Below are 57,671 nucleotides of genomic sequence, written 5' to 3' on the forward strand. Positions count from 1 at the left end.
CCTATCAGAAACTATTGAAGAAGAAGGGCCTAGGACAGTCAATGTCACGACGTGGTAACTGCTGGGACAATGCACCCCAAGAATCCTTTTTCGGTCACATGAAGGATCATGTTAAGAGCAAGAACTGTACTACTTTTGCCGAATTACAAAGAGAAGTTAAGCGTTATATTTTTTATTACAACCATCACCGATATCAGTGGGGACTAAAAAAGATGACTCCTGTTCAGTACAGGAATCATCTACTAAGTGCAGCTTAACACTCTTTTTTTCAAAGTGTCCTTGACTAAGGGGCCAGTTTATTGTGATTTCCAGCCAACCCTTTTTTTATATAAGATTTTATAAGTATTCTCTTCTAAATCCGCAAACCGAGCTTTCTCAGCCAATGGACAGCTGCAGCCATTTACGCTTGGTTACATCCACTTTTCAATCAACCGCTGCCATTCTTCATAGGGAATGACTCCGTTAATGCGTTCCCTAATGACGCCTTCACTGTCGATAAGGAAGGTTGTCGGAAACGTATCGACCTTATATTGTTTCGTAACATCGCCCACCCGGTCCATCAATATCGGAAACGTAAACTCATGCTCATTCACAAAATCCCTGGCAGCCCGCTCTTTATCATATTTGGTTGCATTTACGCCATACAGCTGAATGGCATCCCCATATTGCTCATGCAAACGCTGCAGATCTGGCGCCTCAAGCTCACAGGGTCCGCACCAGGATGCCCAAAAATTAACGAAGGTAAGCTTGCCCTGCTGCCCTCCTATTTCGTAAGACTGCTCATCAAGTGCGGGAAGTTTGAAAACCGTTGCTTCGTATCCCGCCTTCGGTTTAAAATCTCCCGCTGGAGCCGCCAGCGTAACAGAGTCCGTACCGTCATCTTTATATTGAAATACAGCTAATCCCGCAAAAAGCAGCGCAATGGTAAAAAGAGCAATAACGCGTTTCATGACGTACCTTCCTTCTCTCGCAATATCATTTTCATGTATGGCTCCATGGTATCATGCACCGAATGGAAGCTCAAGGCAAGTGGCATATTAGCCATAAAAACGTCACGTTTAACGGTGTCTTGACTTTTGTGATTGTCCTATTATCGGTAACTATCGTATCGTTCATACACTATCTGCTCCGATTAGCGCGCTTGGACCTATTTCGTTCCACTTAATTTATATGTTAACTTATATGAATGACTAAGAAGGAGGCGTTAATATGGAAGCGCAGCAATCGAAAGGCATGATCACCAAATCCGCATATGATCTGCTTATAAGCATTTGTAAACACGCTCGGCCTATGGAGGCTTGCGGGATCTTAGTTAGCAGCCGAGAATCAATGCAGAGTGAAAACCCAACCATAATCGATACGATCATTCCGATCACCAATAAACATATCGATCCCACTCATTCGTTTACCTTTGATCCAGCCGAATGGACTGCCGCTTATTTTGAAATGCAAAAAAACCGACAAACGCTTGTCGGCTTATTTCATTCTCATCCGCGTACAGAGGCCATTCCATCTTCTAGCGACTCTGAAGGCTTTCTCCCAGCATCTGAGCTATCCTATTGGATTGTTTCATTACGCAACATCGAAACGCCTCACGTACAGCCCTACCGTCGCACGGAAGGTGCATTTATTCCCATGCAGTTAGTGCTTGCTTAAATAAGCATAAAGATCGCCCAGCGTCGTAATATTCCTCTCCAGAATACGAGCGAGATAGTTTTGCCATAACTTGGCCGTCATAATCGAATCCTGCAGCGCATGATGCCGTTCCGTAATTGGAATACAGCAGCTATCCAGAAGTTCATCCAAGCTGTATCCTTCCAGGTTCGGCTCCAGCCACTTCGCTACCATCATCGTATCCAGCACTCTGTGGTTTAAATTAATTTTAGAGGTTCGCCATAATGCCGCGTTCAGAAACTGCTTGTCGTGACCCGAAGCATGCGCCACGAGCAGTCGTCTGCCGACAAACTCCATAAAATCGTGAAGCACCTGCATTAAATCAGGTGCATCCTGCACCATTTCGTTTGTAATGCCCGTCAGCTCAACAATCGCTTTCGGTATTTTCCGTTTGGGATTAACGAGGCTGTAGAACGTTTCGTTCTCCACGATTTCACCGCCCCGCAGCAGTACGGCTCCAAACGAAATAATTTCATCACCGTTATTCGGATAGAAGCCCGTTGTTTCCAGATCGAATACAATGACCTCAAGCTCCTTAAGCGGCATGTCGAACATCGATTGCTTACGCTGTTCTTTATTGACATTACGAATAAACGCCATTTGCTGCGCATTTTGCGAGCCTAGCATAGAAGCGATGGCAGGCGTAAATCCTCCCATTTTGTATAGGTTCCACATCCGACCGACGCCTTTTTGTTCCTTCATTTCCCCACCGCCTTAAGTAAGCCTGCCCATTGTTTGCTTAAAAACTGCTCTTTGCAGTTTCTTACCCAGACGCAGACTACTCTTTAATTCATCAGTCATTTCCTTCGTCAATTTGCGACTCGACATCTTGCCATTATTTGCATATAAGCCATCCGAATTTTGTTCGGTTGTCATTAATCGGAGACGCAGCAGTATTCGAAAAGCTTGATCGTAAATTACGGCGTCCTTTTCAGACATCTTGCCAGCGTGCACAAGCATTTTGATTCTCTCCAATGTGGATGTTTCGCGAATGCCTTCCTGAATAGATAAAAGCCTGATTGAATTGACCATTGGAATATAAGCGCCGTATTTAATATCAAGGCTGCCGGCATCCACGCCATACTGCTCCTTTAAAAGTTGACCAAAAAAACCAAGCAGTACTTTATGGCGCAAGGTATTGTCCAACATTCGCTTCAAAATGATCGGATGGTTCAGCATGTCGGTAAAATACAAGTCCTTTAGTTCTTCAACCAACCCAAAGTCCCCATATACTCCGCGGCCATCCGCAATGATAAGCAAATATCGCACTGCCTCCCATGCCGGTTCTTCGAACCAATGATCCAGTTTACTGCCCCATTCTGAAAGTGATAAGCACCATTCCTGGTTGCTGCTCAGCACATTGCCTTCGCATGGAGGGTAACCTACCCCTTGAAGATTTTGAACAATAATCTCGCTAAGCTCTTTAAAATAATCCTTAACTTCTGCTGAATCGGTCACTGGATCCCGATAGACAATTCCGCTGTCTTGATCGCTTGACAAAGTCTGCTCTTTCCGACCGCCGCTGCCGAACAATAAATATGCGTAAGGCACGGGGGGAGAACCCTTCCCCAACCGTGCCATTTCCGCTTCTGCGAGGATAATCGAGCGTTCTATTACCGCATCGTGCACCTCATTCAATTGTTCGTTAAATTGTTCGACCGGACGCGTGGGGAGAAGAGCTTCCATATGCTCGTGTACCTGATCCCGCAAGTTTCGCAGCCCTTCTACATGATCGGCTGAACCAATCTGCTTTAGCAGCTGCAATCGCACCGGATCACTCATGCGATGCCCTCTCCCTTCGGTCAGTCCATCATGGTTATTGCATTATCCTTAAAAGTTTTGACCTGCTTTTTTCATTTGCTCAGGATAACCATAAGCCCCATGCTCACTCAGGTCAAGACCGATAATTTCTTGCTCTTCCGTAACACGGAAGCCCATGACAAGCTTCATAATGCCAAGGATAAGAAACGAAGCTGCAAGTACGAATGCGCCAACTACGACAACCGATTCAAATTGAACCCATAGTTGCTTCCAACTGCCCGTGTCGATCAAGCCGCCTGTACCTACGCCAACTTTATCCGCAAGTAATTGTGTGGCGAAGATACCGTTAGCAAGCGTACCCCAGATACCAGCTGCTCCGTGAACGGACAATGCGTAGATTGGATCATCGACTTTAATTTTTTCGAAGAACTTCACGCTGTAGAATACAAGAACACCGGCAACCAGACCGATCACTACCGCAGCCCAAGGAGCGACGTATGCACAAGATGCTGTAATTGCAACAAGACCTGCAAGCGTACCGTTAAGCATTGATGTAATATCCGCTTTACCTGTAACTGCCCAAGAAATAAGAAGTGCTGCCACGCCGCCCGCGCCTGCTCCAAGCATCGTGTTAAATGCTACGTATCCGAAGAATCCATCGCCGATAGCTACCGTACTGCCCGCGTTGAATCCAAACCAACCAACCCATAGAAGCAAAACGGAAAGTGCAGTGAAAACTTGGTTATGACCCAAAATTTCGTTTGCCGAGCCGTCTTTATTGAATTTACCGATACGCGGCTTAAGTAATACGGTTGCTGCAAATGCGGCAAGCGCACCTGTTAAGTGAACGACCGTGGAGCCCGCGAAATCCTGTGCTCCGTCTTCAGCAAGCCAACCGCCGCCCCAGATCCAGTGAGCTACTACCGGGTAAATAATCGCAGTAAAAAATAATGTAAATACGATGTAGGAGGATAGTTTAGCTCTTTCTGCAAAACCGCCCCATGCGATAGAAAGCGATACTGCTGCAAATGCTAGTTGGAACAAGAAGAACACTGTGCTTGGATAATTTTCACCTTCACCAGCAGTAATGGAAGGATCAAAGAAGAAGTTACCCCAACCGATTAGTGCATTAATGCCGCTATCGCCGCCAAAAGTAATGCCGTAACCGAATGCCCAATAAATAAGTGCAGCCAGGCCAGTAGTAAAGATCGTTTTGCCTGCCACGTGGCCAGCATTTTTCATACGAGTCGAACCCGTTTCAAGAAGAATGAATCCGCCTTGCATTAGTAGAACGAGAATGAACGAGAGCATAACCCAAAGCGAGTTTAGACCCATGTTCAACGTTGCGGCGGAAGGATCCTCTGCAAACGCCATTACCGGAAACAATAAGGTGAAGATTCCTAAAGCTAACATTGTTTTCTTAATCATTATGACCACTCCCTAAGTGTTATGTTTCCTTACATGAGAGGAAAGACTTAATGTCATTATAGTCAGTAGTGCTCAATTTGACAATACGTTTTATCTAAATTTACAAAAAAAATCAAACGTTCGGCACGAAATCTGACACGAACGTTAAGTTTTTGAACAAAACGTTCCCTAAATCACCCATTTGGCCTGTTTATTCTTCGCATTTTCTCATTATATAGGCATTGATTCCTATTTCATGAAATCATTTTTGTATCATAAGACTTTAATCTGATTCATGTCACTATTGAAGGCGTTATATAGTAGAAATACAATTGCGCTATCCGGTCGATGAACATTTCACTTAAAGCCATGTAACGCGTTTGACTGTATGGTTACTTTCCTATTATCATTAGAGGTACAGACGTTAGCCCTTTTCCATAAGATGGCGTTAGCAAAAATCACTATAATAGAAGATAATTATTGTTTATGCAAATTGCAGCAATAAAATAAGGATAAAGCTTGAATGAAAATACTTTATATATTCTGAACGAATGGAGGATTTGAAAATGTATCGAATCGGAGAACTATCGAAGCTAGCGCATATCAGTCCACGTACAATTGATTATTATACTTCAATCGGTCTAATCGAGCCTGCAGAGCGTTCCGCCAAAAACTATCGCCTCTATTCAGACGAAACCCTGCGGCGCTTAGAACGTATTGAACAGATGAAAAAAGATAAATATACATTAGATGAGATCAAAGCCGCTATTGAAAGCTGGAGTAAGATTACGGCTGAGGAGCAGGTCTCCCGCAAGCTAACGGATCTGCAGCATCATATAAGCCAGCTGGAACGTGAAGTGAAGGAACTGGAGCCTGTTATAAAAAATCTCAAGCCAAGGCAAGCCAACCACCTTTACACGCGTCTCATGCCGCAAACCGCTGCTTGTATCGAGGCACTCATGCTTCTAATTAACAAAAGCTCTCTTATGTAGCCTTAGATCGCATCAATAAAATGGAGGTATGACTCAATGACGTTTATCTACATTTTAATTATACTCGCTTTTATATTAACGATTTGGGCTCAATTCCGCGTTAAAGGTACTTTTAAGAAATGGACTTCCGTACATGCTAACAGCGGTTTAACCGGCTATCAAGCTGCGAGGCGCATGCTCGATTCTAATGGGCTGCATGATTTGCCCATCGAACCTGTGCGTGGCGTGCTCACCGATCATTACGATCCGATACATCGCGTCGTTCGTCTGTCTGAACCTGTATATTATGAAAATACAATTTCTGCCGTTTCCGTTGCCTGTCATGAAGTTGGTCACGCTATACAACATGCCGAGCATTATCCTATGCTTGTTCTGCGCCACCGTATCTTTCCAATCGTGAATTTTGTTTCCGGCGTCGCTCCTTTTCTTTTCATCGCCGGAATTCTATTCTCGGCATTGAATTTAATCGGACTCGGCATCATCTTTTTCTCGGTTGCCGTTGCTTTCCAGGTCATTACGCTTCCCGTCGAGTTTAATGCCAGCAACCGCGCACGCGATATCATGATTGCCGAAGGTTTCATCACCAATGACGAGGAACGCGGAGTCGCGAAGGTGCTTAACGCAGCAGCATTAACCTATGTAGCCGCCGCCCTCCTTTCTCTCTTGGAGCTTGTCAGATACATCTTAATCTTTGTTGGCGGTAGCCGGCAGGAATAACAAACGCAAAAAAATGGAGCTGTTCCAAAACGGTCTGCAAAGACCAAGCGGAACAGCTCCTTTTCTATATCATCTAACCGGTTTTTCCATTGTATCTTGAAAATAACGAAGCAGGAAGCCGTGGAACACCTTAGCGACCAACGGCAGCTTTTCATTAGACCGCCGAATAAGACCAATCGTTCGAGTCACTTGGGGCTCGGTCACACGAACCTTTGTCGGCTGCAAGGGGCCTGTATAATGTAGAGCCATTTCAGGCAGAAGACTCACGCCCATCCCCGCAGCCACCAAACCTCTAATCGTATCCGTTTCTTCTCCCTCAAAACCGATTCTCGGCGTAAAGCCAGCTTCTTGGCATGCATCCCAAACGATCGGCCTCAGTGAGTAGCCTTCGCTAAACAACACGAAAGTTTCATGCTCCAGCTCCTTCAGCTCGATTGATTCCTTGTCTGATAACCGATGGCCCGGAGGCAGAATTGCACACAGCTCTTCTGTTAACAAAACCTCGCCGCATACGAATTCATGTTCATTAGGAAATGGAGAAATGAATGCCAAATCAATTTCGCCTTTGACCATGTCGCGGATAAGCGATGGATACATCCCCTGCTTAAATCTAAATTTCACATTCGGATGTAATTTTCGGAAAGCCGCAACCACCTGCGGGATTAATGAAATCCCAAGACTATGTGGGAAGCCGAGCCTTATCTCGCCTTTCTCCGGATCAAGAAACTCATGTATCTCAATAACCGCACGCTCGAGATCAGCCAGAATGACTTCAGCGCGCTTTAAGAAAAGCTGGCCGACTGGTGTGAGCTGCAGGTTCCTGCCTTTTTGAACGAATAATTTAACGCCAAGTTCTTCTTCGAGTTGATGAATCTGGCGGCTGACCGCTGATTGCGCCACATGCAATTCTTCAGCTGCTTGCGTAACATGCTCTTTTTTTGCCACTTTTACAAAATAATGAAGCTGACGAAGTTCCATACCGGTTAGTTTCTCTCCCGTACATACATAGTTTTCATGATAGGCGCTGTTTTCTTCGCGTCTTTACGCGGTCAAACACATTATAAAGCAGAAAGCCGGTTAGAGCGCCCCCTAGATGTGCCCATAGATCAATACTTGGCACAAGGAAGGAATAGATAACTCCAAATATTAATATGGTATATACCGTTTTACGCGAGCTTTCATCCAGCTGCGACTTTCGGAATAAGGAGATGAATAAAAAAGCTCCATAGACGCCATAAATTGCTCCTGAGGCTCCCACACCAACATGTTCGTATAGGTCACCTTCAACCACGTTGACAAAGGCACTCATTGCATTGCCAGCGATTCCGCACAACAAATAAAAAACCAGATATCGCACTTGTTTTAGCAAATATTCCAGCGGCGGCGCGAATATGAGCAAAGCAAACATATTATACAACAAATGCTCTATTCCGGAATGCATAAAAATAGAAGTAATATACCTCCATGGCTCCTGCATCCCAAACGGATTATTTTCGGGCTCCGTTACAAAGGCACCATATTTAGCAGCATCATAAACATTATTAGGATCGCCATTCCATGCGATTATAATGAAGTATATAATGTTTAGCGCAATTAAGACGGAAGTTACGGGATAAAGTTTTAAGTACGAGCGAAAGCTTTCATAACGCAAGAAGATCATAGGATCATCTCTTTTCTATCCAACAATTGGACAAGGCTGATTCATTACGATTATAATTAATCAGGTATTCACCATACAATTTAGAGGAGGAATTATTCGAATGTCACAAGAACGCAATGGAGCCGCTACTTTCAAGGGCAATCCGATCACATTGGTAGGGCCCGAATTGAAGGTAGGAGATAAAGCTCCTGATTTCAACCTTAACAAATCGCTTGTCGAGAATGTTTCTCTTAAGGACTACTCCGGTAAAATTAAACTAATCAGCGTTGTACCATCCATCGACACAGGTGTATGCGATGCGCAAACGCGTCGTTTCAATGAAGCTGCTGGATCACTTGGCGACAATGTCGTTGTTTTAACCGTAAGCGTAGACCTTCCATTCGCACAAGCACGCTGGTGCGGTGCTGCAGGAATCGATAAAGTCGTATTGCTGTCTGACTACAAAGCACATAGCTTTGGCGATTCATACGGCGTATACATCAAAGAGCTTGGTTTAGATCAACGCTCAATCTTCGTTATCGACGCTAACGATACTATCCAATATGTTGAATACCTACCTGAAATGACGGAGCACCCGAATTACGAGCAAGCAATCAACGCAGTCAAAGCCCTCGTTTAGTTCGCTGCAAGCACATTTTTATAAAGATTGCAAACAAAGCGAGTGAAGGATACCCTTCCTCGCTTTGTTTATGTATTAATTATTAACTTTGAATGCAGCAAGCTTCTTATCAAGTGTTCGGTACAAATCCAGAATGACTCTGTAATTAGAACCAAGATCCCCTAAAGAGCCGCGGGATGCTGAATAAATATCGACAGCCGATTGCAGCGGGTTTACGCTAATAACGGAAACGGTAATGTCCATCGTTCTTCCAAATGCCGTGCGCTTCTCTAGAACAATTTCCCCAACGGATTGCACTTCGTGCAGCACCTTATAACCTTGCATTTTCTTAAGAGTCGATATCACTTCTTCCCAAGCCTTGTCTTTCGATAGCTTGTAGAAATGAGATTTGAGCATTGGATCCTTGGCTCTGTCACCAGTCTGTTCATGACTACGCAGCAGCCCGATCAAGGTCCGCTTCAACAACAAAGATCTCCCCCTCCGGCATCTATGTACAATACTCTATATGATACCACGATTTGTCCAATGAAAAAAGAGCTATCGCTGGATTTAACCAGCAAATGCTCTTTATTTGAAAATGGAACCCGCCTATGCCGTCCGACTCACATGTTTCTGAACCCGCTTACGCAGGTGGGTGACCGCAGAACCGCTTTTGAGATCCCCTTTCGGGGGCATGTCAGCTACGTTTCGATTTTGGTCTCCCGTGAAACAGCCATTGGTTCAAAACAGCGTAAAGCCGTAACGAGCATCGCAGGAGGTATTGCTATTATAGACCGAACAAAAGAAAAAGTAAACTTCGATCGGCTGTTATTTACTGGAGCTGTTAGAATCATCCTTAACAAGGTCGATTCGATCAAGCTCTGCAGCTTTCTCAGCCTCTTCTTCTTCTGCTAAACGTGCTTTTTCTGCTTGATCCTGAAGCTTCTGGTAAATCAAGTGAAAGTTCCAGAAAGCCAGGTATGCGATGATGCTCCCCATAAAGAACGGAATGAGAAACGTAAACTTTGTGCTGAAATACATTACCGCACCGCTCATGATGGCTGTTGAAAGTGAACGGAAAGGTTTGCCGATCGTGATAAGGACAGCGTTTTTCAGCAATTGAAACGTTTTCATATGATAATGGACAAGCATGGAGAAAAAATTAAACAACGATACGATTAAAAGCACAAGAAAGGCTATAAAAATGTATGACAGCAAATTCAATTGCTCACGATAAACAATAAAGTCAACAATCATAATCGCTAACAATATCGTATAAATAATACCGCCAAGCATACTTTGTTTATAATTTTCCTTGTAGCCGCGGAAAAACGTCTTGAACAATGGTACGTCTGTCTCGCCCATTACCCATTTACGAGCAACCGCAAACATAGCTGCTGTTGCAGGGAATAAAGTAAAAGGAGCAACGACCGCCATTGCAATAAGAGCGGAATACACTTGATTGGCATCCTGCGACAAAACCAATCCCCATGCGAAGAAAACGAATGGAACTGAACAAACTAGCCACAATACATTAATAACCGATAACCTCATGATCCATTCGGAAATTCGGTAAAATCCACCCATTAGCCCTCTTGGTTCCATTGGATCTGCCTCCAGAAAAGTAAGATTACTCCCACCAAACTACCTTACATAGGGAACAAAACCGACAGATACTGAGCTTTCTAGGCTATCTTCTATACGGTTATAACCTAACCCCATAGGATATTTATTCAAACGCCTTAATTAAAGTTTTAGAGGCATCTGCCTAAAGAAAAACGCAGACCGCAGTTAGTCACTTTTGCAGGTTTCATTCTCGTTTTGTTTTTTTCTATTGTTATCACTAGTAAATCCGTTTCTTACTAATCCAAACAATAAAAGAACAATAAAAGAACCGAGGTCGTCCGGATGCCCGTTAGGGATCACGGACAATCTCGGTTTTTTCGAAAATATAAGGTTAACGATTAATTAGTTGTTTGAAAAACCTTCGGAAGAGCTTTTTGGACGACGGTTTTCAGGACGACCTTCACTGCTTCTCTTGCCAGCGTATCCGCCGCCGCTGCTGCCACCGCGTGACTCGTAACCGCCGCGCGAGCTGCCACCAGTGCTGCTGCCGCTTGAGCGTCTGTCATCGCGACCACGGTAACCACCGCCGCTGCCGCCTGTGCTGCTGCTGCGATTGCCGCCATATGAAGAAGACGAACCGCTGCGATTGAATGGACGACCGTTTGAACGAATATCCGGTTTGCGTTTCTTCGCGCGAAGCGGGTCTTCCGGTGTCAATTCGATTTCTACGTTTTTCTTCTCGCCAGTCAGCAATTTGATTGCTGCGGAAAGCAAATGAACGGAATCATATTGCTCAAGCAGTTGAATCGAAATCGCTTTGTACTCAGTGAACTCCTCGTTTTGAACGACTTCAAGAAGACGTTCAGCAGTTATACGTTGTTTGCCTTCAATCGCTTCTGCGATGCTAGGAAGCGGCTTGCGGCTCATCTTTTGACGTGTTACTTTCTCGATGAAATGCAGGTGATCTGTTTCACGAGGAGTAACGAATGACCATGCTGTACCTTCTTTACCCGCGCGGCCTGTACGACCGATACGGTGAACGTAGCTCTCAGGATCTTGCGGCAGGTCAAAGTTGATTACATGCGTTACGCCCGAAACATCGAGACCACGAGCAGCAACGTCTGTCGCTACCAATACATCGATGCTACCGTCACGGAATTTGCGCATTACGCTATCCCGTTGATTCTGAGACAAATCTCCGTGCAAGCCATCAGCTGTGTATCCGCGTTTTTGAAGCGCTTCGCTTAGCTCGTCAACCCGGCGTTTTGTACGGCCGAAAATGATAGCAAGCTCTGGGGATTCCATATCAAGCAAACGGCTAAGTGCTTCGAACTTTTGACGCTCATGCACTTCGATGTACGATTGCTCGATTAGTGGAGCTGTAATTTGTTTCGGAATTACGGAAACATGCTCCGGGTTTTTCAGAAATTGTTGTGCAAGTTTCTGAATGTTCGTCGGCATTGTTGCAGAGAACAGCATCGTATGACGCTCATCTGGCACTTGCTTCAAGATGGATTGAATATCTTCCATGAAGCCCATATCGAGCATTTCATCTGCTTCATCCAAAATGACGGTTTGTACATCTTCAAGACGAATGGTTTTACGGTTGATGTGGTCAAGCAAACGTCCTGGCGTACCAATAATAATTTGTGGCTTCTTCTTCAATGCACGGATTTGACGACCAATTTCTTGTCCACCGTAAATCGGCAACGAGCGGAGACCTTTGTATCGAGTTAACTTCCCGATCTCGTCAGCCACTTGAATAGCGAGTTCACGGGTTGGCGTCATTATTAATGCGACAATGCGTTCCTCGCTTGTCGGAATTTTGTTAATGAGCGGAATTCCGAATGCCGCTGTCTTTCCTGTACCCGTTTGTGCTTGGCCAATAAGATCTTGCCCAGCCATAGCAATAGGGATCGCTTTGTCTTGAATCGGGGTAGATTCCTCGAATCCAAGTTCGGTAATTGCTTGCAACACTTTCGGTTCCAAGCCAAATTCAGCAAATGTTTTCAAACTTTTCTCAAACTCCTTTTATCTGCAGCCTACTTAAGAATATCCAAATCATTATAGCACACAATCAATCGTGAATACCAGTAATGCAAATAAAGCCATACTAAGCATGGCAATATGTTCAAAATAATTATGTCAGTTGCATTGGAGCGATCGTATTGAATCCACATTCCCTGCGTTACCTTTTTACCGTGCCGATTATGACGCTTGGCGCCTTTCTTATCGCTATAGGCTTCAACCTATTCCTTATTCCGCACCAGCTGCTCAGCGGCGGCATCTCAGGTATTTCCATGATGATCGGTTATATCACAGGCGGCAACATAGGATGGCTTTTTTTCATCCTGAATTTGCCTGTTCTGATCTGGGGATGGTATGTGGTGGGACATCGGTTTATTATGTGGAGTGTCTATACCGTTATTACATCCACATTATTCCTTCAGCTTATCCCGGTCGTAAAAATTGCCGACGATATTGTGCTTGGCGCTGTTTTCGGAGGGATAATCATCGGGTTCGGAAGCGGACTTGCAATGCGCTACGGCGGCTCTTCAGGCGGTTTCGACATTATTGCTTCTATCGTGACGCGGAAACGCGATTTTCCTGTCGGCATGATTATTTTCATCTTAAACGGTGCTGTCATTGCGGTATTAGTACTCTTTACGAAAAACTGGGATTCCGCCCTCTATTCGCTCTTGTCGATTTTTTCTGCTGGCAAGGTTGTAGATCTCATACATGTGAGGCATATTAAATTAACAGCCTTCATTATCACGACTAAGACCGAAGAGCTGCTTGCTAAACTGCTCACTCATCCTCGCGGCATCACAATCATCAAAACCCGCGGTGCCTTTTCCTCGGCCGAACGCGATATGCTGATGACGGTCAGAACGAAGTATGAATTAGCTGAGCTAAGCAAGACCGTCACCACGATCGACCCGCATGCTTTCATTAACATTGTAGAGACAGTGGGCGTTATCGGCGATTTTTCTAAGCCAAAAGACTAAATCATATACGCAAGTATGGATTTTCCACTGTATCCCTATGTTTTTGAAAATGATCCTGATATAATGTTTGTATCCCGTAACTTAGGTTTCTTGCCATATGATTTCCCCTAACCATTAGATATGAAAGGGTGATGCTCAATGGATATGGAAACGGTCAAATTGTCTCAAATTGTAGAGAAGCTTGCCCCAGAGCTTAGTCCTTTTCTTACGAAACGCGAAATGGACATCAGCATTGTGCTGCGTGATGGTCTCTCCTTACTGGAGCCCGCTGACGCGATGGAAATTGTGCAGCACAGTATTTGCAATCAGCAGAGAGAAGCTTTGTTACAATGACAATGCGGGACACACGGATTATTTATGCGCCAGTCGAGACAATCTCGGCTGGCTTTTTGTTTGTTTATCCACTTATTTCAATACAGAAATCCACTGTATTTTGTTTCATCTTAACTAAAGAAAACGAAGCTTATATGCAAATAAACGACATATACTTTCGTATGGATTCAAAAAAGTTAATGACCCAGCCCTACTGTCTGCTTTATAATTTGATCAGAATAGCTAACGGGGAGAGAGCAAAATGGACATCATCATTTCTTCATTGCTGCTGCTGTACAGCTTGCTCACTGGAAGCGGAGAGCATAATGCCGCAGCAAAGCAGCTTGCAATTGCCTACTTTAATTCCGCAGCTGGCCAAACGATCATACAACCGGATTCATCCGCAAATGGAGAAAAAATTCCAGGCACCACAGAAGCTGCAACCTTAAAAAAAGATCCTCAGCCCGAAACTCCGCCGATAAAAGGAATTTATGTTACAGCGCATAGTGCTGGCGGCGCCCGTATGGAAACGTTGTTGAAACTGTTGGATGATACCGAGCTGAACAGCATGGTCATCGATATTAAAGACGATAACGGGTATATTACATATCCAACGCCCACACCCGAGCTGCAAGAGGTTGGCGCATCCAAGAAATACATCCGTGATATTAATGGACTTATGCTCACGTTAAAGAAACATAACATTTATCCAATCGCAAGAATTGTCGTGTTCAAGGATACCGTATTAGCCCGTAAGCAGCCCCAGCTCTCCTTCCTCCATCAGGACGGCACGATTTGGAAAAATTCACGCGGCGAAAGCTTCGTCAATCCTTATCGCAAGGAAGTCTGGGATTATAACATCGCCGTTGCGAAGGAAGCAGCAAAGCTTGGCTTCAAAGAGATTCAGTTTGACTATGTTCGTTTCCCGGAGGGCTTCGAAAACAAAGCCGCCTCGCTCACCTTTAACAAATCAGAATTAAGCCGCGTCGATGCGGTGGCTGGCTTTGTTAAATACGCGCGAGAGCAGCTAGAGCCGCTTGGCGTCAGAATATCGGTCGATATTTTCGGCTATGCGGCATCCGTGCCGGCAGCCGAAGGAATTGGTCAGGATTTTGTGAAAATATCGAATGACGTGCATGTTATCTCACCTATGGTTTATCCTAGCCACTATAGTACGGGTTGGTTCAAGCAGAAAGATCCCGACCGCAGTCCGTATGAAACCATTAAAGGGGCAATGCTAGACACCCACAAAAAACTGGATCCAACCAAAGAATTAAAGCCGATCATAAGGCCTTGGATACAGGACTTCACGGCAAGCTGGCTAGGCAGCGGCCATTACATGAAATACGGCAAAGTCGAGGTCGAAGCTCAAATTAAAGCGCTGCAGGATACCGGCATTAATGAGTACCTTCTCTGGAATGCAGGGAATAAGTATTCACCTAACGTTGTCTACAAGTAAATCGAATTGAATATTAAAAAAAGTCCACCTGCGCTGTGAATGCGAGGTGGACTTTTTATTTGAGCGGCGATAATTTATTGAGACAGACGAAGAGCCAGCTCGTACATGCCCATATCAAAAGGCTTCTTCGAATTTACTACCTTATCGATATCAGTCGTTACAAGTTCTCCGCGAATAACGCCGCAAGACTTGCCTGAATCGCCGGCCATTAGCTGTCGAACAGCAAAATCACCGAGACGGCTGGCCAAAATACGATCAATTGCGGTTGGCGTACCGCCGCGCTGAATGTGACCAAGTACAGTAACACGAGGCTCAATGCCGCTGTTAGCTGTGATTTGCTGCGCGACTTCCTCGCCTTTGCCCGCGCCTTCTGCCACGACAATAATACTATGACGCTTGCCTTTGGCAAAGTTATTTTTCATACGCTCTGCCACCTCTGTCAATTCAAAAGGGACCTCGGGTACGAGAATCGTTTCCGCGCCGCTCGCAAGTCCCGCGTGGAGAGCAATATCGCCGCAGTGGCGGCCCATTACCTCGACGATTGACGAGCGTTCATGCGATGACATCGTATCGCGAATCTTGTTAATCGCATCGACTACGATGCTTACCGCCGTATCGAAACCAATGGTAATATCGGTAAACGGAATATCGTTATCGATTGTTCCTGGAAGCCCCATTGTTTTTATACCCAATTTGCTCAGCTTATTAGCGCCTTGATAGGAGCCGTCTCCGCCTATAACGACCAAGCCGTCAATACCTCTTGAACGAAGAACTTCCGCACCTCGCTGCTGGCCTTCTGCCGTCATAAACTCCTTGCATCTTGCGGTTTGCAAAATCGTGCCTCCGCGTTGAATGATATCGCCGACGCTCCGCAGGTCCATTTGTCTAAGGTCATCATTAATAAGCCCTTGATAACCGCGTTGAACACCGTATACATCTAATCCATGAAATAAAGCGCTTCTTACCACAGCACGAACGGCTGCGTTCATTCCTTGCGAATCTCCTCCGCTTGTCAGTACTGCGATTGATTTGACTGCAGACATGGTTCATTCCTCCACATTGTTTATTTATAGTTAAGCCTGTTGTTTCCGAATCCAGATGCTGTTTATAAGGAAAAACATTCGAGTTAACGGACTGTTCTTCATTAGTCTCCTCGACACATCTCTAACATCCGCCTGGTGGCGAACCTTCGGGTCTGACAAATATAAGGCTAAGAGCCCTTCAATAATCAAACGATGAAAACGGGATGCAGGAAGCTGCTTCACGTCCTCACGCGCTCGGTTCACTATAGTGCCGAGGCGCTCAACAAGCAGACCTTCATTATCATAGTAATTGCAAAAATTCAGGTCTCCGCCTGCCTGGTCTTCTTCCTGGTCAATTAAATAATCAAGTAAAATATGAAGACCGCAGACATGCGGAAAATAAATATTCCGGATAGCCGCCGCATCCTCTTTAGATAACCGTTCCTCAGTCGCGGCTAGAAACAGCATAAAAATGCCCAGCGTCGAGCCTGCTGCCGCTGCAAATTCATTCCACTGCAAATTCGGATAATCTCCGCGATGCCGTGCCCACCATGCAAGTAAATGCTCTTCGCGCAAATCCTTGCGAATATGCTTGTACACTTGCAAATCCCCATATAAGGATACCAGTTCAGTCACTTGCTGCTGTACGCTTCCATAAGAAGGAAGTTTTGCGATTTGAGATTGGCAAACCCGTACGAGATGATGCAAATAACCGCCATCTTCCTTCTCGCTGCGTAAAGCATAATAATCCTGAAGCTGTGCTTCGGGATTAACGGCATCTAGCATGGATTGATGCAATAATCGAAAATCATCGGGGTCCAGCGAAGTGCTCCGGTCGCATAAATTGTCCAAGTAGTCGCTAATCGTCTGCAAAGCGACAATCAATGGGATGAGCACATGTCTGCGCTCTAGGTTTGCTGCCGCGTAAACACCGCCGCCTTGGCAATGGAATTTCTTGCTGTCCATGCTGCTGAGCGCCTGAGTCCGCAGCTCCTGGTCAGGTATCCGCTGCGCGAAAAGCCGAAGCTTCATCAGCTCTTTCTCTACTTCCGGTAACACATACTTATAAACGCGATGCATGAGCTTAAATGGGTTCTGGGGCACCCGATTGCCAGATAAAGTCGTCAATCTCACGATGCACCTCTTCTCCAGATCATGTTCATGAATGCCGGCGCGATTCCAATTGCTGATCGATGCGATACCAGATGTGAAGATCGTTAATCCTACTTGCATAATCGGCAATTTCATAGTTTAGTATACAGGATTGCTCAAAGCACTCCTCTTCAAACAGCTCCGCCTGCTTTTTATTGATGAGCTGTTCAAATTCCATTACGCGATCAGGTATCGTACCGCGTATGATTTCCCATTGCTCGACGATTGCAAGCTGCACATTCGCTGCATACTGCTCCCATTCCATTTCCAGCACAGGAATACGGATCCGAAGCCGTTCATTCCAATCAAAACGAAAAGCACTCATTGTGAACCTCCACCTCTAAATGTATCATCTCAGCACATAATAATCCAGCTTCAAATCTCATTGGTACGATAACTAATCCATGCTATACTAAAAACCATATTGTTTAGGACAGAGATGGAGTGAGCTTTCAAAGATGGATACACCCGAAACAGCTAGAGCAGAGCGCTCTTCAACGGCCCGCAAGGAAACGCTGTCGCTTCGTATTTACAGTTTCTCCGCTTACTCGACAGCTGCGATGGTCGTTTCCTTTATTCCGCTGTACTTTCTCGACAGAGGTTTTTCCGAGCAGCAAATCGGCATCATTTATTCGACCGGACCCTTTATATCGATATTCGCCAACATCCTCCTCGGTCTCGCCAGCGATAAATACAGAACGATTAAAAAACTGCTTATGCTATTGTTATTCGGACAGCTCGTGATGATATCGCTGCTGTTTCCCATTGAAAATTTTGCGCTTGTCTGCCTCGTTATGATGGGCTTTTATTTTTTTCAGACGCCTATTAACCCATTAAGTGACAGCCTGCTGCTATTATCAAGTCAATATACGGGAACCCCCTATGCGCTTATCCGGATTTTCGGCTCGCTTGGTTTTGCTGTAACAGCATACACCTTTGGACTTATATTAAAAGAAATCGGCTCCAAATGGACCTTACCGCTAGCGCTTTGTACAATAGCAATTACGCTTATATTAACGACTCGGATTAGAGATTATCAGGGAAGCGCACGAAAAATTGACTTTTCCGGCTTTTTTAAGCTTTTACGTCAACGCGACGTGCTCCTGTTTTTTTTAATTATCCTAACTATTTCCATCCCGCACCGAATGTATGAAGGCTTTCTTGCGGTCACCATGCGGCACATGGGCGCAAGTGATTCTCTTGTTGGGCTTGCGTGGCTCGTGTCCGCTTTAAGCGAAATTCCGATTTTGTTCCTGCTCGGCAAATACGGTCATAAATTCAAGGAGCTGCCTTTACTGATGATTGCATCCATCATGTATGCGGTTAGACTGTGGCTTCTCAGCGATATTCAAGACCCTCGCTGGGTGATCGCAACGCAAGCAATGCACAGTATTTCGTTTGGCATTTATTTTTCTACGGCGCTCCGCTATCTTTCAAGGCTTATTCCTGATGAGTTCCGTGCGTCCGGACAGGCTGTATATGCTGTGGTCTGGACCGGACTTGCAGGCGTAATCAGCGGGATGTTCGGCGGCTATATTTATGAACATTTTGGGCGCGAGGTCTTTTTTAAGATGGGTGCCGGCTTTGCCATTGCAGCAGCGGCTGCTTTCCTTGCAAGGTACTATTTCAGTCGTGCGGAACGTTAATAGATTAATAATACAAGCGTAAACGGCTGTCGCCGTCCTCTGAGGCAAAAGCAGTCGTTTCGCGGAGATATATAAGCACATTTATATGTGAAAACATATAAATTCTTATATATCAACAAAAGGGCTGCTCCGAGCGTCGTATAACATACGCTCAGAGCAGCCCTTTCAATTACTAAGCAAACTGTTTATTCCGCTATTTCAAAATTCGAATATACATCCTGCACATCGTCGTTGTCTTCGAAAGCGTCCATCATTTTTAGAAGCTTGTCCGCGTTCTCGCCTTCAACTTTAACCATATTTTGCGGCAGCCACCGAACGCCTGCATTTGCAAAGGTAAAGCCTTCTTTCTCCAACGCATTTTTGACCTGCTCAAATTCATGTGGATGCGTCAAAATTTCAAAGCTGTCGTCATTTATGACTACATCCTCGGCACCTGCTTCAAGCGCAACCATCATCATGGAATCCTCATCGGTTTCATGGGCCTCGCGATCAACGACAAGCAGGCCTTTGTGATCGAACATATAGCCCACACAGCCGCTTTCTCCCATGTTCCCGCCGCGTTTATTAAACGCCGATCTAACGTCGGCTGCCGTACGGTTACGATTATCCGTCAAGCATTTCACCATGATAGCTACTCCGCCCGGACCATAACCTTCATACATAATGTCCTCGTATTCGACGCCGTCGCCAGCACCTGCTGCTTTCTTTATCGCACGTTCAATATTATCATTTGGCATTTGTTCTGCTCTAGCATTGGCGATCGCTGTTTTCAAACCGAAGTTTGAGTCCGGATTAGGTCCGCCTCTGCGGGCTTGAACGTATATTTCACGTCCGAGCTTTACGAACTTGTTATTTTTAGCCTGATCGGCCTTACCTTTACGGTCTTTGAACAATTTAAATTTCATTATGCTCGCTCCCCTGACAAAGTTTCCAAGCAACAGTTTATCACCGCTGATAGGTCTTGGTCAATGAAAGCAGGAACAAACGGTACTTATAAATCAAGCGTAAACGGCTGTCGCCGTCCTCTGTGGCAAAAGCAGTCGTTTCGCGGAGATATATAAGCGCATTTATATGTAAAAACATATAAATTCTTATATATTAAGAAAGGACTCCCTGCTGCCAGGGAGTCCTTTTCCATCGTTTATTCGCACATTGATCCTATAGTTTAGTGACGTTGGCCGCTTGAGCGCCGCGGTTACCCTCAGTAATGTCGAATTCGACCGCTTGCCCTTCATCTAAAGATTTGAAACCATCGCTTTGAATCGCCGAGAAATGTACAAATACGTCTTCTCCGCCCTCTGTTTGGATAAAGCCGTAGCCTTTCTCTGCATTAAACCATTTAACTGTTCCTTTCAATTGAACAACCTCCTAGATATGACCGCCGTTTTGAACGGCGAGTAAAATTATTATATCGATCCCTTTTCTAAAAAGCAATTAAAGTAAAATTTTCAAAAATTGACTGGAACCAGGAATAAATGGCAGCTTAGATGGGCACAATTCTGCCTTGCCTCCGTTTTCACTTATCGAATCGAGCAGCTGATCAAGCCCTGAATATGGCTTCCAGTCCAGAGAAATCAAAGGATAAATACGAATTTGACCGCCAGGCTTACAAATCCGCATTAAATCAAGGATAGCATTTATATGAAATTCAGGTCCGAATTGGTTCGCATATAAAAACATAAAATGACTGCAAAGAATCAGCGTAAATTGATTATCCTTAAACGGGAGCTCCGGAAGCTTGCCCGCAATATATCGATTCGAATAATTGCTGTCCAAAACATCAGATTTGAACCGTTCGATCGATGCTTCCCTGCCCGCCCTATGGTGCTCAAGCGAGCCATAGTAACTCCAGTCGAAACTCTCCTGCAGCTTTGCAAGTTTTTGGGTAGATGTCTCGATTTCCTGCTCAGCTTCGGAAATCCATTTCTCAATCCCCGCATCGTAACGCGGATCAACAGCATAGGCGGAATATCCTCTAGCATTCATTTCTGCCGTAAAGGAAGAACCTCCCGCAGCCACATCGAGCACCGATCCACGCTCCAAGTCCAATGTCTCTAAATCAAACATCCGAACGTACTCCTCGAAGCTTCTGCATGTCATGGCGACACCGATTTGCTCATAGCTCAGCTTACTCATTCCTGCACTCTCCTCTTCTCGTCTCTTCTCGTCTCATCTCAGCAAATCACGAGCCAACGATGCCGGCTTCTTACTTCACCATATTGATTACCGCCGCCATAATGGCTATGATGATAAGAATACCATAATTAACTACTAAAAGGATGAAAAAAAACATGTTCAAAAAACACGAAATCTACAAAACCGACAAATACAATATGCTGACGGTAGAAGTACAAGGCAAGACGCTCATCGTTCGGGAAATTTCCGATCAATGGGGCGAAGACACTCATACGTTCATAAGCAGGCCAGAAATGCTGCACTGGGCACAAAACCGCTTCCGCGCAACCGACTTTGTTGGCCGCGAAGAAGAGCTCGAAGCCATCATGCGCGCGTTGAAGGAAGTATAATAGCGGGATTTCTAATCAAAAGGCAGGAAAAATTATCCTTAGCGGCGAACATAACGTTACGTATCCGTGCATAGGTACAATTATACCGCTGCCTTTTTTTAGCTAGTTCAGTATCAGGAGGATTTAATCGCATATGGATGCTACTGCTTCAATTATTTTTATCATTGCAGCCTTCTCGCTTGGAGCGATCGTGATTATGAAGCGCGATTCCTTGCCCCCTGGCCTGCGCCGGGGACTTGCCCTCGTTTCCATCGCATTTATTGCGTTTGCGTTTTTTATGATCGTTTATGCACTTTTTACGATGGGTAAAGCATAGCAGACAGCGTGCTGAATATTCATTATCCTCTACGGACATAGTAGAAACAAACTGTGTCCCGAGGTGATAAATGGATGAAATGGCTGCCTCTTCTGCTTGCTTTAAGCCTGGTTCCGGGCGCTGCCGCTTCCAATCAGGCAGGAGCCAAAACCGAGCATGCCTCACCAACCTTAACCATACCTAGGAGGAATTCGATGAATCACGTACCTAAACGATCAGAATCCGCACCTGAGACCCGCTGGAAGCTTGAGGATATTTTTGAGAGCCAAGCGGCATGGGATAAGGAATATGCGGAAGCGAAAGCATTAATCAAAAAAATACCGGAATTCCAAGGCAAGCTGGCCGACGTCGCTCAGCTCAAAGCCTGCTTCGAGCTTGAAGACGAGCTTTCCATGCATGTGGAGCGGCTTTATGTATATGCAAATATGAAGCATCACGAGGATACAGCCGAAGCGACTTATCAAGCGTTATCCGACAAGTCAAAAAAAATAAGCGTTGAATCAGGCGAAGCGCTATCCTTTATAACTCCTGAAGTGCTCAGTCTCTCGGATGAAAAACTGGATGCTATCATCTCCGATGAATCTGTGGCGAAATTCCGCCATACGCTGGAGGAAATGCGCCGCCAAAAGGCTCATATTTTATCAAAGAACGAAGAAGCGCTGCTTGCTCAAGTAGGCAATATCAGCTCCGCCCCAGGCACCGTATTCAATATGCTGAACAATGCGGATCTAAAGTTTCCAAAAGTAAAAAATGAAGACGGCGAAGAGATCGAGCTGACGCACGGCCGCTACATACAATTTCTCGAAAGCAAAAATCAAGATGTTCGCCGCGAAGCGTTCAAAGCGGTCTACGATACGTACGGCAAGCTGAAAAACACGCTCGCGACTACTTTAACTTCAAACGTTACAAAAAATATTTTCTACGCAAAGGCTCGCAAATATGATTCCGTTCTTGATATGTCCCTCTATGGCGACAACATTCCGAAGGAAGTATATACGAACCTAGTCGATACCATTCATAAGCATCTTCCGCTCATGCACCGCTACATGGAACTTCGGAAAAAGCTGCTCGGCTTAGATGAGCTTCACATGTACGATTTGTTCGCGCCGCTTGTCGATGAATTCAATCTAGACATCACCTACGAGGAAGCGAAGAAAACGGTCAGCGAAAGCTTAAAGCCGCTCGGCGAAGATTATTTGAAAGTGCTGCAAGAGGGCTTTGACAACGGTTGGATCGATGTTTATGAGAACGAAGGCAAACGCAGCGGTGCGTACAGCTGGGGCGCTTTCGGAACGCATCCTTACGTTCTTCTTAACCATAAGGATAATTTAAACAGCATGTTCACATTGACCCATGAGATGGGCCACGCGCTCCATTCCCATTATTCGGATACGAACCAAAATTACCGCGATGCGCAGTATACGATTTTCCTAGCTGAGGTTGCTTCCACTTTGAACGAGGCACTGCTCATGGATTATCTCCTTGCAAAATCAACGGATCCGAAGGAAAAAATGTACTTGCTGACTTATTACGCCGATCAATTCCGTACGACCGTATTCCGTCAAACGATGTTCGCCGAATTCGAGAAAATTATCCACGAGCGTTCTGAACAAGGCGAATCGCTGACACCGCAGGATCTTAACAAGATCTATTATGATCTTAACGTCCAGTATTACGGTCCCGGCATGGTCGTTGATAAAGACATTGAAATGGAATGGGCACGTATTCCCCATTTCTATAACAGCTTCTATGTGTACAAATATGCGACAGGCTTCTCTGCAGCGACTAGCTTCTCCAAGCAAATTTTGGAGGAAGGCGAGCCCGCAGTTGAGCGCTACCTCGGCTTCTTAAAAAGCGGCGGCAGCGACTTCTCCATTAACATCCTGAAGAAAGCAGGAGTCGACATGTCTTCTCCGGAGCCGATTGAGCAAGCCATGAGCGTATTCGAAGAGCTGATCGGACAGATGGAGCAGCTAACGAAATAACATATAGCCAGGGAAGACCGTCAAGGAAACTTGACGGTCTTTTTATTTTTTGCAACTATATAACGCCTGAGACCGTCAAGATAAAATAGTAAATGAATACATAATTGTAAATTTGCAGCGCATCACGGTTCAAGCAGTAAGCTCAAGGAGGATTAATGAAAGCAAAAAGAATAATCGCGGTCTTACTCGGTTTAGCCTTAATTTGTTGCGTCTTGGAATACAAAGGCATCATTTGGCACAATAGTATTTTTGCCATGAAGTATGAGATTAAAGGTCTTGATGTATCTCATTATCAAGGAGACGTGGATTGGAAGACGGTTGCTGAAACGGAGAAATATCAATTCGTCTATATGAAAGATACAGAAGGAAATGATTTTACGGATGATACTTTCAATAAGAACTGGGAAGGCGCCAAAGAAAACGGCTTTTTAACAGGAGCTTATCATTTTTTCTCGGCGAGGAGCACGGGCGAGCAACAAGCGGAGCATTTCATAAGCATAGTACCGAAAGAGGCAGCCAGCCTGCCTCCTGTTATCGATATCGAAATCGCGTTGACCCATGATCCTGCAGCAATCGCGCATGAATTAATGATGATGAGCGACAAGTTTGAAGAAGCCTATAACAAAAAACCAATTCTCTATGTCACGTATGACACTTACAACAAATATGTCGCCGGCCGGTTTGAGGGCTATGACATATGGATTCGTGATATTGTGAAATATCCAACCTTGAAGGGAAAACAGAAATGGTTGTTATGGCAGTATTGCAACCGCGGACGCGTAGATGGAATCGATGCGTATGTGGATATTAATGTGTTTGTAGGAAATCAAACCGACTTTGATTTTAAATTTATGGGTAAGGGCATTTTGTAAAGGAATCATTACATAACGATGTTCAGGTATCAACGTTATCGGGAGGGAGCTGCTTAATTATGCTCCTTTTCATTTTCAGTCCAGCCATTTCGATTGGCTATAAAGATAACGATTGTACGCATCGCCATCAATCTCAATAATGCTTGAAAAAACGAATCCGCATTTTTGAATGACTCTATTTGACGGCTGATTAGTTAGCAGGGCTATCGCATGCAGCTCGTTTACATCGGTATTTTCAAACAAATAGTTGATCATGCCTTTTGCAGCTTGCGTCGTATAGCCCTTCCCGCGATGATGCTTAGAGATAGCAAACATGATTTCCCGGCCCGGCGACGGCAGCTCCTCCTTGATCCCCGTGCAGCACCATCCGATGAGCTCGCCCGTCTCTTTTAAAATAATGCCCAGCCGTAAACGGAGCTCGCCAATGCGGCCTCCAGCTGCAACGGCACTTAGAAACTGCTTGTTTTCGTTTATTTCATAATGGGCTAGCCAGTCTAAGCGCTGCTCCTTTGGCACGTTCCATCCCGGTAAAAACTCGTATATTTCTGGCTGCCATGTCAGCTCCTGAAGCGCATCTAAATCTTCTAAGCGATATTCACGCAAAATGACATCTTCGCAAGTAATCGTGAGTCGATCCTCTGCGCATTTGAAACAAAAAAGCTCATTTTCTGCTGAAATGACGCCATCAAGAAAACCATCCTTACAAAAAATTTCTATGCCGCATTTTCGGCAATGGCCTACTAGCTCCAACGCTTTCCCTCCTCATTATGTTTCAATTCCGTTACGCTTAAAACAGACGCTTCCCCTATTGCAAATAAGCGCTCCTGCTTGCTCGCCTACTGATGCAAAATGAACCGCCCCCTTATGTAACATCATCCGGCGTTATCCAGCATGATCCCCAGAGCCTGAGTGACATTACTCTAAGCTTGTCGGCAAATCATGATGACACATATACGAACAATTCGTATTTCGTTTTAAAGCATCCATTGTTTTCGCATGAGGCTCGCGATAAATAATCGGGTACTCATACTCGCCATAGCCCTCTCGCACATTAAACACCAAGATTTCATCATCAATGGAAAATTGTGCATCCACACCTGGCTTATTTCCACGCGCATCAAGCCGGATCCATTTCCCTACGGACTGCAGAAATACCGCATTTAATGCATGGATGCAGTATCCCGTATCCGGAGTATTGCCAAGTGTAAGCCGCTGGTAGCAGAATCCGGCTGGAATCCCTTTCGCCCTCAATAAAGCGCATAACAAATTTGACTTCGCGTAGCAGATGCCTTCTTCGAAAAATAACACCTCCGAAGCTATACGCGAAACTCGCGTGCTTTGAATATCCCAAGAATGGGCAATTTCATCCCGTACAAATTCAAAAGCCACTCTGACATATTCATCCTCATTGGAGGCTTTCGTATACAACTCGTTTGCTTTTTCAATAATAGAAGGGTGATTAAAATCCACTTCAGTTGTCTCTAGTAAATAATCTTCTAATCTTATTGACTCGCATGTTAATATCATTGGACTCTCCCCTGTTATCAATCATTAATGATCGTTATCTCATTCCATTCATAGTTTCGTCCCGCTTTTTTTTGATCCTTTAAGTATAAAAAAATGATACTACATATAAAAAACATGCGTACTTACGCTCCTAAAATCAATCTGCCTCACCCGAACCGCATGAATCCGGAACAGAAAAAAATGCTCGAAGGTTATTCAATAGACATCAGGATCCAAGAATCCGTTCGCAGCGGGTTTTAAAAATAAAAGGTTTTTATCATAACAAAAAGACGGCTCAGGGTAATTGATCTCCTCTGAGCCGTCTTTATTGCTGGTCATAGCATCCACTGACCGATGGCCCACGCCAGCACGCCTGCGAACAACGACGACAGGAGATTCACCCTGTCGTTGTTCAGCCAGGCGAAGCCGCGCACTTTCACCGCCGCGATGCCGCAATGCGCGGCGCGTTCGGTTTCGCTGCCGCATACCTGGCAGCGAAACATGGCCTGGCCGGTTGCGCCGAGCAGCGAGTCGGCGAAGGCACCGGCCAGGCCGGCGGCGGCCGCTGCGGCGATGTATGCCGCCGCTGCGGCTCCGCCGCCTGGCGTACCCGCAGCAGCCTCTGCCGGCTGCGGGGCCGCCAGCAGCAGCGCGGCAACGGCGCCGATGAACACGGCGCCTGCGAGCGCTGCTGCGCTGCCGAGCGGCGTGACTCCGCCGCTCGTGCCTGCCGTTACCGGCTTGCCGCTCGTTACCGATCGCGGCGCCGTCCTGCTAAGGGCACCGATCTCGGTGGCCCATGTATCCGCGTTAACGGCTGCCATGACGCCGATATACGCGAACAGCCACCCTTGATCCGGCCACAGCGCATTCGCGGCGCAAAGCATCAGCCCTGCGCCTCCGTTTGCCCATACTTGGCCGGCATCGCGCCTGCCGGTCTTCTCATATTTTGCTTCAGCCGTTTCTTTGGCGTGATGCTTCCGCTTCCATTTAGACAAAAGACTCGATGAAACAAAAAAAGCGATCAATAATCCGAACCATACCGGTTCCCCCAGCGTAACGAAGCCTGTTCCCATCACGACCGCCGACCACGCGCCTGATGCAGACAACGAGCGTACGCTGTAAGCGGCGGCAGCTATCAGCCCGCTGCCAAGTAATCCGGCAAGCAGCCGGAGCCACCAATCATCTATCCATCCCACCATGCAACGAGCGACCTCCTGCTTGTGCGTAACCGAATTGCAAAGCTTCTCTACCCGTCATCCTGCTAAACGCGCACCTCATGCCATCGTTCCGGATAATTCGTGCAGATCATTAGCTCCGGATCGAGCGCGGCAATTTTCCGCATGGCACGCTTCTCGTTAATCGTCCAAGCCATGACTTGTATGCCGGCTTGCTTCATCAGCTCGACTCGATCCTTGTTCAGCTTCGTGTAGCTGATGGACAGAAAATCTGCGCCAAGCTCTTTGAGCTCCTTCGGCAGAGTATTCCTCCAGCCGTCGATAATAAGGCCGGTGCGTATTTCGCCGCAGATACGTTTCATCCGGTACAGCGTGCCCTCATGAAAGGAGGTGATCACGACTTCCTTCACCGCATCGTAAGCTTCTATGCATTCCAGTACCTTCTGCTCGATCATCGGATAACGGATTCCGTCCGTTTTCAGCTCAATATTGAGCTTGCAGCGGCCAACCGCCTCTTTAAGCACGTGCGCTAGCGTTGGAACAGGTTCGCCCTGATACTTTTGCGAAAACCAATTGCCCGCATCCAGAGCCGTGATCTGGGCAGCAGACAAGCTTTTCACATCGCCTTTCCCATTTGTAGTTCTGCGCAGCGTATAATCATGGATGACAACCGGCACATGGTCTTTCGATAGATGAACGTCAATTTCGATCCATTCCACGTTAGGATCATCAAGAGCTAGCCGTATTGCTGCCATCGTATTTTCCGGCGCGCGGCTGGACCAGCCTCGGTGCGCTACGCACGGATTATTCATGAAGCGATCATCCTTTCAGCAGGTTCATTATTCAGGCATGAGAGCGCCGTCTTCACCCAGCTGTACACCGAAAGAAATCGAGCTTAGGCGGTCAAGAACCGCTTTTGCCTTTTCCCCCTCTAAGGGAGTAGGCTGCGCGTTGACGGTAAACATCGGATGAAATGTCATCTCACAATCGCCGCTTTTTGTGCAAACGGCATCCAGAACGCCTGTCTCGCCTGCCGTTTCCTTCGGGTACGAGCTAAAAATAAAGTTTCCTAAACTGTATGCGATCCATTTGCCTTTATACATTTCGAAGCCTTGCAGCACATGCGGATGGCTCCCGATGACGAGATCCGCGCCTGCATCAATATATTGTTTGCCAAAATCCTTCTGATACGGCTCGGGCTGATCTACCCTTTCCTTGCCCCAGTGCACCATAACAACGACGATATCCGCTTCTTTCTTCGCTTTTGCAATAGCTTCCAGCGCGCGGCGCGTATCGTAGCTTTCAGCTACGCCTGCAACGTTCTTGTCCGCCTTCCACGAGGAGAATGGAACGACTCGGCTTAGTCCGACGTAAGCGACCTTTATGCCGCGAACCTCTTTGATCACTGGCGCAAAAGCCTCCGTATCGTTATTGCCCGCACCCATATGCGCTATGCCTGCTTCATCCAAATATTTCATCGTGTCGAGCATGCCTTCAACACCTTGATCGAGTGCATGGTTATTAGCCAGGCTCATGATATCAAAACCGGCATCACGCATTGCGGGCAAAACTTCCGGCGAGCCTTTGAACACATAAGGCGTTCCTTCTACCGGAACTCCCCTGGTCGTAACCGGAAATTCCAAATTTCCCGCGGTAAGATCCGGCTCGCTTAAATAGAGCATCGAGGGCTGGTACAGAAACGGATAACCTTCCTGATCCGTTATCGCGCTCACATAATCAGCGACCAGCAAATCGCCGACGAAGGACAGGCTTATTTTGTCCCCATTGCCGATCACCTCGCCAGGCTCAGTTACCATGCCGTCTTCTTCTGATGCAGGAAGCGTGGATTCATTGCCGTTGCTGTTACCTGATGCGTCACCGGGCGAATTCAAATCCTCCTCAGTCTCGGAGAGATTTCCAGTCTCACCAGTCTCATCTCTCTCACCTGTTTCACCTGAAGCATTAGGCTTTATCGCTTGTTCTTGATTATTATTATCGCCTTTTGAGAAGCTTAACACATCTTTCAATTTATCTGAATTCGCTGCAGCAAGCCATGCGCCAAGCACAACAATAATGACGCCTAGCAGCGTAAAATTAATGATAATAAGCTTGCGAAGCCGCTTTTGACGCTTCAGCTTGTCCTGCTGATGCGATTCGGAACGAGAAATTTGCATGAAAGTTGGCTCCTCTATAATCGATTTAAAAGTCTTCTATAGTTAGACTCTTCCATTATAGCAATGAACCGCAGTCAAGAGGAAAACAAATATTGCATTTAGTCTTTGAAAATAGCCTGCGCCGCTTCCTTGCCCTGTCTTATGCAATCCGGCAGACCGACACCGTCGAAAGCCGCGCCCGTTATCCAGACGCCCGGCAGCTCCTGTTCAAAACGATCCCTCAGCTGCTTCATATTCGTAACATGCCCCACGGGATATTGCGGCATCGAGCGAGGCAATCTCGTTATTTCAACGAACGCCGGTTCCGCTTTAATCCCCATGGTTTCCTCGATATCGCGCCGTACAGCTTTGATCAGCTCGGCATCAGGCAGCTTCACGCTTTCCTCATCGCCTGAGCGGCCGACATAGCAGCGCAGCAGCACCTTATCGCTCGGACTCGTATGCAGCCATTTATTCGATGTCCATGTGCAGGCCGTAATATGCAGCCCTTCTGAGCGGGGCACAACGAATCCCGACCCGTCAAAATCAATCCCGAATGTCGCTTTATCAAACGCCAACACGACATTCGCTACCGATACATAATTGATTGCGCGCAGCTCACTGCAATCCGTTAAGGGCTCCAGCAGTTCTGCCGCATTATAAGCTGGGGCGGTCATCACGATCCGGTCAGCATGCAGTATCTCTCCGCTGTCAAGCATGATTTCGTACCTTGCTTGAGCTTCTGCTGATAAATCATCGCTATTTTCACGAGGGGAGCGATCCGTATTGCGTTTAATCTCGACGACCTTCGTCCCAAGGCGTCTCTCTGTCTTGCTCAGTGCACGATCAAGCGCATTTACAAGCGTAGACAAGCCGCCCTTAAACGTTAAAAAGGTGCCTCCCTTAGCAACGACTGGCAAAGCGCCTGCTGCTGCGACCGCCTTGCGGTTATGCTGCATGCCTCGAATCAGGCTTCCATGCTTGCGCTCCGATGCTGCGAACTGCGGAAAGGTTGCCTGCAGGCTAAGCTTCTTTAAATCGCCGGCATATATGCCGGCCAGCAGCGGTTCAGCGATGCGGCGCATTACTTGATTGCCCACGCGCCGCTCTAGAAAACCGCCAAGCGATTCATCCGTTTGCTCCTTGCGTACCGGCAGCACTAAATCCATTAATGCGCGCAGCTTCCCGCCCCAAGACAATAAACCGGTTTTCACGAATGGCGCAATCTCTGTCGGTATGCCCAGAACAAGTCCCGCCGGCATCGGAAACAGCTTGCGTTGATGCAATATATAAGTTTTTTTCGCTCCCGGATTCGTTGTCGTCAGCTCGTCTTCCAGACCAAGCTCCGTTGCCAAATCAATGATGGCCAGCTTGCGCGCCAAAAAAGAATCCGGCCCTTTCTCGATGACGAAGCCGTCACGCTGCAGCGTATTTATTTTTCCGCCAAAGACAGGAGCGCTGTCTACGATTGTAATTTCAAGCTCCCTGCCCCGACGCTCCGCTTCCCGCTGCAAATAAAAAGCGGAGCTCAGTCCGCTGATCCCTCCGCCAATAATGACAATTCGATCAGGGTTTCCGATTCTCCGCATCTCATTCATTCCTTCCCTTGGCCGTCCAAGGCCTCAATGACCGATTCTGCCAACGTCTCCATATATAGTGGATCGCGATTCAGCATCGCGATACGATCCAAAGTCATATCCAGCTGTTTTGCCGCAGCCTGCGCCTCGATATCAAGGTCATACAAAACTTCCAAATGATCCGACACAAAGCCAACCGGCGCAACGAGCACAGCTTTAACGCCATCTTCTGCAAGCACGGGCAAGGTTTCCAAAATATCCGGACCGAGCCAAGGCTCCCTTGTTCGGCCCGCGCTTTGCCATGTAAATTTCCAATCCTTCACATTCGCCGCTTTAGCAACCGCAGCTGAGGTTTCAAGAAGCTGCTGCTCGTACGGATCACCCATTTCCCGAATTTTAAGGGGCAGGCTATGCGCGCTAAATAACACCTTCACATTTTCCTCATCGTTCGAAGCGGCAGCTAACCGGGCTAGACCGTCTACCACGCGGTCTGTTAGGGCCTGAAGCAGCTTAGGATGCATATGATACTGCTTCACGAAAGTCATCTCTATGCCAAGCTCATTCGCCTTTTCTTCCGCGCGCTTAATGTAACTGCCGACGCTCATAGTTGAATAATGCGGCGCCAGCACAATTCCAACCGCTTCCGTAATGCCGTCCTTTGCCATCTGCTCAACACCGTCTTCGATATACGGCTTTGCATGCTTCAAGCCCTGATAGCAGTTGAACTTTCCGGGTGCCAACTGCTCCAGCTTATCCTGCAATCCGGCCACCTGTCCGTTTGTATTTTCCCGAAGCGGAAACACGCCGCCCACAATGGCTTCGTAACGGCCCTTCAGCTCGGCGAGCAGTTCAGGCGTTGGCGCATTCCCGCGTCTGATATGCGTGTAATAGGTTTCTACGTCATCCATAGATTCCGGCGTGCCATAGGACATAACAAGCACACCGATCTGCTTCGCTTTATGTTCAGACATGACTTGCCTCCTTCTGGATGCGCGCTGCAATGGCTTTCTTCGAATACGAATGTACAAATGCAGTCAGTTCAGCAAGCTTCTCAAGCGATGCTTCAGGGAATAGGCCATGGCCCAGATTGAAAATAAAACCAGGCTCTTCGATTCCGCTGTCTATGATTTCTTTCGCATACGATTCAATGACACTTATCGGCGCTGTCAGAATCGTAGGATCCAAATTGCCCTGCACGGCGAATCCGTTATCCAATCTTCTTCTTCCTTCCGCAATCGATACGCGCCAATCAAGACCGATCACATCAGCCTTTACTTGGTGCAATTCGGGCAGCAGCTCTCCTGAGCTCACGCCTGGAAAATAAATCTTTGGCTGCGGCAAATCCGAAAGCTCCGCAAAAATGCGTTCAATCGTCGGCAATACGAATTGCCGGAAATCCGCCGGCGTCAATGCGCCGACCCAGCTGTCGAACAGCTGAAAGGCTTTACCGCCCGCCGCAATATGCGCGCGCAAATAAGTGATGACCATATCGCCAAGCTTACGCATCAGCTCATGCCAAAGCTTAGGCTCGCTGTACATCATTTCCTTTGTGCGCAAATAGTTTTTTGAAGGTCTTCCTTCTATTAAATAGCTAGCAATCGTAAACGGTGCACCCGCGAAAGTGATCAGAGGAACCTCAAGCTCCCGATCAAGTATCCGAATCGTCTCAATAACATGGCTGAGATCACCTTCAACGTCAATGGGTGTAAGCCGCTCAATGTCAGCCGCCGAGCGAATCGGATTCGCTATGACTGGTCCAATGTTCGCGACAATATCAAAGTCTATTCCGATTGAAGCTACCGGGTTCATAATATCAGAATAAAGAATAGCTGCATCGACGCCCAGCTTGCGAATCGGCATCATCGTAACTTCAGCTGCAAGCTCCGGCTGTTTGCATATTTCAAGCAATGAATATTTTTCTTTTATTTTGCGATAGTCAGGATCGTATCTTCCTGCCTGCCGCATGTACCATACAGGTATTTGATCAACATGTTCCTTCTGGCATGCCCGTATGAAACGGTCGTTATAAGGCATTCCCGTTCCCCATTTCTATATAATTTCCTATGCTTCCATTATGCCCTTTTTCGGCAAACCTAACAACCGCCGTCACCAAGGTTCCTATGACAATAGTATGACAATCAGCCTTTGGCTGCATGAAGAGTAGATAAATATCGCACGCTGAACAAAAGGAAAGAAGCACATTTTCCCCCGATTGCGGATCAGCGCTTCAATCTCCGGCCGCATTTATTTTTCCGTGCCGTTAACGGCAACGGTGCCGAGTGCGTAGCGGCCGTCGTCCCGCTTGCCTTCATTGGCGAAATCGACTCCCGGATTACCGTCTTCCGGGTCGATAATGGCCGCATTCACGACATACTCACCCGTTGGCAAAAAAGCCGGCACGTTCAGCTTCGCCGCGAAATGATGAGCTCCCGGCAGCCATTTGCGGATATCGGTATCCGGCTTGGCGAAGGCTACGATTTGCCCGCTTTGGTCGCTTAGCGTCAATTCGACCGGCCACCTGAAATAAAACGGCGCCACACCCCGGTTTCTCACATCGATTGACACGTTCAGCACGCCACCCGCTTTGACTTTAGCCTCGTGGGACTCCTTCGTAATGACGAAGCGGTAGCCGATCGTCTTTAGAAACCGGTCGATATTTTTCTGCAGCTCGCCACCCGGCTTCTCGAGCGACGGCGCATTCGGCCCCATCCACGAGACATGCGTCAGCCTCGCTTGACGCAGCGTTTCTTCGATCGCCGAATCGCGCAAAAACTTTTTCTCCTCCGCGAACTCTCCTCCGCTCGGAGCCTTCGTCCAGAAGTTAGGCATGGCCGGCTCCTTCTCCTGCGTAAGCCAAGAGGTGTAGCCCTTGGTATACCATCTCAAAAAACCATCCACCGTCGCGTCTCGCTTGCCGAACGCATCGTTATACAAGCCAAGCCCGTTCTTCGCCGCTATCGCATGCGGCCTGCGCATCAACAGCGGTTTTTCCGAAAAATATTTCACGTAATGCCCCGCGTATTGATCCGACACTGCGCGCCGCGGAAACGGGATGCGCGCTTGCTTGTCGTCGCGCGTATGCCACTCGCCCCAATGCCCTAAGCTTCCAAGCTGGACAAAGGCAATAAGCGGGTCGTTGTTATATCGTTGAGCTAGCGCGGCAATGAGCCTTTCATGGTTTCGGATCAAGGACGTCTGATTGTAATCCGGGCTAAACCCTTTTCCGTAGTCGGTATCGTACCAAACGCCCTTCTTACCGGTTTCGAAATAAAGCCATTCCGGAATATCCATATGGGATTCCTCCCTCGGATAATCAAGAATTACCCGGACGACGAGCTTCACGCCCTTCTTCTTCCAATGGGCGAAGTTATATTTGCTCTCGATCTCGTCGAACGCATATTTTCCTTTTACCGGCTCAAGCTCGCTCCACGTAAAATTGGCATGCGCAAGCCGAAACGGCTGCTTCGCCTCGTCATAGCGGGCGTCTACCACAAAACCCATATAAGGATTGGCTAGCACCGCCTCAGACTCGACGGGAGAGTAGGAAATACGGGGAACCAACGCGTCTGCATATAGCCCCCTGCCCAGCCAAAGGGCTGTGGCTCCTATTACCAAAACGACAAAAATAGACAAAAACCAACGACAAATCAACACAACACTACCTCCTGCCATAGTCGTTTCATTTTATCATACCGCAAGCCATGATCTACCATGGATATTTATGCCTATAAACGACGGAAGAAGTAGCCGAATATATAGGTCTTATGTTTCATTTTCTACTATTATATGAGATAATACATAGAAATAGACAGGTCGATATATTCAATAAATCGTTTGCAAGAAATGGTATACTAGCGAAATATGTCGAATATCCTTTCGTGTTGGAGTGATGGTTGATGAGAGTACTAGTTACGGGAGGATATGGCTTTATCGGCTCATTCGTGGCGGAGCGTTTCAGCAAAGAAGGATACGAGGTTTCCATTATGGATAATCTCTCTTCCGGGAATAAACGCAACGTCGATTTCAAACATAAGTCTTACATCCTTTCCATAGAAGAACGCAACTGCGAAGAAATTTTCCGCAATAACCGTTTTGATGTCGTTATCCACTTGGCCGCGCAAGTCAGCGTAGCTAACTCGATCGAAAATCCAAGGCAAGATACGAAATCCAATGTTCTCGGCCTATCGAATATGCTCGTATTATCCCATAAATACGGAGTGAAAAAATTTATTTTCGCTTCTTCCGCAGCCGTATACGGAATGAATGACCGGCTCCCGCTGCCGGAATCGGCGCCGTGCAGCCCGATTTCGCCATATGGCATCAACAAGATGGTCGGTGAAACCTACTGCTCGAAGTGGCAGGAAATGTACGGTTTAGAGACGCTCTGCTTCCGTTTCTCGAACGTGTACGGTCCTCGTCAGGAAATCCGCGGCGAAGGCGGCGTCGTCTCCCTATTCATGGAACGGGCAAGAGAGGGCAAAGAACTTACCGTGTTCGGCGACGGCGGTCAGACCCGGGATTTTATATATGTGGAGGACGTCGCCGATGCGATATACCGGGCCTCCTATTCGGATTTATCCGGCGTTTACAACTTGTCTACCAATACCGAACATAGCGTGAACGATCTGATCGATTCGCTTCGCGGCCTGCAAGATATAGGTCCGGTCTCCTATCGAGAAAGTCGTCAAGGCGATATATACCGCTCCGCGCTCGATAACACACGCATCGGAAACGACCTCGAATGGGCGCCGAAGTACAGCTTCCAGGAAGGGCTTCAACGCACCTATGAATGGTTCAAGAACGAACGGGCAGCCGAAGTAAAAATAGCGAAGCCGAAAAACGAGCGGCCTTCCTTCTTTGCGCTTGCCGTGAAAGCGGCAATCCCGTTCGCGGAAAACGCGCTGGCGTTTGCTCTTACGGTCTGGCTGACGTTCGCAATCGAAGATACCTCGTACAATTTCATCGATATCAAGCTTTTCTATATCATTATTATCGGAATTGTATATGGAAACCGTCAATCGATCGCGGCCGCCGCCTTATCCGGTTTGCTTTACACATACCAGCTGCTTGAGAACGGATATGACCTTATCTCGCTGTTTTACGGCACCGATCTATTTTTCCAGATCGCGGTTTACCTGTTCGTCGGTTTGGTCGTCGGATATTCGATAGACCGGAGAACCCGTGCTGCCAAGAGCAAGGAGCAGCAGCTCGCGGCGCTGCAAGAGAAATATACGTTTTTGAATGAAGTGTACGAGGAGACTCGCGTCGTGAAGGAAGAGCTCCAGCAGCAAATCATGAACAACGGAGACAGCTTCGGCAAAATCTATTCGGTTACCAAAGAACTCGAAAGCCTTGAGCCCGAGAAAATTTTCACGTCCACCGTAAGCGTACTCGAATCCATCATGAAATCCCGTTCCGTAACAATCTATACCGTAAATAAATATAAGAGTTACCTGCGGCTCGCAGCCCGCTCGAGCGGCAAAGACTTTGAATCGCCTAAATCGATAAAAGTTGAAGATTGCCCTTATATCAAAAAGCTGCTGGAAAGCAATAAGGTTTATGTCAATAAGGAGCTGGAGGGCAATTCTCCGCTGCTCTCCGCACCGGTCGTCAGCAACGGCGAAGTCGTTGCCGTCGTGTCGCTGCACGGCTTGAAGTTCGATAATTTCTCGCTATATTATCAGAACCTGTTCAAAATTACCATCGACCTCATTTCTTCCTCGCTCTCCCGGGCACTCTCCTACGTGGAAGCGACCGGCAGTCAGCGCTATCTCGAAGGCTCGCAGGTTCTAAAGCCGGAAGTATTCGCCGATATTCTGGCCACCAAGAGGCTGGCCAGCAGCAAGCATGGCGTCGAATTCGTGCTGCTCTCCGCCGGTTCGGCTGACGCTGCCCTGCCGGAACTTGCAAACCATATTTTCCGCTCGCTGCGGGAAACCGACTACCTGGGCCTCGGACATGATGGACAGCTTCTCGTCCTGCTCAGCAATTCCGGCCAACAGGACGCCGCATACGTGTTGGAGCGGTTCGAATTAAACGATATCAAACTGAATTTTGTGAAAGAGGATTTGAGTTATGCTTGATCTTATTTTTATCTCTTACTTGTTTTTGTGCGGCCTCTTGCTTGGTATCCGCCACAACCGGGACAAGCGGGAGTGGCTGCTCCGCTTCATACTCGCCGCCGCTCTGCCGGTGATCGGCTTCCTACTCCCGTTGTTTTGGCGGAAACGGTGGCATGAACGGAACGCAAGCCACGCCTCCGCCCGCATTGCCGAGCTGGATGTAGCCGTTACGATAGAAGACTTGAGCGGGCATACCGGCATATACCGGAAACCGGAGACCGAGAAAGAGATGAACGTCGTACCGCTTGAGGAGGCGCTGCTCGTGAACGATTTTACGAATAGAAGGCGTATCATGATCGACCTTCTGAAGCGGGACTCCCTGGAGTATCTCGAGGTGCTGCGCCTTGCGGTCAGCAACGAGGATACGGAAACATCCCATTATGCCGTCAGCGCAATTATGGAAATCAAGCGCAAGCTGACGCTAACCCTGCAGGAGCTGGCGGTCAAATATGAGGATAACAAGCAAGACGCCTATTTGCTCGCCTCCTACGCCGACGTTTTGAATAGCTATATGCGAAGCGGCTTCCTCGATGAGAGGACGATGCTCAAGCATAAGTACACCTATACCGAAGTGCTCGGAAAGCTGATCGAGGCGGATCCCGATACGGCCGGCGCGTATACCGACAAGCTGGAAATGGAGTTGGACCTTGGGGAATATGCCGCCGCCGAACGGACAGCCAAGCGGTTCATCGAACGTTTTCCGCGCAGCGAGGATGCGTATCTTAGCCTGATGAACGTATATTTCACATTACGGTCGATCGATCAACTGAAACAGACGCTGGAGCAATTGAAGCAGTCCCCCATCCGTTTGTCGAGCAAAGCGATTATCGCCGTTCGATTCTGGTCGGAAGGAGGTCCGCATGAAGTCGAAAATTAGATTGAACCGCAATGTCTACCTAATCATCATCAGCGTCGTGGTGCTCGCGATCGGCCTTCAAATTACCCATTCCCAGTTTGTTCTGCAGTTCAGCCACAACGAACAAATGAACGAAAGCGTGAAGCAGTGGAGAAATGAAGCCGCGGTCGTCCCGGCGGTCGCGCCGAGCGGTCCCGCTTACTGCCTGGCGTTCGACAGTTCGGACGAATACAGCTTCAAGGTAAAGGAACAAGCATTTCGCGTGCTCCAATATATGAAAAAAACGGTAAAAGTAGCGGACGTCCGGAAAGGCAACCTCGACCCTTCGGGATGCGAAGCGGTGCTCGTTTCCGTGCAGCAGCTGGAGCTGCTAGGAGAAACGCAGACGCTCGCCGACTACGTCAATCGGGGCGGCTACGTATTTTTAACCGTCCAGCCCGAGCAGAATGACGCGTTCTACCGTTTATACCGGAAGATGGGCATCCTCGATGCGGGCAATATTGTTGACTCCCAAGGCATTGCCCTTACCTCCAACGTGCTGATTGGCGAAAGCGGTCTTGTCATTGACGATCCGTTCATCTCGAACCCCGTCATGAGCGTCGAGCTGGACGAGAAGAGCCGGGTGCTTGCCACAACGGCAAGCGGCATCCCGCTCCTGTGGGATTACCCTTACGGCGAAGGCAAGTTCATGATGTTTAACGGCGCCATGCTCCAGGAAAAAGTGAACCGCGGGCTAATCGCGGGCGCTTTATCGTTGCTGCAGCCCGAATTTATTTACCCGATCTTTAATTCCAAAATTATGTATATCGACGACTTCCCCGCCCCGATCGGCAAGACGGTCGACGCCGACATCTACCGCGATTACCGCAGGGACCGGCCAGCCTTCTTCCGGGATGTGTGGTGGCCTGACATGCTCAAAACCGCAAAGCAGTTCGACATCGTCTATTCGGCTGTGCTCATCGAATCGTACAACGACGAGACGGAGCCTCCCTTCCGCTCTCCCAAGGATGCCGACGAAGAAGGACTCATTTCTTACGGGCGCGAGGTGCTCAAAAGCGGCGGAGAAATCGGCCTTCACGGCTACAATCACCAATCGCTCGTGCTCTCGCAGCAGACCGCGGACGAGTTCGGCTATAACGCTTGGCGCAGTACCGACGAGATGGCGGAATCGATCGAAGAAGCGGTCCGTTTCGCCAATACCGCTTTTCCTAACTATACGATGCTGACTTACGTTCCCCCCTCCAACGTGCTAAGTCCGGAAGGCCGGGAAGCACTTAAGAAAGGCTGGCCGGATATTGCGGTTATAGCCTCGCTCTACGGCGAAGACGCGTCCGGACTCTCCTACGTCCAGGAATACGAGATTGCAAGCGATGGCATTCTCGAGATGCCCCGCGTGACATCCGGATATATGGAAGGCAAATTCGAGAGATGGGTGGAAGCGAGTACGATAACTTCGCTCGGCATCTTCTCCCACTTTATCCATCCGGACGATCTTCTAAATAAGAAGCGCAGCCATGGATTGAACTGGGAGAAACTGTACCAGAAGTACACGGAAATGATGGCCCGATTGGACAAAACGTATCCTTGGCTGAGGCCGATGACTTCGACGGATGCGGCGATCGGCATGGCGGAGACGCTCTCCAGCAGCGTAAATTGGAAGCGCAGCGGGCGCACGCTGCACGGTTCGATTCAACCCTACCGGAGCGAAGCGTACTTCATACTCCGGACGGCGCAGTCGTTACGGTCGCTAGAAGGCTGCAGCATCCGTAAAATCGACGAAGGAACTTACATGATAACCGCCGAAAAAGCGGAATTTAACATCGAATTGAGTGGTTAACGATTATGCGGATTTGCATCATTGCGGAAGGCTCATACCCACATATAACCGGCGGCGTCTCAAGCTGGATCCATTCTCTGGTCACCAATATGCCTGAGCATGAATTTGTCATCTTCGCTATTGTCGCGAACGAAAAACAGCGCGGCCAGTTCAAATATATATTTCCTCCAAACGTTGTAGAGGTCAAGGAAATGTTTCTTGACGCGTATTTGCGCGAGCATGGCGAAAGTGGTCACCGGTTCCGTCTATCGGACGCCCAACGAAACGCATTCCGTTCGCTGCTCGGCGCGGGAGGAGAGGTTGAATGGGGCGGCCTATTTGACCTGCTCCGGGCCAAGAAGCTGCGAGCGGCGGCCGACTTTCTAATGAGCAAAGATTTCTTCGATATTCTGGTTGAGCTGTGCCAGGATAAATACGCCCAAGTTCCGTTTACGGAAATGTTCTGGACCGTGAGGTCCATGGTCCTCCCTCTTTTCCAGACGATACGCAGCGACATTCCGAAGGCCGACTTGTATCATAGCGTGTCGACCGGATATGCCGGCGTCGTCGGCGCGCTCGCCAAGCATCTGTACGGCAGCCCGTTCGTTCTGACCGAACACGGCATCTATTCCAGGGAACGGGAGGAAGAAATTATTAAAGCGGATTGGGTCAAAGGGTACTTCAAAGATCTGTGGATCGAATATTTCTACCGGTTATCCGAAGCCGCTTATGAATATACCGACGAAGTGGTTACCCTCTTTAACCGAAACCGCGAAATCGAAATCGAGCTAGGCTGCGACGAGAATAAGATCAAAATCATTCCGAATGGCGTCAATGTATCCGACTATGCCGAAATTGCAGGTCCTCCGGCAGACAATGACGGCATCGTCCGCTTAGGCGCCATCGTGCGCGTCGTGCCGATCAAAGACATCAAGACGATGATTCAAAGCTTCGCTCTCGTCAAGCGCGAGGTTCCCGAAGCCGAGCTGTACGTGATGGGGCCCTCCGAAGAGAACGAAGAATACTTCCGGGAATGCCTGCAGCTCGTAGAAACACTGCAAGTGCCGGGCGTCATTTTCACGGGCGAGGTTAAGGTCAAAGATTATCTTGCCCGCATGGACATCATTCTGCTTTCCAGCGTCAGCGAAGGCATGCCGCTCGCCGTTCTGGAAGCGATGGCGGCTTCAAAGCCGTGCGTAACGACAGATGTCGGCAGCTGCAGGGAGCTGCTGCAGGGACTCGATGACGGGATCGGCCCCGCAGGCGTCGTGGTGCCTGTCATGCATTACGACCAGTTGGCAGCGGCAATTGTAAATCTATGCAACAACCGCAAACTGCGGGAGGAAATGGGCCGAAACGGGCTGTCACGCGCCAATGCGGCTTATACGCGTGAGAAATTTATCGAGAGCTATCGCAAGCTTTATAAGGAATATAAGGAGGGAAAAAGATGGCAGGCATCGGCTTTGAACTAAGGAAGCTCTTTAACGGCCAAGGACTGCTGAATAATGTCGTCGCATATGCCTATTCGTCATTGACGACGATCGGGCCCATGATCCTGTGTATGCTTATGGTCGTTGGCATGCAATGGCTGATGACGTTATCCGGCGTATCCTTTCTGGAGAAGGAGTTATTCCTAACGACAATCGTCTACTGCTTTATCTTCTCCGTCCTTATAACCGGCGGGATGTCGATGATATTGACCCGGTTCATCGCCGACATGATGTATATGAAAAAATATGAGCACTTGCTCTCTTCCTATTACGGCTCGATCGCTGTCTGCCTGCCGATTGGCGCGTTGGCGGCTTGGCTGTTCCTGCGCGGCATGCCGGTCGGATTCGGCTATAAAATCGCTACTTACCTTCTGTTCTCGGAGCTGATCATTATTTGGCTGCAATCGGTGCATCTGTCAGCGCTCAAAGATTACAAGCGGATCGTTAGAAGCTTTATGATTGGCGTTGTCTTCGCGACGATTGGCGCCTGGCTGCTGTTGACCTATACGCCTTATGACAACGCCACCTCCGTACTGGCTGCGATAGTCGCCGGCTTTTTTATCGTCGTGCTTCTGTCCGCGAGGCATTTCGAGCAATTTTTCCCGCCCAAGCAAAGCCGGATCTATTGGAGCTTTCTATCCTATCTCGCCAAATACCCGTCTCTTTTCTTTATCGGGACCTTCTTCTACGCGGGCGTCTACATCCATAGCTTCGTCTATTGGACCGGACCCGGGCATTTTCGCGTCGCCGATCATTACGTCATTTCGCCTTTTTTCGATTTGCCGGTCTTCTACGCGTATTTGACCGTCACTCCGACACTTGTCACGTTCGTCGTGTCGGTCGAAACCACGTTCTATGAAAAATTCCGTGCCTACTACGAAAAAATATTGAACGGTGGGACGCTAACCGACATTACGTTAGCCAAGAAGGAGATGCAGCGGACGCTTATGCAGGAAATCAGCTTCATCATGGAGGTGCAACTGCTCTTTACCGTCGTTTCGCTTGCCCTTGGCATCAAGGTTCTTCCGGCCATCGGCTTCTCGATGGAACAGTTTTATGCGTTTACCATTTTGGTGCTCGGTTACTTCCTGTTCATTATCGCTTTTATTGTCATGCTGATGCTGCTTTACTTCGATGACCGCAAGGGCGTGTTGATCATTAGCGGCTTGTTCGTCGTCTTGAATGCCGGACTTACGTATTGGACGATGCATGCCGGCTTCCACGGGCTTGGTCTTTTTCTTGCCGCATTGCTGACGCTCGCCGCGTCGCTTGGCAGGCTGATGCTGTACGTGAGGAATATCGATTATTACACGTTCTGCTCCCAGCCGATAACGGCTGCCCGAAAATCGTCTTTCTTACGGCGATGGCGCGGAAAAGCGTCCACGACTGCCGTGCTTCTCGTCGGAGCCGCCATAATGCTAAGCGCCTGCTCGGACAACCCCGGCCCGGATTCGCAGGCCGGAGCGAACAACGGCGGGCCAGATGCTCCCAAGGCCGTACAAAAGAGTGGCTTGACCGAAGACAAAAAGCTATACGAGCGCGATATCGACACATCGATCATACCGATGTATGTCACCATCCTTTCAGAGGATGCGGAGCAACAGCAGCCGCTCACCTGGTATTCGCTTAACCGGATCCGCGAGCGCATGGCCGAAGGCGATCTCAACGTCATTGTTCAGGAAGGTTCGGCCGACGGAAGCGGGCCAAAATCAGGAATGTTCGGTTACGGCATGTCGGATGCGAACGGAAAGATAAGCCTGCGCGGCAATTCGTCAAGATATGCTTCTCAGCGGTCATACAAAATTAAGCTGAACGATCAAGCCGGACTTTGGCATGACCAGAGGACGCTCAATCTAAACAAGCATGCTTTCGATCCTTCACGGATCCGCAACAAGCTGAGCTTCGATATGATAGAGACACTGCCGAATATAACCAGCCTCCGCTCGCAGTTCGTACAGCTCTACGTCAAAGACTTGTCGGAAGGCGGCATTGCGGAACAGCCTTTCGAGGACTATGGCCTGTATACGCATATTGAGCAGCCGAACGAAATGTTCCTAAAGAATCATTGGCTAGATCCGTACGGCCAGCTGTACAAGGCGGTCATGTTCGAGTTTTTCCGATACCCGGACGAAATCAAATCGCAATCGGATCCGGATTACGATAAAGAAGCGTTCGAGTCGCGGCTTGAAATTAACGGGCGCGAGGAGCACGACAAACTGATCGCGATGCTGGACGACGTCAACAATACGGCCATTCCGATCGACGACGTATTCGAGAAGCATTTTGATCTGGACAATTATTTAACGTGGCTCGCCACGAACATTCTGATGGACAATATGGATACGTCCTCGCAGAATTTTCTGCTCTATTCGCCGCTTAATTCGAGCACTTGGTACTTCCTCCCGTGGGACTACGACGGCGGTTGGGAACGTCCCCGCGACTCGGCAAACATCAGCAGCTACCAAAGCGGGATAAGCAACTTTTGGGGCAGCCGGCTGCATAACCGTTTCTTCCGCAGCGAAGAGCATGTCCGGATGCTGAAAGACAAGATCGACGAGCTGTACGAAACCATTAATAACGATACCGTCAAAACGAAGCTGGAGCCGCTGCGCGGCATTGCTGAGCCATTCATCAAACGGGTGCCCGACATTAATTTCATGTCGATCCAGGTTAGCGAGTTGAACCAGGAATACGAACGGATTGCCGGAGTGCCTCTCCGTTCGCTCGAACGGTTCATAGACGATATTCAGAAGCCGAAGCCCTTCTATCTTGGAGACATCGCGAATAACGGCGTTAAGCAGACCTTTTCCTGGGACCCGGCGTTCGACTTGCAAGGCGAGGACATTGTCTATGACTTTACGGTTGCGAAAGACGCTGCCTTTACGCAAATCGTTCAGGAGCGGCTAAATATGCAAGGCACGACGGTCGAGCTAGCGCTCCCCCCGGGGACGTATTACTGGAAAGTAATCGCTCGCGATAAGTCCGGGCACGAACAAACCGCCTTTGACATTTATAGGGACATCGAGGGCAACCGTATTTACGGAGTAAGGGAAGCGAAGGTGAAGTAACGTGAAATTTTTTGGACGAAAGCTCCGGCATGAGCTGAAATATTATTTACATCCGCAGGAATATTTAACGCTGCGGCAGCGCGTATCCGCCCTGCTGCCGCTCGACTCCCACGCAATCGGGGAAGAAGGCTACGGCATCCGCAGCCTTTATTTCGACGGTCCGCAGGACAACGCCTTGTTCGACAAGACGAATGGCATCTTCCGCCGCCACAAGTATCGCATCCGTATCTATAACGGCAGTGACCGGACCATTAAGCTGGAGCGGAAGAACAAATTCGGAGAATACGTGAACAAGGAATCGGCAAGCCTCAGCAGGGAGGATTACGATAGGATTTTAAACGGGGACTCAACCTGCCTGCAATCATCGGCTGTTCAGCTGGTGCAGGATTTTTACCGTTCGCTCAAGCATGAGGATTACCGGCCTGCGGCGATCGTCGATTATACGCGGGAAGCTTACGTGTATGAGCATGGAGACGTCCGCATCACCTTTGACAAACGGCTGGCCGCCGGGATCAATACGTATGACCTGTTCGATCCAGGCCTCATCCTGACGGAAGCGCTGGATTCGACCCGGACGATCTTGGAGGTCAAATACAACGAGTACTTGCCGGAGATGATCCGCGTCCTGGCGAACCCGCATGCAAGCAACCGGTCGGCCATCTCGAAGTATGTCATTTGCCGGGAAACCGTCATGAAACATTTCAAACGATAGAGGAGACGCACATGGGAGAGAACGTTAACTTTCAAGATTTATTCAAAAAGAGCATGCTTCATTTGGAAGCGTTCCGCAGCGTTTCGTATACCGACGTGCTGATCGGCCTCATCGCTTCATTCGGCATTGGGATGTTCATTTTCTTCATTTACAAAAAAACATTCAGGGGCGTCGTTTACAGCTACAATTACAATGTAACATTCGTGCTTATGACGATGATTACTGCGCTCATTATTATGACGATCAGCACGAACATCGTCTTGTCGCTGGGCATGGTCGGCGCGCTCAGCATCGTCCGTTTTCGGACGGCGGTAAAAGATCCGCTCGACATCGTCTATATGTTCTGGGCGATATCCGTAGGCATTGCAGCGGGCGCCAAAATGTACCCGGTCGCGCTGATCGGCTCGGCCGCTATCGGCCTTACGCTGCTGTGGCTATCCAGACGAAGAATCCGAGAGCAGCCGTATCTGCTCATCATCCGCCATTCAGAGGTTGCGATCACGGGTGTCCGCACCCAGCTCCGCAAGCTGAACTATACGCTCAAGTCGAAAACGGTCCGCAAAGATTACATCGAGATGACGGTCGAAATCCGGCTGCGGGACGACAACACGGCGTTTGTGAACGTATTGTCCGCCATCGAAGGCGTGCTTGACGTCTCTCTTATTAATTATACCGGCGATTACGCGCAGTAGCGGAGATTTAGGAATTTTTCGTTTTACTTATGGTATACTTTGGCTATGGAACAATGGAAGAAAAATTTGATCGTGTTGTGGTTCGGACAGTTTCTCGTTATGGCTGGAATGACGATGATCATTCCGTTCTTGTCACTCTACTTGCAATTTGATTTGGGTTTGACCGATAAGCATGAAATCGGTGTATGGGCAGGCATTATTTTTGCCGGAAACTTCGTGACGTCATTTATTTTCCAACCGATATGGGGCAAGATGGCGGATCGCTACGGTCGCAAAATGATGCTGCTTCGCTCAGGCTTCGGAATGTCGATCGTAATGGTCCTGATGGGTTTTGCCACGAATCCCTGGCATTTGCTGCTCCTTCGAATGGTTAACGGAACGATCTCCGGGTTCAACCCTGCTTCGATCGCTTTGATTTCAGCTACAACGCCAAAAGATCGAATGGGCTTCGCAATGGGAACGATTCAGTCCGGCGGGATTGCCGGAACGATACTCGGACCCTTTATCGGCGGCTTACTGGCGGATACCATTGGTTTCCGACCGATCTTTTATTTGACGGGGGCTTTGTTGTTCGCTGCTTCCCTGCTTGCTTTATTTGTCGTTAAAGAACCGTTTGACCGTATGAAGGCAGCTGCACGCGTGCAGGCATCCGTCATCGAAGGCTTTCGCAAGCTAAGCGGAATACCTCAGCTTACCGCGTTATTCGCCGTAACATTCCTGATCCAATTCGCAATGATGAGCCCGATGACGCTTATCCCGCTTTATGTTCAGGAGCTGCACGGCACAACGACTAACCTAGCCTTTTTCGCCGGCTTTGTCGGCTCCGTAACGGGACTATCCAATCTTGTCGCCTCGCCGCTCCTCGGAAAGCTTAGCGACCGCATCGGTGCAGAACGTGTACTCGGGGTAGCGCTTGTCGGAGCCTCGCTGGCCTTTATACCGCAGGCTTTAGCAGGGACCGTATGGCAGCTGCTCATCGCTCGCTTTATACTAGGTATTTTCCTCGGGGGGCTTATTCCAGCCGTAAACTCCCTTATTCGAAAATACACACCGGACGGTATGGAGAGCCGTTCCTACAGCTTCAACACCAGTACGATGAGTCTGGGTAACATGATCGGCCCGATAACGGGCGGCGCCCTCTCCGGCTGGATCGGCCTTCAAGGCTTGTTCTTTCTATCCGCGGTCATGCTTATGATCAATGCGGGCTGGGTTTGGCAGTCGCTGCTGCGCAAGCGGCAGCACCCGCAGCATAGCAAGAACGGCTGATGACGTTTGATAGCCGAAATCAAATAACGTGCAGGAGATGAATGGCCCCTACACCCCCTGCACGTTATTTTTTTGCTAAGCTTGTGATGTCGGGTTGTAAGCGCATGTGCGGCCAATAACACAATGAGCCCGCTCAGCAACCGCCGAGCAGGCTCATTATATTTCGGGTTATTTTACGATAGCGATTGCCAGTCCGTCGTAACCGGGCAGTACCGTGCTTTGCAAACGTTCGTCTGAAGCAATCGTTTCATTGAAGGACCGCACTGCATGAACGGACGGGCCCGCTTTGGCAGGATTGGTTGTTCTGCCCCGCAGCAGAATGTTATCTCCTACGATAACCGCCCCCGGACTAGCGAGCGCTATCGCATAATCCAGATAAACCGGATACCCTTCTTTGTCCGCATCGATGAAAAAGAAATCAAATTTCCGCCCCGCTGATAACAGCTCTGCCAAGCTTTGCTTCGCGTCGCCAACCATATACTCTACTTTATCGCCTAAACCGGCAGCTTCCATATGCTTCTGCGCTAAGTCCGCATAGTTTTGCAGCAGCTCGAGCGATGTTAGCATTCCGCCTTCCTTCAGCCCGCGTGCTAAGCAAATTCCGCTGTAACCGCCTAGCGCACCTATCTCTACGATTCTCTGTGCTTTCGTAAGCGATACGAGCATGGTAAGCAGCCTGCCATAACCATCCGCAACCGAAATATCCGGCATCCCGTTCGCGGCTATGCCCGCTTTTACACGTTCAAGATCGGAATCCATTCCATAAAGGGAATCCACATATTGCTCATTTAGTAACATGATTCTTTTCTCTCCAATTTTACAATTTGTAAAAACAAGCTAGTTTGTCCTATACTTGATTGTATGTTTTTGTTTACGAGGTTACAAGCATAGGCTTTTGAAACAGCACCTATAAACGCAAAGAATGAATGAAAAGAGAGTGTAAAATGGAAAAGTTACAACTAATCGCAACCGCGCCGATGGGGCTTGAAGCGGTTGTCGCACGCGAACTGAAGGATTTAGGCTATACCGACTTGCAGGTGGAAAACGGACGTGTCAATTTCACAGGCGGGCCTATCGATATTTGCCGAACCAATCTTTGGCTTCGCACCGCAGGCCGAATTTTAATTAAAATGGGAGAATTTCCGGCTACGACCTTTGATGAGCTGTTCGAGGGCACGAAAGCGCTCGATTGGCCAACTTGGATACCGAATGACGGTGAGTTCCCTGTGAACGGCCGCTCGCAAAAATCACAGCTGACGAGTGTTCCTGCCTGTCAGAGTATCGTAAAGAAAGCAGTCGTCGATAAAATGTCGGAGCGTTACGGCACCGAGTGGTTTCCCGAGGATGGCGGACGCTATGTCATTGAGGTCACACTCATGAACGACCGCGCCATGCTCACCCTTGACACGACAGGCGACGGCTTGCATAAACGCGGATACCGCAAGGTAGCTACCGAAGCGCCAATTCGGGAAACACTCGCCGCTGCCCTCGTACAGCTTAGCCGCTGGCGTCCCGAACGGCCGCTTTATGATCCTTTTTGCGGCTCAGGCACGATTCTAATCGAAGCAGCGATGATTGGATGGAATATCGCGCCCGGACTTCGCCGCAGCTTTAACAGCGAGGGCTGGCCGCTTATTCCAAATGAGCTGTGGGATGAAGCACGCGAGGAAGCGTTTGATTTGGTGAAAGACGATATTCCGCTCCAAATCGCCGGTTCCGATATTGACCCTGGAGCCATCGAAATCGCGGAGGCTGCCATTAAGAAGGCTGGCTTCGGCAAAGAAATCAAGCTTTCAGTCCAGCCTGTCGCCAAAGTAAAGCTGCAAGGCGACTACGGTGTAATTATTACGAATCCGCCATACGGGGAACGTCTGGGTGATGACGAGCAAGCCGAGGCAGCCATGCGTCAGTTTGGCTTGACTGCGCTGCATTATCCAACTTGGTCATATTTCTCGATTAGCCCATCCACTAGCATTGAGCATTATTTCGGCCGTAACGCCGACAAGAAGCGCAAGCTTTTCAATGGACGTATCGAGTGTAATTATTTGCAATTTTTCGGGCCACTTCCTCCCCGCGGAAATCGCGTGTAACAATAGAGGAGGATATTTTACAAATGCTATGGAATGATCAAAAACCGGCGCGCCGCGGCATGAGCATGCTTCTGATTGGGCTTGAACGGCTCAAGATCGTTGACTTGCTGTTGTTTGTTGCTGCGATGCTGGCCAAGCTCTATTTATTCTCGGAAATTCTTCATGTTGCAAACATGAAAATGACCCGTACGGATGCGATCATCGAACTGGGAGCCATTCTGTTATTCAGCTTTTGGACGATTTGGCTGCCCGCACGCGGCCGAATCCTATCGCTAATCATGTTAAATGTGATTGCATCCCTTGTTTTATATGCCGATATTATTTACTACCGCTACTTCCAAGATTTAATCTCGATCCCGGTATTGCTGCAATTCAGTCAAGTAGACTCCTTAGGGGAAAGCATCGGCACACTGCTTCGCGCAAAGGACTTTATGTTGTTCCTGGATTGGATTGTTATTATTCCGTTCGCAATCTACGCTTTGTGGCGTGGACGAAGCGACCTTCGCCGCGCGAACGAATTTCGCCGTAAGCCTCTAGTTTGGCAAAAAACGGCCGTTCGCGTCGTGCTAAGCGCCGTTGTTTTCGGAATCGGCACATCGCTGGTGTTTACGAATGTGAATGAAGCTAAGCGAACGTGGGGACAAGGTATTTTTGTAGGTAACTGGTGGAACCTTTCGATTTACAACGTAACGGGCGGATTAGGCTTCCATGGCTATGATATTTACCGCTACGTGAAACAGAACTGGCTTGACGCGGAGACGGTTACAGCCGCGCAATCCTCGGAAGCACAAAATTGGATTGAATCACGCGGTGATGTGCGCAGAACTCTTGAGCAGGATCAGCTGTTTGGCGCCTATGCAGGCAGTAATGTTTTGATGGTGCAGCTCGAAGCCTTTCAAAACTTTATGATCCATAAATCAATCGGCGGTCAAGAGATTACGCCTCATTTGAATGATCTGATCGAGCAGAGCGCTTATTTCAGCCAGTTCTACCATCAGACTGCCCAGGGAAGAACTTCGGATGCCGACTTTACGGCAAACTGTTCCATGCAGCCCGTCTCCAACGGTTCCGTGTTCATCCAATATGCACCGAACGAATTCGACTGCATGTCCAGCACCTTAAAGGCAAACGATTATGGAACAACCGTTTTTCACGCCTATGAAGGCGGTTTTTGGAATCGGAATACGATGTACAACAATATGCAGTATGACCAGTTTTACAGCCTGAAGCATTTTACCATGGATGAAAAAATCGGCTGGGCGCTTGGAGACAAGTCATTCTTCAGGCAGTCTCTTGATGTCATATCCGACCAAAAGCAGCCTTTCTATTCGTTTCTTATCACCCTGTCGAGCCATTACCCTTTCACGATGCCGGTCGCGGAGAAAAGCCTTAGCTTAGGCGAGCTGGATGGTACGATCATGGGCGACTACCTCCAGGCCATTCATTATGTGGATGCCGCTCTCGGCGAGCTGGTTGATCGAATGAAAGCAGAAGGCCTATGGGATAACACCATTTTGGTCATGTACGGTGATCACGACAACTCGATTAAAGACTGGTCTCTGTTAGAAACATTCCTTGGCAAGCCATTGAGTGAAGTTGAAAGCCAAATGATGCTCAGGCAGGTGCCTTTACTCGTACATTTGCCGAGAAACGAGCATGCCGGAACCTATACCGAAGTTGGCGGGCAGCTCGATGTGACGCCAACGATTATGCATCTTCTCGGGATATCAACGGCCAATCAGTACTTGATTGGAACGCCGCTGCTCACCGAAAAGCCGCTTGATGGCAAAAAGGTCGTGCTCCGAAATGGCGCCTTCACGGACGGGAACGTTTATTATATCCCGTCTACCGATGGCATTGTTGATAACGGAGCCTGCTGGAGCATCCCAGGGAATGCGGTTACGGATATGAATGCCTGCATCGGTGCCATTGAAGATTCACGGACTGAGCTTAACATGTCCGACCAAATCGTAATGAACAATCTCATTGAAAACTTCAAGGAGCAATCGGCTACTGAGGCACGCGGCGGCAGTAATATGGAAACCGCAGCCCGCTAGCAGCCCCCAGAGCAAAACCAGCTCCCTTGCTGCAACTAACCAGAAAAAGCTCTCTAATCTATAGCCTAGAGAGCTTTTTTTGCATCAAATGACGATTCGTCCCTGCCTCCAGTCAAAAGGATTGCAGCTAGAAGAGCAATATTGTCCAAGGTTCGAATACTACTTTTTATGCTGTTCCAGCCAGTCCAGCACCTCGTCAATCGTCTCAACCGGAACGATGTTCAGCTGCGGCGCGCCGCTTCGAGCTTCTGCCTCTAGTGCAGCCGGCACAAAAAACACGTCAGCATCCGTACGGCTAATCGCATAAGCCTTTTGCTTGATGCCCCCGATAAGGCCAACGGATCCGTCCGCTTCGATCGTACCCGTTCCCGCAACCTGATTGCCATAGGTAATACCCCCAGGCGTCAGCTGGTCAATGATGGCAAGCGTCAGCATTGCACCGTGCGAAGGACCGCCGATATGCGCCATAAATCGCTTATAATCCAATTCCCGTGGAATATCAAGTATCAGCTCCGTTTGTACGGAGATGCCGAACACCGGTCGCTCCGGGGTGTCGTCAGAAGCCTTCGTTGCAACCGTCGTCTGCGTCACCCTCCCAGCTCTCCTTAGGGTAACTGCGACCGAGGCCCCGGGCTTTACCGACTTCTCCATGTAGGCGGTCATCTCACTAATCGTATGAACAGCTTGTCCATCCAGCTTATCGATAATATCTCCTGCCTGCAGCAGCCGATCGGCAGGACTATCCTTCACGACCGCCACAACCCTAACACCGTCTGCTGTGATGCCGCTCCCAATTCCGGCCTTCTTCATCGCCACCGCCGCAGCCAAGCTGTTCGCATCTGTCTTCATGAGGACGACCTGCGCATACGTTTCGGTGAGCGGCGGCTCATCTTCCGGAATCTTCTCGAAGCTGTACATCGGCAGCAAGCTTGCATACAGCCAATCTGCGGGCACTGCAGGCCTGTCAAATACAAGCACGCCGTTGATAGTCCCGCCATGCTGTCCGCCCTCCACATGCGCGTAACGGTTCATATTCAGCGTCATTCCGGGATACGTTACCTGATAGCCTGTAGGAAAAAGCAAAGCGACGAGCAGCATGATTGTTACCGATAAAACAATGGCTCCTCGCCTTGGCAGCCAATGCGGGATAAAAGAGCTCTTTTCAGCATGTGAATGCCCCTCTTCTGCATCTTTCAGCCTCGCCAACCGCTTACGCTCTATCCCTTCGCTTAAAAGCAGATCCGCATATACCAATGGAACCGAAGCTCCAATAATAAGCAGCAGCTGAAAAAGCTTCTCCGGCTCTAGCAGCACATAACCCGCTCCCACGATACTCAGTCCGGCAACCACTAGTCGCAGCAGCTGCATGACGATTGCAAAACCAAACCTTTTTCGCTGCTGCCATATGCCGAGCAAAGCACCCGCTGCCCAGCTAAGGGGGACGATTGCGAGAAAATAAAACAACCAATCAATCATTTCAATCCACTGCATCCCGCTGCCCGTCTTTAGCGGCGCTGGCAGCCAAATAAGCTCTGACGCAACTAAGCAAGCAAACGCTATTGCTATTCCAAAAATATAATAAACGGCCGGCTTCCGCATTTTTTTCTTCCTCCTATGATCCCTAAGCCTATGCCTCGTATATGCCTCAGCCTCCAAACAAATAAAAGACCCGACGAGCAGGGTCGCGGGGTCTTACTTCGTTTGCAAATATTGGCGTTCCTCCGATTCGATGCCACGATCCCTCAGTTCGCCCTTCTCTATGCCTTGAATGCGCTCCAGCCATTGCGACGGAGGATGATTCATGCGGCGCGCGCGATCGAGCAGCTGCGCGTATTGACCGCAATTGTCGTAGCCTCCCAGCCTGCGTACGACCTCGATATACTCCACCACCAATGCTCTCGCATCCGCTGCGGTATAACCGTATTCGCTGGCCAGCGCTTCCACAATCCCACGCTCATACAAGCTTAACCTGATCTGTGCTTTCACCTTCATGATACATCCACCTGCTTCCCGTATAAATATGGTAGCCTACAAGCTTTAAATGCGCTTCCCATCGTTCGGAGCAAAACACGACTTGATTGCCCAGCCGAAGCGAATCCAGCTTCCTGCCTTTCCGCGATACCGTAATTTGTTCATAAAACCAATGCTCATCTTTCTTTAATTGTACTGCTTTATGTACGATTTTTCCAGTGTCATTGTCCGCCATCGGTCCAATTATAATGTCCGGATGTGTTTCGCAGGGGTCGTCCCCCTTGACGGCTGCCTTGCGATGAGCATAAATAAAAGATGCCCACGCAGGCGAATCGGAAAGGAATAACAGCGGCTCTACCCGATCAGGCACAGAAGTAAGTTCGACGACAAGCACGCAAGGTCTTCCTCCGTCCCATGACTCCTTCGCCGCCTTATGCGACCATTTCCGCGCTTGAGCGATTGAAATCGTCGTATAGAAACCTTCACCAAAGTCTTTCCCCGGACGCCAATATGGCGAATTTAACAGCTTTCTCCCAAATGATTGTACCGTGTCACTAGTTGTTCCATGATATAACAGCTGCGGCGTCGTTATGTCCACCCTCGTGCTCCTTCCCCGTTGCTATTCTCATGCAAAATGGCTTGCAGCTATACAAAAACCCCGCGAAATAAAAGCGCTCGCAGGGTCTTTGTTGTCGGTGTCATTTCAATTTCTTCTTTATATAAGGAAGGACCTTCTGAATGGCCTCATCCTCAGTTACCGCCTTAATATAACGGCCATTAATAAAAATAAATGCGTAACGGGCGCAGGGCCCGCAGTAGGATTTGCAGCCCACGCGAATTTCCGCGTCAGGCACTAGCTTTTGCAGCTTGGGCACAATCGATTTCATCGTCATGTGCTTGCATTTGTCACAAACGCGTATGTCGTTAGCCATGATTCATCTTCCTATTTCAACCGGATACGTATGAATCCTAATGATCGCCGTGGTTGCCCTTGGTTGGATTCGTTACGGCAAAACCTTCTTCAGGCACGTAGAAATAATCGATGCGCACGCCGTCTAGGAAAGCATTGTCTTTCTCTAAAATAACGTCGATGCCTTTATCTGTCGATACGACAACGTCTTTGTCTGTCGGCTCATCGATTCCCATACCGTAATGTGCATGGTCTCCATGTGAATGCGTCACGTAGATGCGTAGCAATTTCCCTTCGTTCTCAGGCTTGTCCAGTTCAACTTGCAATACCTTTGCGGCGTTTTTGGAAATTCTGCAGTTCATTAATTATCCAGCTCCTCTTATCGTTAGCCATGCGGCAATATTTATTATTTAATATTATACTTGGTCTCCATTCTACGGGCAAACCATTCTGCAAGCAGCATCGTAACCGCGATATCGTCAACCGGTAAGAACGGCAGCGGAAGTATGTCAGGCAGTACCCAATAGAGAAAAACGGGCACGGAAAAAATCAGCTTGTCCAGCAGTGACACATTCTTTGATCGAAGCAGCTGAAAAATACGGACAAATGTCAGGCGCCAGTGGCGCAGCGACAGCAATTTGCGCATTAGAAATCCCACCTTTGCCGAGCTTTTCCGATTATTATAGCATATGCGAGCGCCATTTGCCTCCTGCAGCAATAAACGGCCGAAGGCCGCTAAAGACGAAGCATCTCTAGCAGCAGCGGTTGCAGCTCCATATAAATATTGTCAAAATTGCTCATCGGCAATGGATTTTCGCCGAATCCTGCCTCTACGGTAAAACCAGGCCTGCGAAACCGTTGGATATACCAGTCCTTGTAGCCCGCGTCGCTGCCCGTCAGCTTCACCGCCTCGTACCCGCTAACCCTCGCAAGCCTATTGGCAAGCTGTTCTGCTTCCGCAGGCTCGTAATCGCGATAATTCCAATAGATTTCCCTTCCTTGCGTATGAAGCGCCATGACGGTATGAAAGCCAAGCGTTTCCGTAAAACGAGCCATAGCCATCGCCTCCGGCTCACTGAGCGGATAGGGTCCGGGATAATCACGCGGGCCAGGTCCTTCCACGCCTCTGCGCTTGCACTCCTCTTCCCAAAACGCAGGAAATTGATCATTCAAATCGACGCCGCGAATATTCGCTTTCCAGCTGCTGAACTTATCGGAGCCTCCGTTCCATTCCGTAAGCTGCCGATGATAGGGATGCGAAGCCGATAGCCCCTGCTGCGCAAGCTCTACCCCGTCAGGATTAACCATCGGTACAGTCCATAAGGTTACGTCTCTGCATAGATCATGTGCGTGCTGGCCGCCGATCTGCTCGCCGCTGCAATAGGCTGCCGACAAATCCGCAACAAAGCGCATCAACAAAGCAGACGTAATCCATTCATTCGCGTGAAAGGCGCCATTCATATGAACAAGACGCGGGCCGCTGCCGCAGCGAAGCGCCAACAGGGGCTTGCCCATCACGCTCTCTCCAATGACATGTGCCGACAGAAAAGGGTATCTGCCCGATAGCTGTCTCACGCCCTCCAGCAAATCGGGATAACCGTAGCTTTGAACGGAGTACATGACAATCGCCTCCCTCTGCATCGATGTGTTCCCTTCATGTTATGCGCGCTTTGACCTGTCCTATGAAGCTAACGGCAAAAAGAAGCCGGGCCGCGGCAGGCTCAGCTTCTTCTGGTTATGAATTAAACGATATTCGGTACTTGCCATACAACCGGCGTCAGCTCGATTTGCTTGCCCAGCCACTGCTGCGTAATCTTTTTGAACATCCGCGGATCCCCGCTGCAAAAAAACTGGTGCACAGGCAATGCTCCTTCGCGCGAGAGCTTGCCGTTCTTATACAAAATGTCACGGATTTCGCGTGCCGTCTCGTCTGCCGAGCTGATAAGAGTGACACGCTGCCCCATTACCTCAGAAATCGTTTCCGCCAAAAAAGGATAATGCGTGCAGCCGAGTATAAGCGTATCCATCTGGAAGCCTCGTAGATGGCCGATCGAGCTTCGCACCGTCTCATAGGTTTCTATGGAGCGGAAGTTCCCTTTCTCCACCAGCGGGACAAACCGCGGACAGGCTTCACTGATGACTTCTACATTTGGCGACAGCTCTCGTAAAGCCTGCTCATAGGCTCCGCTCTTGATGGTGCCTTCCGTGCCGATAACGCCTACACAACCCGTGACGGTCAAGCCGATTGCAGCTCTAGCTCCCGGTTTAATGACTCCGACCACGGGTATTGCAACTCTGGAGCGGATATCTTCAAGTCCTGCGGCCGTGGCCGTATTGCATGCTATAACAATCATTTTCGGATTAAACTGTATTAAATAATCGACAATTTCTCTTGTAAAATGGATGATCTCTTCTGAAGAGCGCGGTCCATAAGGCGTTCGGGCCGTATCTCCAAAGTACAGAATTTTTTCTCGCGGCAGTTGGCGCATGACTTCCTTGGCAACGGTGAGGCCGCCAACGCCTGAATCTAGTATCGCAATCGGTTGCTGCACAAACACACCGCTTTCTTAAACAAAATATAATAAATCAAGACAAAATAGCATATGAATACAGGCACAAAAACGTACCTACATCTTATCGCGAAATCGGACAAGGTTCAACGGGGCGGCATCACAAAAAACAGCATCCGAATGCGGTTTAAACGAGTAAACCAAGCTCCCAAAAGACGGGCTCCTGCCTTCACCATTTTCTTGTTGACAACTTAAATGTATATCACTTAATATTTAAACGCCTTAAATATTTATTACTGAAGAGCCGAACGCATCCATGATTCCAAAGACAGGCGTGTCGTTCTCGTGCAGTGTCTCATCTTTTATCATCAGGACCACGAATGGCTGCTTGAAGCAGCATCGCGGTCCTTTTCTTTTGCCTGCGCGCAGGCTGTTTAGTTAGCGCAGTTTCGGGTACATACAAGTAGAAAGCAAGTGAAACCAGTGCAGGACAAACATAAAAAAGGAGGACGATTGGATGACAGAAAATAAAAATCCAAATGGACGTTTGCAGGGGAAAATAGCGCTGATTACAGGTGCGGGATCCGGAATCGGCAAAGCAGCTGCTCTGAAATTCGCAAAGGAAGGCGCTGATTTGGTTCTCCTGGATGTGAAGGAAGAAGCCATGGAGGATGTTTGCCGCCAAGTACATAAGTACCAAGTTGAATGCTTATCGATCGAGACGGATATTTCCAATGAAATCCAACTTGCGGATGCATATCGTCAGGTAAGGGATCGCTTCGGTCGACTCGATATCCTATATGCCAATGCCGGCATTAACGGCGTATTGACGCCGATTGAGCTGATGGAATACGACGATTGGAACAAAACGCTTCAAGTCAATTTGAGCGGCACCTTCCTAACCGTGAAACATGCAATCCCATTATTGAAGGACAATGGCGGCAGCATTCTCATTACCAGCTCCATTAACGGTAACCGTGTTTTCTCCAATATAGGCTTCAGCGCTTACAGCAGCACAAAGGCTG

General features: G+C 48.5%; 57 protein-coding genes and 1 other RNA gene (1 of these 58 running past the window's edge). 24 read left to right on the top strand and 34 right to left on the bottom strand.

Annotated features, from left to right (window positions below):
• Nucleotides 1–257: IS3 family transposase (locus tag RCO25_RS17265; RefSeq protein WP_308997388.1), on the top strand; the 257-nt coding region annotated here is incomplete at its 5' end.
• Nucleotides 258–410: 153 nt separating this feature from the next.
• Here the strand turns inward: RCO25_RS17265 and RCO25_RS17270 are convergent.
• Nucleotides 411–950 (bottom strand): TlpA family protein disulfide reductase, encoded by a 540-nt coding sequence (locus RCO25_RS17270; RefSeq protein WP_308997389.1) that lies wholly within the window; start codon nt 948–950, stop codon nt 411–413.
• Nucleotides 951–1,209: 259 nt separating this feature from the next.
• Between RCO25_RS17270 and RCO25_RS17275 the strand changes: the two genes are divergently transcribed.
• On the top strand, nt 1,210–1,656 hold the full coding sequence (locus tag RCO25_RS17275; protein ID WP_308997390.1) for a M67 family metallopeptidase: 447 nt from the start codon (nt 1,210–1,212) through the stop codon (nt 1,654–1,656).
• On the opposite strand, the gene RCO25_RS17280 is transcribed toward RCO25_RS17275, so the two are convergent.
• From RCO25_RS17280 to RCO25_RS17290, 3 genes are read right to left on the bottom strand one after another with little or no spacing between them, the layout of a single operon-like run.
• Nucleotides 1,642–2,376, bottom strand: coding sequence for a 3'-5' exonuclease (locus RCO25_RS17280; RefSeq protein WP_308997391.1), 735 nt, complete (start codon nt 2,374–2,376; stop codon nt 1,642–1,644). The two genes, RCO25_RS17275 and RCO25_RS17280, sit on opposite strands and share 15 nt — an antisense overlap.
• A gap of 12 nt (nt 2,377–2,388) precedes the next feature.
• Nucleotides 2,389–3,456 carry a DUF294 nucleotidyltransferase-like domain-containing protein gene (locus RCO25_RS17285; protein WP_308997392.1) on the bottom strand — a complete coding sequence of 356 codons (1,068 nt, stop codon included), beginning with the start codon at nt 3,454–3,456 and terminating at the stop codon, nt 2,389–2,391.
• 48 nt (nt 3,457–3,504) lie between these two features.
• Entirely contained in the window at nt 3,505–4,863 is a 1,359-nt protein-coding gene (locus RCO25_RS17290) for an ammonium transporter (RefSeq protein WP_308997393.1), read from the bottom strand.
• A gap of 545 nt (nt 4,864–5,408) precedes the next feature.
• Here RCO25_RS17290 and RCO25_RS17295 point away from each other — a divergent pair.
• Nucleotides 5,409–5,834, top strand: a complete 426-nt coding sequence (locus tag RCO25_RS17295; RefSeq protein WP_308997394.1) for a MerR family transcriptional regulator — start codon at nt 5,409–5,411, stop codon at nt 5,832–5,834.
• 36 nt (nt 5,835–5,870) lie between these two features.
• Entirely contained in the window at nt 5,871–6,551 is a 681-nt protein-coding gene (locus RCO25_RS17300) for a zinc metallopeptidase (protein ID WP_308997395.1), read from the top strand.
• Between the two features lie 69 nt (nt 6,552–6,620).
• Here RCO25_RS17300 and gltC read toward each other — a convergent pair whose 3' ends face one another.
• Both gltC and RCO25_RS17310 read right to left on the bottom strand, forming a co-directional pair.
• Nucleotides 6,621–7,529, bottom strand: a complete 909-nt coding sequence (gene gltC, locus RCO25_RS17305; protein ID WP_308997396.1) for a glutamate biosynthesis transcriptional regulator GltC — start codon at nt 7,527–7,529, stop codon at nt 6,621–6,623.
• Between the two features lie 34 nt (nt 7,530–7,563).
• Entirely contained in the window at nt 7,564–8,211 is a 648-nt protein-coding gene (locus RCO25_RS17310) for a rhomboid family intramembrane serine protease (RefSeq protein ID WP_308997397.1), read from the bottom strand.
• Between the two features lie 100 nt (nt 8,212–8,311).
• Here RCO25_RS17310 and tpx point away from each other — a divergent pair, with 100 nt between their 5' ends.
• Complete coding sequence (gene tpx / locus RCO25_RS17315) at nt 8,312–8,830, top strand: thiol peroxidase (protein WP_308997398.1); 519 nt, start codon at nt 8,312–8,314, stop codon at nt 8,828–8,830.
• Nucleotides 8,831–8,905: 75 nt separating this feature from the next.
• Here the strand turns inward: tpx and RCO25_RS17320 are convergent, their stop codons facing one another.
• From RCO25_RS17320 to cshA, 4 genes are all read right to left on the bottom strand, one after another.
• Complete coding sequence (locus RCO25_RS17320) at nt 8,906–9,295, bottom strand: DUF1499 domain-containing protein (protein WP_308997399.1); 390 nt, start codon at nt 9,293–9,295, stop codon at nt 8,906–8,908.
• Nucleotides 9,296–9,407: 112 nt separating this feature from the next.
• A non-coding RNA gene (ssrS, locus tag RCO25_RS17325) (6S RNA) lies at nt 9,408–9,590 on the bottom strand.
• A 47-nt stretch (nt 9,591–9,637) separates the two neighbouring features.
• Nucleotides 9,638–10,414, bottom strand: coding sequence for a YesL family protein (locus RCO25_RS17330; RefSeq protein WP_308997400.1), 777 nt, complete (start codon nt 10,412–10,414; stop codon nt 9,638–9,640).
• Between the two features lie 363 nt (nt 10,415–10,777).
• Nucleotides 10,778–12,388: a degradosome RNA helicase CshA gene (gene cshA, locus RCO25_RS17335; protein ID WP_308997401.1), complete on the bottom strand. Its 1,611-nt coding sequence runs from the start codon at nt 12,386–12,388 to the stop codon at nt 10,778–10,780.
• A 197-nt stretch (nt 12,389–12,585) separates the two neighbouring features.
• Between cshA and RCO25_RS17340 the strand changes: the two genes are divergently transcribed.
• The 3 genes from RCO25_RS17340 (at nt 12,586) to RCO25_RS17350 (ending at nt 15,154) form a co-directional block, all read left to right on the top strand.
• On the top strand, nt 12,586–13,383 hold the full coding sequence (locus RCO25_RS17340) for a YitT family protein (RefSeq protein ID WP_308997508.1): 798 nt from the start codon (nt 12,586–12,588) through the stop codon (nt 13,381–13,383).
• A 138-nt stretch (nt 13,384–13,521) separates the two neighbouring features.
• Nucleotides 13,522–13,716 carry a hypothetical protein gene (locus RCO25_RS17345; protein WP_308997402.1) on the top strand — a complete coding sequence of 65 codons (195 nt, stop codon included), beginning with the start codon at nt 13,522–13,524 and terminating at the stop codon, nt 13,714–13,716.
• Nucleotides 13,717–13,957: 241 nt separating this feature from the next.
• Nucleotides 13,958–15,154, top strand: a complete 1,197-nt coding sequence (locus RCO25_RS17350) for a putative glycoside hydrolase (RefSeq protein WP_308997403.1) — start codon at nt 13,958–13,960, stop codon at nt 15,152–15,154.
• A 74-nt stretch (nt 15,155–15,228) separates the two neighbouring features.
• Here RCO25_RS17350 and pfkA read toward each other — a convergent pair whose 3' ends face one another.
• From pfkA to RCO25_RS17365, 3 genes are all read right to left on the bottom strand, one after another.
• The gene (gene pfkA, locus RCO25_RS17355) at nt 15,229–16,197 is read right to left on the bottom strand and encodes a 6-phosphofructokinase (protein WP_308997404.1); all 969 of its coding nucleotides are present in this window, start codon (nt 16,195–16,197) and stop codon (nt 15,229–15,231) included.
• Between the two features lie 30 nt (nt 16,198–16,227).
• A complete protein-coding gene (locus RCO25_RS17360; RefSeq protein ID WP_308997509.1) occupies nt 16,228–17,256 on the bottom strand; it encodes a tetraprenyl-beta-curcumene synthase family protein in 1,029 nt (342 codons plus the stop codon).
• Between the two features lie 79 nt (nt 17,257–17,335).
• Nucleotides 17,336–17,653 (bottom strand): hypothetical protein, encoded by a 318-nt coding sequence (locus tag RCO25_RS17365; RefSeq protein WP_308997405.1) that lies wholly within the window; start codon nt 17,651–17,653, stop codon nt 17,336–17,338.
• Between the two features lie 133 nt (nt 17,654–17,786).
• Here RCO25_RS17365 and RCO25_RS17370 point away from each other — a divergent pair, with 133 nt between their 5' ends.
• Complete coding sequence (locus RCO25_RS17370; protein ID WP_308997406.1) at nt 17,787–18,974, top strand: MFS transporter; 1,188 nt, start codon at nt 17,787–17,789, stop codon at nt 18,972–18,974.
• A 185-nt stretch (nt 18,975–19,159) separates the two neighbouring features.
• Here RCO25_RS17370 and RCO25_RS17375 read toward each other — a convergent pair whose 3' ends face one another.
• The 3 genes from RCO25_RS17375 to RCO25_RS17385 all read right to left on the bottom strand — a co-directional run bounded on the left by RCO25_RS17375 (nt 19,160) and on the right by RCO25_RS17385 (nt 21,110).
• Complete coding sequence (locus RCO25_RS17375) at nt 19,160–19,879, bottom strand: YebC/PmpR family DNA-binding transcriptional regulator (RefSeq protein WP_308997407.1); 720 nt, start codon at nt 19,877–19,879, stop codon at nt 19,160–19,162.
• Between the two features lie 253 nt (nt 19,880–20,132).
• A complete protein-coding gene (locus RCO25_RS17380) occupies nt 20,133–20,330 on the bottom strand; it encodes a cold shock domain-containing protein (protein WP_053376915.1) in 198 nt (65 codons plus the stop codon).
• A 78-nt stretch (nt 20,331–20,408) separates the two neighbouring features.
• Nucleotides 20,409–21,110, bottom strand: a complete 702-nt coding sequence (locus RCO25_RS17385) for a class I SAM-dependent methyltransferase (RefSeq protein ID WP_308997408.1) — start codon at nt 21,108–21,110, stop codon at nt 20,409–20,411.
• Nucleotides 21,111–21,265: 155 nt separating this feature from the next.
• Here RCO25_RS17385 and RCO25_RS17390 point away from each other — a divergent pair, with 155 nt between their 5' ends.
• From RCO25_RS17390 to RCO25_RS17405, 4 genes are all read left to right on the top strand, one after another.
• Nucleotides 21,266–21,499: a hypothetical protein gene (locus RCO25_RS17390; RefSeq protein ID WP_308997409.1), complete on the top strand. Its 234-nt coding sequence runs from the start codon at nt 21,266–21,268 to the stop codon at nt 21,497–21,499.
• Nucleotides 21,500–21,632: 133 nt separating this feature from the next.
• Nucleotides 21,633–21,815: a hypothetical protein gene (locus tag RCO25_RS17395; protein WP_308997410.1), complete on the top strand. Its 183-nt coding sequence runs from the start codon at nt 21,633–21,635 to the stop codon at nt 21,813–21,815.
• Between the two features lie 194 nt (nt 21,816–22,009).
• Nucleotides 22,010–23,800 carry an oligoendopeptidase F gene (gene pepF / locus RCO25_RS17400; RefSeq protein WP_308997510.1) on the top strand — a complete coding sequence of 597 codons (1,791 nt, stop codon included), beginning with the start codon at nt 22,010–22,012 and terminating at the stop codon, nt 23,798–23,800.
• 155 nt (nt 23,801–23,955) lie between these two features.
• Nucleotides 23,956–24,672 (top strand): GH25 family lysozyme, encoded by a 717-nt coding sequence (locus RCO25_RS17405; RefSeq protein WP_308997411.1) that lies wholly within the window; start codon nt 23,956–23,958, stop codon nt 24,670–24,672.
• A gap of 75 nt (nt 24,673–24,747) precedes the next feature.
• On the opposite strand, the gene RCO25_RS17410 is transcribed toward RCO25_RS17405, so the two are convergent.
• The 9 genes from RCO25_RS17410 to RCO25_RS17450 all read right to left on the bottom strand — a co-directional run bounded on the left by RCO25_RS17410 (nt 24,748) and on the right by RCO25_RS17450 (nt 34,740).
• Nucleotides 24,748–25,422, bottom strand: coding sequence for a GNAT family N-acetyltransferase (locus tag RCO25_RS17410; protein ID WP_308997412.1), 675 nt, complete (start codon nt 25,420–25,422; stop codon nt 24,748–24,750).
• 165 nt (nt 25,423–25,587) lie between these two features.
• Nucleotides 25,588–26,199: a transglutaminase-like domain-containing protein gene (locus RCO25_RS17415; protein ID WP_308997413.1), complete on the bottom strand. Its 612-nt coding sequence runs from the start codon at nt 26,197–26,199 to the stop codon at nt 25,588–25,590.
• A gap of 314 nt (nt 26,200–26,513) precedes the next feature.
• Nucleotides 26,514–27,380, bottom strand: coding sequence for a DUF92 domain-containing protein (locus RCO25_RS17420; protein ID WP_308997414.1), 867 nt, complete (start codon nt 27,378–27,380; stop codon nt 26,514–26,516).
• A gap of 62 nt (nt 27,381–27,442) precedes the next feature.
• The gene (locus RCO25_RS17425) at nt 27,443–28,168 is read right to left on the bottom strand and encodes a glycerophosphodiester phosphodiesterase (RefSeq protein WP_308997415.1); all 726 of its coding nucleotides are present in this window, start codon (nt 28,166–28,168) and stop codon (nt 27,443–27,445) included.
• Nucleotides 28,169–28,195: 27 nt separating this feature from the next.
• Nucleotides 28,196–29,530 carry a CapA family protein gene (locus tag RCO25_RS17430; protein ID WP_308997416.1) on the bottom strand — a complete coding sequence of 445 codons (1,335 nt, stop codon included), beginning with the start codon at nt 29,528–29,530 and terminating at the stop codon, nt 28,196–28,198.
• Nucleotides 29,531–29,628: 98 nt separating this feature from the next.
• Nucleotides 29,629–31,098 (bottom strand): protoporphyrinogen oxidase, encoded by a 1,470-nt coding sequence (gene hemG, locus RCO25_RS17435; RefSeq protein ID WP_308997417.1) that lies wholly within the window; start codon nt 31,096–31,098, stop codon nt 29,629–29,631.
• A gap of 5 nt (nt 31,099–31,103) precedes the next feature.
• Nucleotides 31,104–32,057 (bottom strand): ferrochelatase, encoded by a 954-nt coding sequence (gene hemH / locus RCO25_RS17440; protein WP_308997418.1) that lies wholly within the window; start codon nt 32,055–32,057, stop codon nt 31,104–31,106.
• Nucleotides 32,050–33,120, bottom strand: coding sequence for a uroporphyrinogen decarboxylase (gene hemE / locus RCO25_RS17445; RefSeq protein WP_308997419.1), 1,071 nt, complete (start codon nt 33,118–33,120; stop codon nt 32,050–32,052). The genes hemH and hemE overlap by 8 nt, the downstream gene beginning before the upstream one ends.
• A 210-nt stretch (nt 33,121–33,330) precedes the next feature.
• On the bottom strand, nt 33,331–34,740 hold the full coding sequence (locus RCO25_RS17450; protein WP_308997420.1) for a DUF4832 domain-containing protein: 1,410 nt from the start codon (nt 34,738–34,740) through the stop codon (nt 33,331–33,333).
• Nucleotides 34,741–34,982: 242 nt separating this feature from the next.
• Here RCO25_RS17450 and RCO25_RS17455 point away from each other — a divergent pair, with 242 nt between their 5' ends.
• Genes RCO25_RS17455 through RCO25_RS17490 form a run of 8 tightly spaced genes read left to right on the top strand, consistent with a single transcriptional unit; the run spans nt 34,983 to nt 47,108 of the window.
• Nucleotides 34,983–37,169 carry an NAD-dependent epimerase/dehydratase family protein gene (locus tag RCO25_RS17455; protein WP_308997421.1) on the top strand — a complete coding sequence of 729 codons (2,187 nt, stop codon included), beginning with the start codon at nt 34,983–34,985 and terminating at the stop codon, nt 37,167–37,169.
• Nucleotides 37,162–38,085, top strand: a complete 924-nt coding sequence (locus RCO25_RS17460; RefSeq protein WP_308997422.1) for a tetratricopeptide repeat protein — start codon at nt 37,162–37,164, stop codon at nt 38,083–38,085. The genes RCO25_RS17455 and RCO25_RS17460 overlap by 8 nt, the downstream gene beginning before the upstream one ends.
• Nucleotides 38,069–39,901: a DUF2194 domain-containing protein gene (locus RCO25_RS17465; protein ID WP_308997423.1), complete on the top strand. Its 1,833-nt coding sequence runs from the start codon at nt 38,069–38,071 to the stop codon at nt 39,899–39,901. Before RCO25_RS17460 ends, RCO25_RS17465 begins: the two co-directional genes overlap by 17 nt.
• 5 nt (nt 39,902–39,906) lie before the next feature.
• Complete coding sequence (gene pelF / locus RCO25_RS17470) at nt 39,907–41,352, top strand: GT4 family glycosyltransferase PelF (protein ID WP_308997424.1); 1,446 nt, start codon at nt 39,907–39,909, stop codon at nt 41,350–41,352.
• Nucleotides 41,328–44,438: an exopolysaccharide Pel transporter PelG gene (gene pelG, locus RCO25_RS17475; protein WP_308997425.1), complete on the top strand. Its 3,111-nt coding sequence runs from the start codon at nt 41,328–41,330 to the stop codon at nt 44,436–44,438. Before pelF ends, pelG begins: the two co-directional genes overlap by 25 nt.
• Nucleotide 44,439: 1 nt before the next feature.
• Nucleotides 44,440–45,150, top strand: a complete 711-nt coding sequence (locus RCO25_RS17480; protein ID WP_308997426.1) for a polyphosphate polymerase domain-containing protein — start codon at nt 44,440–44,442, stop codon at nt 45,148–45,150.
• Nucleotides 45,151–45,161: 11 nt separating this feature from the next.
• Nucleotides 45,162–45,842: a DUF4956 domain-containing protein gene (locus tag RCO25_RS17485; RefSeq protein ID WP_308997427.1), complete on the top strand. Its 681-nt coding sequence runs from the start codon at nt 45,162–45,164 to the stop codon at nt 45,840–45,842.
• A gap of 45 nt (nt 45,843–45,887) precedes the next feature.
• Entirely contained in the window at nt 45,888–47,108 is a 1,221-nt protein-coding gene (locus RCO25_RS17490; RefSeq protein ID WP_308997428.1) for an MFS transporter, read from the top strand.
• Between the two features lie 168 nt (nt 47,109–47,276).
• On the opposite strand, the gene RCO25_RS17495 is transcribed toward RCO25_RS17490, so the two are convergent.
• On the bottom strand, nt 47,277–47,906 hold the full coding sequence (locus RCO25_RS17495) for an O-methyltransferase (protein WP_308997429.1): 630 nt from the start codon (nt 47,904–47,906) through the stop codon (nt 47,277–47,279).
• Between the two features lie 146 nt (nt 47,907–48,052).
• On the opposite strand from RCO25_RS17495, the gene RCO25_RS17500 reads away from it, so the two are divergent.
• Nucleotides 48,053–49,198 (top strand): THUMP domain-containing class I SAM-dependent RNA methyltransferase, encoded by a 1,146-nt coding sequence (locus tag RCO25_RS17500; RefSeq protein ID WP_308997430.1) that lies wholly within the window; start codon nt 48,053–48,055, stop codon nt 49,196–49,198.
• A 23-nt stretch (nt 49,199–49,221) separates the two neighbouring features.
• Nucleotides 49,222–51,255 carry an LTA synthase family protein gene (locus RCO25_RS17505; RefSeq protein ID WP_308997431.1) on the top strand — a complete coding sequence of 678 codons (2,034 nt, stop codon included), beginning with the start codon at nt 49,222–49,224 and terminating at the stop codon, nt 51,253–51,255.
• A gap of 159 nt (nt 51,256–51,414) precedes the next feature.
• Here the strand turns inward: RCO25_RS17505 and RCO25_RS17510 are convergent, their stop codons facing one another.
• The 8 genes from RCO25_RS17510 to racE all read right to left on the bottom strand — a co-directional run bounded on the left by RCO25_RS17510 (nt 51,415) and on the right by racE (nt 56,688).
• Complete coding sequence (locus tag RCO25_RS17510; RefSeq protein ID WP_308997432.1) at nt 51,415–52,854, bottom strand: PDZ domain-containing protein; 1,440 nt, start codon at nt 52,852–52,854, stop codon at nt 51,415–51,417.
• Nucleotides 52,855–52,947: 93 nt separating this feature from the next.
• The gene (locus tag RCO25_RS17515; protein WP_308997433.1) at nt 52,948–53,247 is read right to left on the bottom strand and encodes a hypothetical protein; all 300 of its coding nucleotides are present in this window, start codon (nt 53,245–53,247) and stop codon (nt 52,948–52,950) included.
• Nucleotides 53,210–53,824: a DUF3990 domain-containing protein gene (locus tag RCO25_RS17520; RefSeq protein ID WP_308997434.1), complete on the bottom strand. Its 615-nt coding sequence runs from the start codon at nt 53,822–53,824 to the stop codon at nt 53,210–53,212. Before RCO25_RS17520 ends, RCO25_RS17515 begins: the two co-directional genes overlap by 38 nt.
• A 100-nt stretch (nt 53,825–53,924) precedes the next feature.
• On the bottom strand, nt 53,925–54,158 hold the full coding sequence (locus RCO25_RS17525; protein ID WP_308997435.1) for a YuzB family protein: 234 nt from the start codon (nt 54,156–54,158) through the stop codon (nt 53,925–53,927).
• A 37-nt stretch (nt 54,159–54,195) separates the two neighbouring features.
• Nucleotides 54,196–54,498 (bottom strand): iron-sulfur cluster assembly accessory protein, encoded by a 303-nt coding sequence (locus RCO25_RS17530; RefSeq protein ID WP_308997436.1) that lies wholly within the window; start codon nt 54,496–54,498, stop codon nt 54,196–54,198.
• Between the two features lie 44 nt (nt 54,499–54,542).
• A complete protein-coding gene (locus RCO25_RS17535) occupies nt 54,543–54,782 on the bottom strand; it encodes a hypothetical protein (protein ID WP_308997437.1) in 240 nt (79 codons plus the stop codon).
• Nucleotides 54,783–54,871: 89 nt separating this feature from the next.
• Nucleotides 54,872–55,756, bottom strand: coding sequence for a M14 family metallopeptidase (locus RCO25_RS17540; RefSeq protein WP_308997438.1), 885 nt, complete (start codon nt 55,754–55,756; stop codon nt 54,872–54,874).
• Between the two features lie 122 nt (nt 55,757–55,878).
• The gene (gene racE / locus RCO25_RS17545) at nt 55,879–56,688 is read right to left on the bottom strand and encodes a glutamate racemase (protein WP_308997439.1); all 810 of its coding nucleotides are present in this window, start codon (nt 56,686–56,688) and stop codon (nt 55,879–55,881) included.
• 475 nt (nt 56,689–57,163) lie between these two features.
• Between racE and RCO25_RS17550 the strand changes: the two genes are divergently transcribed.
• Nucleotides 57,164–57,671, top strand: partial view of an SDR family oxidoreductase gene (locus RCO25_RS17550; RefSeq protein WP_308997440.1) — the 5' portion only. It continues 299 nt past the right edge of the window; only the first 508 of its 807 coding nucleotides appear in the window; it begins with the start codon at nt 57,164–57,166; its stop codon lies beyond the right edge, outside the window.

The sequence above is a fragment of the Paenibacillus sp. LHD-38 genome, from assembly GCF_031157315.1.
In the GTDB taxonomy this organism is placed as follows: Bacteria; Bacillota; Bacilli; order Paenibacillales; family Paenibacillaceae; genus Pristimantibacillus.

What these genes read in the sequence shown, in the direction of transcription:
- RCO25_RS17270 (WP_308997389.1), bottom strand. Translation starts at nt 950, where the DNA reads ATGAAACGCGTTATTGCTCTTTTTACCATTGCGCTGCTTTTTGCGGGA.
- RCO25_RS17275 (WP_308997390.1), top strand. Translation starts at nt 1,210, where the DNA reads ATGGAAGCGCAGCAATCGAAAGGCATGATCACCAAATCCGCATATGAT.
- RCO25_RS17280 (WP_308997391.1), bottom strand. Translation starts at nt 2,376, where the DNA reads ATGAAGGAACAAAAAGGCGTCGGTCGGATGTGGAACCTATACAAAATG.
- RCO25_RS17285 (WP_308997392.1), bottom strand. Translation starts at nt 3,456, where the DNA reads ATGAGTGATCCGGTGCGATTGCAGCTGCTAAAGCAGATTGGTTCAGCC.
- RCO25_RS17290 (WP_308997393.1), bottom strand. Translation starts at nt 4,863, where the DNA reads ATGATTAAGAAAACAATGTTAGCTTTAGGAATCTTCACCTTATTGTTT.
- RCO25_RS17295 (WP_308997394.1), top strand. Translation starts at nt 5,409, where the DNA reads ATGTATCGAATCGGAGAACTATCGAAGCTAGCGCATATCAGTCCACGT.
- RCO25_RS17300 (WP_308997395.1), top strand. Translation starts at nt 5,871, where the DNA reads ATGACGTTTATCTACATTTTAATTATACTCGCTTTTATATTAACGATT.
- gltC (WP_308997396.1), bottom strand. Translation starts at nt 7,529, where the DNA reads ATGGAACTTCGTCAGCTTCATTATTTTGTAAAAGTGGCAAAAAAAGAG.
- RCO25_RS17310 (WP_308997397.1), bottom strand. Translation starts at nt 8,211, where the DNA reads ATGATCTTCTTGCGTTATGAAAGCTTTCGCTCGTACTTAAAACTTTAT.
- tpx (WP_308997398.1), top strand. Translation starts at nt 8,312, where the DNA reads ATGTCACAAGAACGCAATGGAGCCGCTACTTTCAAGGGCAATCCGATC.
- RCO25_RS17330 (WP_308997400.1), bottom strand. Translation starts at nt 10,414, where the DNA reads ATGGAACCAAGAGGGCTAATGGGTGGATTTTACCGAATTTCCGAATGG.
- RCO25_RS17340 (WP_308997508.1), top strand. Translation starts at nt 12,586, where the DNA reads ATGACGCTTGGCGCCTTTCTTATCGCTATAGGCTTCAACCTATTCCTT.
- RCO25_RS17345 (WP_308997402.1), top strand. Translation starts at nt 13,522, where the DNA reads ATGGATATGGAAACGGTCAAATTGTCTCAAATTGTAGAGAAGCTTGCC.
- RCO25_RS17350 (WP_308997403.1), top strand. Translation starts at nt 13,958, where the DNA reads ATGGACATCATCATTTCTTCATTGCTGCTGCTGTACAGCTTGCTCACT.
- pfkA (WP_308997404.1), bottom strand. Translation starts at nt 16,197, where the DNA reads ATGTCTGCAGTCAAATCAATCGCAGTACTGACAAGCGGAGGAGATTCG.
- RCO25_RS17360 (WP_308997509.1), bottom strand. Translation starts at nt 17,256, where the DNA reads ATGCATCGCGTTTATAAGTATGTGTTACCGGAAGTAGAGAAAGAGCTG.
- RCO25_RS17365 (WP_308997405.1), bottom strand. Translation starts at nt 17,653, where the DNA reads ATGAGTGCTTTTCGTTTTGATTGGAATGAACGGCTTCGGATCCGTATT.
- RCO25_RS17370 (WP_308997406.1), top strand. Translation starts at nt 17,787, where the DNA reads ATGGATACACCCGAAACAGCTAGAGCAGAGCGCTCTTCAACGGCCCGC.
- RCO25_RS17375 (WP_308997407.1), bottom strand. Translation starts at nt 19,879, where the DNA reads ATGAAATTTAAATTGTTCAAAGACCGTAAAGGTAAGGCCGATCAGGCT.
- RCO25_RS17385 (WP_308997408.1), bottom strand. Translation starts at nt 21,110, where the DNA reads ATGAGTAAGCTGAGCTATGAGCAAATCGGTGTCGCCATGACATGCAGA.
- RCO25_RS17390 (WP_308997409.1), top strand. Translation starts at nt 21,266, where the DNA reads ATGTTCAAAAAACACGAAATCTACAAAACCGACAAATACAATATGCTG.
- RCO25_RS17395 (WP_308997410.1), top strand. Translation starts at nt 21,633, where the DNA reads ATGGATGCTACTGCTTCAATTATTTTTATCATTGCAGCCTTCTCGCTT.
- pepF (WP_308997510.1), top strand. Translation starts at nt 22,010, where the DNA reads ATGAATCACGTACCTAAACGATCAGAATCCGCACCTGAGACCCGCTGG.
- RCO25_RS17405 (WP_308997411.1), top strand. Translation starts at nt 23,956, where the DNA reads ATGAAAGCAAAAAGAATAATCGCGGTCTTACTCGGTTTAGCCTTAATT.
- RCO25_RS17415 (WP_308997413.1), bottom strand. Translation starts at nt 26,199, where the DNA reads ATGATATTAACATGCGAGTCAATAAGATTAGAAGATTATTTACTAGAG.
- RCO25_RS17420 (WP_308997414.1), bottom strand. Translation starts at nt 27,380, where the DNA reads ATGGTGGGATGGATAGATGATTGGTGGCTCCGGCTGCTTGCCGGATTA.
- RCO25_RS17425 (WP_308997415.1), bottom strand. Translation starts at nt 28,168, where the DNA reads ATGAATAATCCGTGCGTAGCGCACCGAGGCTGGTCCAGCCGCGCGCCG.
- RCO25_RS17430 (WP_308997416.1), bottom strand. Translation starts at nt 29,530, where the DNA reads ATGCAAATTTCTCGTTCCGAATCGCATCAGCAGGACAAGCTGAAGCGT.
- hemG (WP_308997417.1), bottom strand. Translation starts at nt 31,098, where the DNA reads ATGCGGAGAATCGGAAACCCTGATCGAATTGTCATTATTGGCGGAGGG.
- hemH (WP_308997418.1), bottom strand. Translation starts at nt 32,057, where the DNA reads ATGTCTGAACATAAAGCGAAGCAGATCGGTGTGCTTGTTATGTCCTAT.
- hemE (WP_308997419.1), bottom strand. Translation starts at nt 33,120, where the DNA reads ATGCCTTATAACGACCGTTTCATACGGGCATGCCAGAAGGAACATGTT.
- RCO25_RS17455 (WP_308997421.1), top strand. Translation starts at nt 34,983, where the DNA reads ATGAGAGTACTAGTTACGGGAGGATATGGCTTTATCGGCTCATTCGTG.
- RCO25_RS17460 (WP_308997422.1), top strand. Translation starts at nt 37,162, where the DNA reads ATGCTTGATCTTATTTTTATCTCTTACTTGTTTTTGTGCGGCCTCTTG.
- RCO25_RS17465 (WP_308997423.1), top strand. Translation starts at nt 38,069, where the DNA reads ATGAAGTCGAAAATTAGATTGAACCGCAATGTCTACCTAATCATCATC.
- pelF (WP_308997424.1), top strand. Translation starts at nt 39,907, where the DNA reads ATGCGGATTTGCATCATTGCGGAAGGCTCATACCCACATATAACCGGC.
- pelG (WP_308997425.1), top strand. Translation starts at nt 41,328, where the DNA reads ATGGCAGGCATCGGCTTTGAACTAAGGAAGCTCTTTAACGGCCAAGGA.
- RCO25_RS17485 (WP_308997427.1), top strand. Translation starts at nt 45,162, where the DNA reads ATGGGAGAGAACGTTAACTTTCAAGATTTATTCAAAAAGAGCATGCTT.
- RCO25_RS17490 (WP_308997428.1), top strand. Translation starts at nt 45,888, where the DNA reads ATGGAACAATGGAAGAAAAATTTGATCGTGTTGTGGTTCGGACAGTTT.
- RCO25_RS17495 (WP_308997429.1), bottom strand. Translation starts at nt 47,906, where the DNA reads ATGTTACTAAATGAGCAATATGTGGATTCCCTTTATGGAATGGATTCC.
- RCO25_RS17500 (WP_308997430.1), top strand. Translation starts at nt 48,053, where the DNA reads ATGGAAAAGTTACAACTAATCGCAACCGCGCCGATGGGGCTTGAAGCG.
- RCO25_RS17505 (WP_308997431.1), top strand. Translation starts at nt 49,222, where the DNA reads ATGCTATGGAATGATCAAAAACCGGCGCGCCGCGGCATGAGCATGCTT.
- RCO25_RS17510 (WP_308997432.1), bottom strand. Translation starts at nt 52,854, where the DNA reads ATGCGGAAGCCGGCCGTTTATTATATTTTTGGAATAGCAATAGCGTTT.
- RCO25_RS17515 (WP_308997433.1), bottom strand. Translation starts at nt 53,247, where the DNA reads ATGAAGGTGAAAGCACAGATCAGGTTAAGCTTGTATGAGCGTGGGATT.
- RCO25_RS17525 (WP_308997435.1), bottom strand. Translation starts at nt 54,158, where the DNA reads ATGGCTAACGACATACGCGTTTGTGACAAATGCAAGCACATGACGATG.
- RCO25_RS17530 (WP_308997436.1), bottom strand. Translation starts at nt 54,498, where the DNA reads ATGAACTGCAGAATTTCCAAAAACGCCGCAAAGGTATTGCAAGTTGAA.
- RCO25_RS17535 (WP_308997437.1), bottom strand. Translation starts at nt 54,782, where the DNA reads ATGCGCAAATTGCTGTCGCTGCGCCACTGGCGCCTGACATTTGTCCGT.
- RCO25_RS17540 (WP_308997438.1), bottom strand. Translation starts at nt 55,756, where the DNA reads ATGTACTCCGTTCAAAGCTACGGTTATCCCGATTTGCTGGAGGGCGTG.